The sequence below is a fragment of the Streptomyces sp. NPDC107538 genome (assembly GCF_055657445.1).
Map to the genome: position 1 here is coordinate 1 of NZ_JBVKAY010000002.1, position 57,499 is coordinate 57,499.

At 70.5% G+C, this 57,499-nt stretch carries 49 protein-coding genes and 1 pseudogene (1 of these 50 cut by a window edge); 22 read left to right on the forward strand and 28 right to left on the reverse strand.

Features of this window, described 5'->3' with window-relative positions:
- The 3 genes from ACZ7MG_RS05865 to glgB form a co-directional block, all read left to right on the forward strand.
- A partial coding sequence (locus ACZ7MG_RS05865) for an alpha-glucosidase C-terminal domain-containing protein (protein ID WP_471946116.1) occupies window positions 1-525 on the forward strand: 525 nt, incomplete at its 5' end.
- A gap of 93 nt (window positions 526-618) precedes the next feature.
- Window positions 619-2,088 carry a maltokinase N-terminal cap-like domain-containing protein gene (locus ACZ7MG_RS05870; protein ID WP_471395333.1) on the forward strand — a complete coding sequence of 490 codons (1,470 nt, stop codon included), beginning with the start codon at window positions 619-621 and terminating at the stop codon, window positions 2,086-2,088.
- 28 nt (window positions 2,089-2,116) lie between these two features.
- Window positions 2,117-5,311, forward strand: a complete 3,195-nt coding sequence (gene glgB, locus ACZ7MG_RS05875) for a 1,4-alpha-glucan branching enzyme (protein ID WP_471395332.1) — start codon at window positions 2,117-2,119, stop codon at window positions 5,309-5,311.
- Window positions 5,312-5,520: 209 nt separating this feature from the next.
- On the opposite strand, the gene ACZ7MG_RS05880 is transcribed toward glgB, so the two are convergent.
- From ACZ7MG_RS05880 to ACZ7MG_RS05900, 5 genes are all read right to left on the reverse strand, one after another.
- Window positions 5,521-6,951 carry a cytochrome P450 gene (locus ACZ7MG_RS05880; RefSeq protein ID WP_471395331.1) on the reverse strand — a complete coding sequence of 477 codons (1,431 nt, stop codon included), beginning with the start codon at window positions 6,949-6,951 and terminating at the stop codon, window positions 5,521-5,523.
- 207 nt (window positions 6,952-7,158) lie between these two features.
- Window positions 7,159-9,402, reverse strand: a complete 2,244-nt coding sequence (locus tag ACZ7MG_RS05885; protein WP_471395330.1) for a HelD family protein — start codon at window positions 9,400-9,402, stop codon at window positions 7,159-7,161.
- Window positions 9,403-9,595: 193 nt separating this feature from the next.
- Window positions 9,596-9,910, reverse strand: coding sequence for a thioredoxin family protein (locus tag ACZ7MG_RS05890; protein ID WP_471395342.1), 315 nt, complete (start codon window positions 9,908-9,910; stop codon window positions 9,596-9,598).
- A gap of 14 nt (window positions 9,911-9,924) precedes the next feature.
- Window positions 9,925-10,359 (reverse strand): MerR family transcriptional regulator, encoded by a 435-nt coding sequence (locus tag ACZ7MG_RS05895; protein WP_471395329.1) that lies wholly within the window; start codon window positions 10,357-10,359, stop codon window positions 9,925-9,927.
- A gap of 246 nt (window positions 10,360-10,605) precedes the next feature.
- Window positions 10,606-11,991, reverse strand: coding sequence for a cation:dicarboxylate symporter family transporter (locus ACZ7MG_RS05900; protein ID WP_471395328.1), 1,386 nt, complete (start codon window positions 11,989-11,991; stop codon window positions 10,606-10,608).
- Between the two features lie 572 nt (window positions 11,992-12,563).
- Here ACZ7MG_RS05900 and ACZ7MG_RS05905 point away from each other — a divergent pair.
- The 4 genes from ACZ7MG_RS05905 to ACZ7MG_RS05920 are packed head-to-tail and all read left to right on the forward strand — an operon-like array spanning window position 12,564 to window position 15,793.
- On the forward strand, window positions 12,564-14,324 hold the full coding sequence (locus ACZ7MG_RS05905) for an ATP-binding protein (protein WP_471395327.1): 1,761 nt from the start codon (window positions 12,564-12,566) through the stop codon (window positions 14,322-14,324).
- Window positions 14,321-15,046 (forward strand): response regulator, encoded by a 726-nt coding sequence (locus tag ACZ7MG_RS05910; protein WP_471395326.1) that lies wholly within the window; start codon window positions 14,321-14,323, stop codon window positions 15,044-15,046. The genes ACZ7MG_RS05905 and ACZ7MG_RS05910 overlap by 4 nt, the downstream gene beginning before the upstream one ends.
- Window positions 15,047-15,080: 34 nt before the next feature.
- A complete protein-coding gene (locus tag ACZ7MG_RS05915; protein WP_471395325.1) occupies window positions 15,081-15,380 on the forward strand; it encodes a hypothetical protein in 300 nt (99 codons plus the stop codon).
- A complete protein-coding gene (locus ACZ7MG_RS05920; protein ID WP_471395324.1) occupies window positions 15,377-15,793 on the forward strand; it encodes an ankyrin repeat domain-containing protein in 417 nt (138 codons plus the stop codon). Before ACZ7MG_RS05915 ends, ACZ7MG_RS05920 begins: the two co-directional genes overlap by 4 nt.
- Here the strand turns inward: ACZ7MG_RS05920 and ACZ7MG_RS05925 are convergent.
- On the reverse strand, window positions 15,771-16,322 hold the full coding sequence (locus ACZ7MG_RS05925) for a hypothetical protein (protein WP_471395323.1): 552 nt from the start codon (window positions 16,320-16,322) through the stop codon (window positions 15,771-15,773). The genes ACZ7MG_RS05920 and ACZ7MG_RS05925 overlap by 23 nt on opposite strands.
- Window positions 16,323-16,496: 174 nt before the next feature.
- Between ACZ7MG_RS05925 and ACZ7MG_RS05930 the strand changes: the two genes are divergently transcribed.
- Genes ACZ7MG_RS05930 through ACZ7MG_RS05940 form a run of 3 tightly spaced genes read left to right on the forward strand, consistent with a single transcriptional unit; the run spans window position 16,497 to window position 19,643 of the window.
- On the forward strand, window positions 16,497-17,912 hold the full coding sequence (locus ACZ7MG_RS05930; protein ID WP_471395322.1) for an extracellular solute-binding protein: 1,416 nt from the start codon (window positions 16,497-16,499) through the stop codon (window positions 17,910-17,912).
- Window positions 17,913-17,922: 10 nt separating this feature from the next.
- A complete protein-coding gene (locus ACZ7MG_RS05935) occupies window positions 17,923-18,813 on the forward strand; it encodes a carbohydrate ABC transporter permease (protein WP_471395321.1) in 891 nt (296 codons plus the stop codon).
- 5 nt (window positions 18,814-18,818) lie between these two features.
- Window positions 18,819-19,643, forward strand: a complete 825-nt coding sequence (locus ACZ7MG_RS05940; RefSeq protein WP_471395320.1) for a carbohydrate ABC transporter permease — start codon at window positions 18,819-18,821, stop codon at window positions 19,641-19,643.
- On the opposite strand, the gene ACZ7MG_RS05945 is transcribed toward ACZ7MG_RS05940, so the two are convergent.
- Window positions 19,633-22,005 carry an ATP-binding protein gene (locus tag ACZ7MG_RS05945; protein ID WP_471395319.1) on the reverse strand — a complete coding sequence of 791 codons (2,373 nt, stop codon included), beginning with the start codon at window positions 22,003-22,005 and terminating at the stop codon, window positions 19,633-19,635. The two genes, ACZ7MG_RS05940 and ACZ7MG_RS05945, sit on opposite strands and share 11 nt — an antisense overlap.
- A 126-nt stretch (window positions 22,006-22,131) precedes the next feature.
- On the opposite strand from ACZ7MG_RS05945, the gene ACZ7MG_RS05950 reads away from it, so the two are divergent.
- Entirely contained in the window at window positions 22,132-23,019 is an 888-nt protein-coding gene (locus tag ACZ7MG_RS05950) for a 5'-methylthioadenosine/S-adenosylhomocysteine nucleosidase (RefSeq protein ID WP_471395318.1), read from the forward strand.
- 172 nt (window positions 23,020-23,191) lie between these two features.
- Entirely contained in the window at window positions 23,192-25,108 is a 1,917-nt protein-coding gene (locus ACZ7MG_RS05955) for a tetratricopeptide repeat protein (RefSeq protein WP_471395317.1), read from the forward strand.
- A 238-nt stretch (window positions 25,109-25,346) separates the two neighbouring features.
- Here ACZ7MG_RS05955 and ACZ7MG_RS05960 read toward each other — a convergent pair whose 3' ends face one another.
- Window positions 25,347-25,799, reverse strand: coding sequence for a PPOX class F420-dependent oxidoreductase (locus ACZ7MG_RS05960; RefSeq protein WP_471395316.1), 453 nt, complete (start codon window positions 25,797-25,799; stop codon window positions 25,347-25,349).
- 83 nt (window positions 25,800-25,882) lie between these two features.
- Here ACZ7MG_RS05960 and ACZ7MG_RS05965 point away from each other — a divergent pair, with 83 nt between their 5' ends.
- Entirely contained in the window at window positions 25,883-26,695 is an 813-nt protein-coding gene (locus tag ACZ7MG_RS05965; RefSeq protein WP_471395315.1) for a helix-turn-helix domain-containing protein, read from the forward strand.
- 36 nt (window positions 26,696-26,731) lie between these two features.
- Here the strand turns inward: ACZ7MG_RS05965 and ACZ7MG_RS05970 are convergent, their stop codons facing one another.
- Window positions 26,732-27,757 carry an ATP-dependent 6-phosphofructokinase gene (locus ACZ7MG_RS05970; protein WP_471395314.1) on the reverse strand — a complete coding sequence of 342 codons (1,026 nt, stop codon included), beginning with the start codon at window positions 27,755-27,757 and terminating at the stop codon, window positions 26,732-26,734.
- Window positions 27,758-28,053: 296 nt separating this feature from the next.
- Between ACZ7MG_RS05970 and pta the strand changes: the two genes are divergently transcribed.
- From pta to pyk, 3 genes are all read left to right on the forward strand, one after another.
- Entirely contained in the window at window positions 28,054-30,186 is a 2,133-nt protein-coding gene (pta, locus tag ACZ7MG_RS05975) for a phosphate acetyltransferase (RefSeq protein WP_471395313.1), read from the forward strand.
- A gap of 29 nt (window positions 30,187-30,215) precedes the next feature.
- Complete coding sequence (locus tag ACZ7MG_RS05980; protein ID WP_471395312.1) at window positions 30,216-31,421, forward strand: acetate kinase; 1,206 nt, start codon at window positions 30,216-30,218, stop codon at window positions 31,419-31,421.
- A 128-nt stretch (window positions 31,422-31,549) separates the two neighbouring features.
- Window positions 31,550-32,980, forward strand: a complete 1,431-nt coding sequence (gene pyk, locus ACZ7MG_RS05985; RefSeq protein ID WP_471395311.1) for a pyruvate kinase — start codon at window positions 31,550-31,552, stop codon at window positions 32,978-32,980.
- A gap of 103 nt (window positions 32,981-33,083) precedes the next feature.
- Here pyk and ACZ7MG_RS05990 read toward each other — a convergent pair whose 3' ends face one another.
- From ACZ7MG_RS05990 to ACZ7MG_RS06005, 4 genes are all read right to left on the reverse strand, one after another.
- Window positions 33,084-34,511 (reverse strand): hypothetical protein, encoded by a 1,428-nt coding sequence (locus ACZ7MG_RS05990; protein WP_471395310.1) that lies wholly within the window; start codon window positions 34,509-34,511, stop codon window positions 33,084-33,086.
- Window positions 34,501-35,157, reverse strand: a complete 657-nt coding sequence (locus ACZ7MG_RS05995; protein WP_471395309.1) for a DUF6114 domain-containing protein — start codon at window positions 35,155-35,157, stop codon at window positions 34,501-34,503. The genes ACZ7MG_RS05990 and ACZ7MG_RS05995 overlap by 11 nt, the downstream gene beginning before the upstream one ends.
- Before the next feature lie 192 nt (window positions 35,158-35,349).
- Window positions 35,350-35,985, reverse strand: coding sequence for a DUF6230 family protein (locus ACZ7MG_RS06000; protein ID WP_471395308.1), 636 nt, complete (start codon window positions 35,983-35,985; stop codon window positions 35,350-35,352).
- Window positions 35,986-36,653: 668 nt separating this feature from the next.
- The gene (locus ACZ7MG_RS06005; protein WP_471395307.1) at window positions 36,654-37,631 is read right to left on the reverse strand and encodes a tetratricopeptide repeat protein; all 978 of its coding nucleotides are present in this window, start codon (window positions 37,629-37,631) and stop codon (window positions 36,654-36,656) included.
- A gap of 206 nt (window positions 37,632-37,837) precedes the next feature.
- Between ACZ7MG_RS06005 and ACZ7MG_RS06010 the strand changes: the two genes are divergently transcribed.
- Window positions 37,838-38,455 (forward strand): TetR/AcrR family transcriptional regulator, encoded by a 618-nt coding sequence (locus ACZ7MG_RS06010; protein ID WP_471395306.1) that lies wholly within the window; start codon window positions 37,838-37,840, stop codon window positions 38,453-38,455.
- 176 nt (window positions 38,456-38,631) lie between these two features.
- Here ACZ7MG_RS06010 and ACZ7MG_RS06015 read toward each other — a convergent pair whose 3' ends face one another.
- The 10 genes and pseudogenes from ACZ7MG_RS06015 to ACZ7MG_RS06060 form a co-directional block, all read right to left on the reverse strand.
- Window positions 38,632-40,332, reverse strand: a complete 1,701-nt coding sequence (locus ACZ7MG_RS06015; protein WP_471395305.1) for an acyl-CoA mutase large subunit family protein — start codon at window positions 40,330-40,332, stop codon at window positions 38,632-38,634.
- Between the two features lie 73 nt (window positions 40,333-40,405).
- Complete coding sequence (locus ACZ7MG_RS06020; RefSeq protein ID WP_471395304.1) at window positions 40,406-40,744, reverse strand: DUF3817 domain-containing protein; 339 nt, start codon at window positions 40,742-40,744, stop codon at window positions 40,406-40,408.
- A 57-nt stretch (window positions 40,745-40,801) separates the two neighbouring features.
- The gene (locus ACZ7MG_RS06025) at window positions 40,802-41,311 is read right to left on the reverse strand and encodes a MarR family winged helix-turn-helix transcriptional regulator (protein WP_086754546.1); all 510 of its coding nucleotides are present in this window, start codon (window positions 41,309-41,311) and stop codon (window positions 40,802-40,804) included.
- Window positions 41,312-41,407: 96 nt separating this feature from the next.
- Window positions 41,408-43,390 carry a radical copper oxidase GlxA gene (gene glxA / locus ACZ7MG_RS06030; protein ID WP_471395303.1) on the reverse strand — a complete coding sequence of 661 codons (1,983 nt, stop codon included), beginning with the start codon at window positions 43,388-43,390 and terminating at the stop codon, window positions 41,408-41,410.
- Window positions 43,391-43,393: 3 nt separating this feature from the next.
- Complete coding sequence (locus ACZ7MG_RS06035; protein ID WP_471395302.1) at window positions 43,394-45,127, reverse strand: glycosyltransferase family 2 protein; 1,734 nt, start codon at window positions 45,125-45,127, stop codon at window positions 43,394-43,396.
- A 255-nt stretch (window positions 45,128-45,382) separates the two neighbouring features.
- A complete protein-coding gene (locus ACZ7MG_RS06040) occupies window positions 45,383-46,015 on the reverse strand; it encodes a TetR/AcrR family transcriptional regulator (protein ID WP_471395301.1) in 633 nt (210 codons plus the stop codon).
- Window positions 46,012-46,734, reverse strand: coding sequence for a DUF4166 domain-containing protein (locus tag ACZ7MG_RS06045; RefSeq protein WP_471395300.1), 723 nt, complete (start codon window positions 46,732-46,734; stop codon window positions 46,012-46,014). Before ACZ7MG_RS06045 ends, ACZ7MG_RS06040 begins: the two co-directional genes overlap by 4 nt.
- Before the next feature lie 10 nt (window positions 46,735-46,744).
- Window positions 46,745-47,490: pseudogene (locus ACZ7MG_RS06050) on the reverse strand (hypothetical protein).
- 158 nt (window positions 47,491-47,648) lie between these two features.
- On the reverse strand, window positions 47,649-47,942 hold the full coding sequence (locus ACZ7MG_RS06055; protein ID WP_471395299.1) for an MTH1187 family thiamine-binding protein: 294 nt from the start codon (window positions 47,940-47,942) through the stop codon (window positions 47,649-47,651).
- Window positions 47,939-48,298, reverse strand: a complete 360-nt coding sequence (locus ACZ7MG_RS06060) for a DUF3817 domain-containing protein (protein WP_471395298.1) — start codon at window positions 48,296-48,298, stop codon at window positions 47,939-47,941. The genes ACZ7MG_RS06055 and ACZ7MG_RS06060 overlap by 4 nt, the downstream gene beginning before the upstream one ends.
- Window positions 48,299-48,530: 232 nt before the next feature.
- Here ACZ7MG_RS06060 and ACZ7MG_RS06065 point away from each other — a divergent pair, with 232 nt between their 5' ends.
- From ACZ7MG_RS06065 to ACZ7MG_RS06080, 4 genes are all read left to right on the forward strand, one after another.
- Entirely contained in the window at window positions 48,531-49,163 is a 633-nt protein-coding gene (locus ACZ7MG_RS06065) for an AIM24 family protein (RefSeq protein WP_086754533.1), read from the forward strand.
- Window position 49,164: 1 nt separating this feature from the next.
- Window positions 49,165-49,815: an AIM24 family protein gene (locus ACZ7MG_RS06070; RefSeq protein WP_471395297.1), complete on the forward strand. Its 651-nt coding sequence runs from the start codon at window positions 49,165-49,167 to the stop codon at window positions 49,813-49,815.
- A gap of 2 nt (window positions 49,816-49,817) precedes the next feature.
- Window positions 49,818-50,615 (forward strand): AIM24 family protein, encoded by a 798-nt coding sequence (locus ACZ7MG_RS06075; RefSeq protein WP_471395341.1) that lies wholly within the window; start codon window positions 49,818-49,820, stop codon window positions 50,613-50,615.
- A gap of 104 nt (window positions 50,616-50,719) precedes the next feature.
- On the forward strand, window positions 50,720-51,196 hold the full coding sequence (locus ACZ7MG_RS06080; protein WP_471395296.1) for a MarR family winged helix-turn-helix transcriptional regulator: 477 nt from the start codon (window positions 50,720-50,722) through the stop codon (window positions 51,194-51,196).
- A 100-nt stretch (window positions 51,197-51,296) separates the two neighbouring features.
- Here the strand turns inward: ACZ7MG_RS06080 and ACZ7MG_RS06085 are convergent, their stop codons facing one another.
- Both ACZ7MG_RS06085 and ACZ7MG_RS06090 read right to left on the reverse strand, forming a co-directional pair.
- Window positions 51,297-52,721 (reverse strand): sensor histidine kinase, encoded by a 1,425-nt coding sequence (locus tag ACZ7MG_RS06085; RefSeq protein WP_471395295.1) that lies wholly within the window; start codon window positions 52,719-52,721, stop codon window positions 51,297-51,299.
- Window positions 52,718-53,386, reverse strand: a complete 669-nt coding sequence (locus tag ACZ7MG_RS06090; RefSeq protein WP_471395294.1) for a response regulator transcription factor — start codon at window positions 53,384-53,386, stop codon at window positions 52,718-52,720. The genes ACZ7MG_RS06085 and ACZ7MG_RS06090 overlap by 4 nt, the downstream gene beginning before the upstream one ends.
- A gap of 121 nt (window positions 53,387-53,507) precedes the next feature.
- Here ACZ7MG_RS06090 and ACZ7MG_RS06095 point away from each other — a divergent pair, with 121 nt between their 5' ends.
- Window positions 53,508-54,227 (forward strand): PepSY domain-containing protein, encoded by a 720-nt coding sequence (locus ACZ7MG_RS06095; protein ID WP_471395293.1) that lies wholly within the window; start codon window positions 53,508-53,510, stop codon window positions 54,225-54,227.
- 80 nt (window positions 54,228-54,307) lie between these two features.
- Here ACZ7MG_RS06095 and ACZ7MG_RS06100 read toward each other — a convergent pair whose 3' ends face one another.
- The 3 genes from ACZ7MG_RS06100 to ACZ7MG_RS06110 all read right to left on the reverse strand — a co-directional run.
- Window positions 54,308-55,543 (reverse strand): MFS transporter, encoded by a 1,236-nt coding sequence (locus ACZ7MG_RS06100; protein ID WP_471395292.1) that lies wholly within the window; start codon window positions 55,541-55,543, stop codon window positions 54,308-54,310.
- Window positions 55,544-55,841: 298 nt separating this feature from the next.
- Window positions 55,842-56,798 carry a methylmalonyl Co-A mutase-associated GTPase MeaB gene (meaB, locus tag ACZ7MG_RS06105; protein WP_471395291.1) on the reverse strand — a complete coding sequence of 319 codons (957 nt, stop codon included), beginning with the start codon at window positions 56,796-56,798 and terminating at the stop codon, window positions 55,842-55,844.
- Between the two features lie 31 nt (window positions 56,799-56,829).
- Window positions 56,830-57,499 carry the 3' portion of an acetyl-CoA C-acetyltransferase gene (locus ACZ7MG_RS06110; RefSeq protein WP_471395290.1) on the reverse strand. It continues 533 nt past the right edge of the window, so only the last 670 of its 1,203 coding nucleotides appear in the window; its start codon lies beyond the right edge, outside the window — the gene reads right to left on this strand; the stop codon is at window positions 56,830-56,832.

Here is a 57,499-nt window from a genome sequence, read left to right on the forward strand (position 1 = left end):
TACTACGGCGACGAGATCGGCATGGGCGACAACATCTGGCTCGGCGACCGCGACGCCGTACGCACCCCCATGCAGTGGACGCCCGACCGCAACGCGGGCTTCTCCTCCTGCGACCCGGGACGGCTGTCGCTGCCGACGATCATGGACCCGGTCTACGGCTACCAGGTGACGAACGTCGAGGCGTCCATGTCCTCCCCGTCGTCGCTGCTGCACTGGACCCGCCGGATGATCGAGATCCGCAAGCAGAACCCGGCGTTCGGCCTCGGCACCTACACCGAACTCCCCTCGTCCAACCCCTCCGTGCTCGCCTACCTCCGTGAACACGGGGACGACCTGGTGCTGTGCGTGAACAACTTCTCCCGTTTCGCCCAGCCGACCGAACTCGATCTGCGCGCCTACGAAGGACGTCACCCCGTCGAACTCATCGGCGGAGTGCGCTTCCCGGCCATCGGTGAACTGCCCTATCTCCTCACCCTCGCGGGCCACGGCTTCTACTGGTTCCGCCTACGCAAGGACGCCGTGTAAGCCCGCCCGGAACCCCGGGCGGGCCGGTTTCCCCCGGCCCGCCCGGGGCACGCAGACAGGAACACCCCGCCCCCGGGGAAAGGACGCGAGGCCATGTCGGAAGCCGCCACGCAGTCGGAAGCCGCCGCGCACTCCACCGCGACAAGTCCCGCTCCACCGCCCGCCGCGGAGCCGGGTCCCGGGCTGCTCGTCTCCCTGGAACCGCTGCTGCGGGAGTGGCTGCCCCGGCAGCGCTGGTTCGCCGGGAAAGGGCGGCCGGTCACCGGGTTCAGTCTGGTGGCGGCCACCGAGCTGCTGCCGGTGGGAGCCGCCAAGGCCGGGCTGCTGCACCTCCTCGTCCGCGCCCACCAGCCGCTGGTGCCGTCCCAGGGGGCCCCGGCCCACCCCGGCGACTGCTACCAGCTGCTGCTCGGCGTACGCGAGACCCTGCCGCCCCGGCTGGCACCCGCGCTCATCGGGCATGTGGCCGAAGGGCCGCTGGCGGGGCGGACGGTGTACGAGGCGCTGCACGATCCACGGCTCGCCGATGTGCTGCTGGAGGCGCTGCGCTCGCAGGCACACGTCGGAGAGCTGCGCTGCGAACGGGACACGCGGAGCGAGATTCCCGAGGGCCTGGTGCCGCGTGTACTGACCTCGGAGCAGTCCAACTCGTCGATCGTCTACGGCGATACGTTCATCCTCAAGCTGTTCCGCAGGGTCGTCCCCGGGGCCAACCCCGATCTCGAACTGCCCCTGACGCTGTCCCGCGAGAACTGCCCCCGGGTCCCGGCGCCGGTGGCCTGGATGCTGGCGGACCTGGGCCGCACCCCCGCCGAACGCGACGCCCACACCCTGGGCGTCCTCCAGCCGTTCCTGCACGGCGCGGCCGACGGCTGGGAGCTGGCGCTCAGCGTGCTGGCCAAGGGCGAGGACTTCACCGCCGAGGCACGGGCGCTGGGCCGCGCGACCGCCGAGGTGCACACCGCGCTGACCCGGGCGCTGCCCACGGTCACGCTCGGCCGGCCGCAACTGGAGGCGCTGGTCGACGGGATGACCGGACGCCTGGAGGCCGCCGCGCAGGCCGTCCCCGCGCTGCGGCCGTACGCCCCCGGTCTGCACACGGCGTTCGAGGCGCTGGCCGACCTGGCCGCCGAGGGGCGTACCTGGACCGCGCAGCGTATCCACGGCGACCTCCACCTGGGGCAGTGTCTGCGCGCCCCCTCTGGGGAGTGGTCGCTCATAGATTTCGAGGGCGAGCCGTCGAAGCCGCTGGCCGAGCGGCGGATGCCGCAGCCCGTCGCCCGCGACATCGCCGGCATGCTCCGCTCCTTCGACTACGCCGCGCACTCGCTGCGGCCCCCGGCCGACAGCTGGGCGACCGCGTGCCGGGCCGCGTACTGCTCCGGTTACGCGGACGTCGCCGGGGCCGATCCCCGGACCGATCCCGTGCTGCTGCGCGCGTACGAGACCGACAAGGCGGTGTACGAGGTCCTCTACGAGGCCCGGCACCGCCCCGACTGGCTGCCGGTGCCCCTGGCCGCCGTCCACCGCCTGGCCACGGACCCCTGCACCGACACCCCCTGACCCCGCCCCACCCGAGGAGACCGTCCCTGTGACTCCCCGCCCGCCGTCCGACGACAGCACGCCCCACCCCGACACCCCGGCCGAGGCCCCGGCCGCGGTGACCGAGACACCCGCTTCGGTGAAGAAGGCCGCCGCGAAGAAGACGGCCACGACGAAGAAGACGGCCACGACGAAGAAGACGGCCGCGAAGAAGAAGACGGCCGCGAAGAAGGCGACGGCGGCGAAGACGGCCGTGAAGAAGGCCGTGGCGAAGAAGACGACGGCGAAGACGACTGTGGCGAAGAAGACCGCGGTCAAGAAGACAACGGCGAAGCGCACGGCCGAACCCGTCGCCGCGAAGGCGGCCGAGAAGCCGGCCGAGGGGGCGCCGGCGGTCAAGAAGACCGCCGCGAAGAAGACCGCCGGCGGCGGCAAGGCCGCGCCGCGAAAGGTGACCGTGGCGGAGGGGGCGGCGGCGGAGACACCGGCCGAGAAGACCCTGGCGAAGAAGACGACGAAGACGGCCGCGAAGCAAACAGCCACCAAGAAGGTCGCGGCGAAGAAGACGGCCGCGAAGAAGGCCGTAGCAAAGAAGGCCGTAGCCAAGAAAGCCGTGGCCAAGAAGACCGTGGCCGACAAGGCGGTGGCCGAGAAGGCCGTATCGAAGAAGGCCGTAGCCAAGAAAGCCGTGGTCGAGAAGGCGGTCGCCGCCAAGGCCACCCCCACCAAGGCCGCCACCGCCGGCGCCGTGGGCAAGAAGGCCGTGGCCAAGAAGGCCTCCGCGAGGAAGCCCGTGAAGGCGGTGAAGGCGGCGCAGGCGCCGCAGGGCGTGGCCGGGGTCGCCCCTGACCCGGCCGCTTCCGGGTCGGTCCTGACCGAGTCGGTGACGGCCTCCGAACCGGCGGTCCCGCACCAGACCACCACCGAACCGGCGACCGTCCCCGAACCGACGGTCCCCCACCAGGCCACCACTCCCCCGACCGGCCCCGACCCGGTGCTCCCCCACCAGGCGACCACCGAGCCCGTACCGCCCCCCACCCCCACCCAGCCCGCCTTCACCCCCGCCATGGACGGCGCCGACCGCGAACGGCTGCTGGCCGGGACGCATCACGCGCCGCATGCCGTGCTGGGGGCCCATCCCGCGCCCGGCGGGGTCGTGTTCCGGGCGTTCCGGCCGTACGCGCTCGGGGTGAGCGTCGTGGCAGGCTCACTGCGGGCGGAGCTGCACGACGACGGGGGCGGGTTCTTCTCGGCGCTGCTGCCGCTGCGGGAGGTGCCGGGGGCGTACCGGCTGCTGGTCTCGTACGAGGGGACGGAGCAGGAGACGGAGGACGCGTACCGTTTCCTGCCCGCGATCGGTGAGCTGGACCTGTATCTGATCGGCGAGGGCCGGCACGAGGAGCTGTGGCGGGCGCTGGGCGCCGAGCCGATGACCCACCAGGGCGTCACCGGCACCCGGTTCACCGTGTGGGCGCCGAACGCGCGCGGCGTACGCCTCGCCGGGACCTTCAACTTCTGGGACGGCTCCGGCTTCCCGATGCGTTCGCTGGGTTCCTCGGGCGTGTGGGAGCTGTTCGTGCCCGGGATCGGCGAGGGCGAGCTGTACAAGTTCGAGATCACCCGGCCGGACGGCTCGAAGACACTCCGCGCGGACCCGCTGGCCCGCCGCACGGAGGTCCCGCCCCTCACGTCGTCGGTCGTCCACGCCTCGCACTACGAGTGGACGGACGAGGAGTGGCTGGCCAAGCGCGCGGAGGTCCCCGCACACGAGGCGCCGTTCTCCGTCTACGAGGTCCATCTGCCCTCCTGGCGCCCGGGATTGACGTACCGTCAACTCGCCGAGCAGCTCCCGGCGTACGTCGCCGACCTCGGCTTCACCCATGTCGAACTGCTGCCGATCGCCGAGCACCCCTTCGGCGGCTCCTGGGGCTACCAGGTCACCGGCTTCTACGCCCCGACCGCCCGCCTCGGCACCCCCGACGACTTCAAGTACCTGGTCGACGCCCTGCACCGGGCCGGGATCGGGGTGCTGATGGACTGGGTGCCGGCCCATTTCCCGCGGGACGACTGGGCGTTGGCCGAGTTCGACGGGCGTCCGCTGTACGAGCACGAGGACCCGCTGCGGGCGGCGCACCCCGACTGGGGGACGCTGGAGTTCGACTACGGACGCCGTGAGGTGCGCAACTTCCTGGTGGCGAACGCCCTGTACTGGTGCGAGGAGTACCACATCGACGGGCTGCGGGTGGATGCCGTGGCGTCGATGCTGTACCTCGACTACTCGCGCGAGGCGGGCCAGTGGACGCCGAACGAGCACGGCGGCCGGGAGAACCTGGACGCGGTCGCCTTCCTCCAGGAGATGAACGCGACCGTGTACCGGCGGGTCCCGGGGGTCGTGACGATCGCGGAGGAGTCCACGGCCTGGGACGGGGTCACCCGTGCCACCCACCACACCGGACCGGGCGGCTTCGGCGGGCTCGGCTTCGGGCTGAAGTGGAACATGGGCTGGATGCACGACTCGCTGGGCTACATGGCCAAGGACCCGATCCATCGCAAGCACCACCACAACGAGATGACCTTCTCGATGGTGTACGCGTACAGCGAGAACTACGTGCTGCCGATCTCCCATGACGAGGTCGTGCACGGCAAGGGCTCGCTGGTGTCGAAGATGCCGGGCGACTGGTGGCAGCAGCGAGCGAACCACCGCGCCTACCTGGGCTTCATGTGGGCCCACCCCGGCAAGCAACTCCTGTTCATGGGGCAGGAGTTCGCGCAGGGCGCGGAGTGGTCGGAGGCGCACGGGCCCGACTGGTGGCTCCTCGACCCGGCGTACGGCGCCGAGGCCGACCACCGGGGGGTGCGGGACCTCGTCCGTGACCTCAACACGGCCTATCGCGCCACACCGGCCCTCTGGGAGCAGGACACCCGGCCCGCCGGTTTCTCCTGGATCACGGGCGACTCGGCGGAGGACAACGTCCTGGCGTTCCTGCGCCTGGCCGAAGACGGCACGCCCCTGTTGTCGGTCTCCAACTTCAGCCCGGTCGTCCGCGAGGACTACCGGCTGGGGGTCCCGGAGGAGATCCCGGCCTGGCGGGAACTCCTGAACACGGACGCGGCGACATACGGCGGCACCGACACCACGACCCCCGACCCGATCAAGCCCGACCCCCACCCCTGGCACGCCCGCCCCGCCAGCATCCGCCTCACCCTCCCCCCACTCACCACGGTCTGGCTCCGCCCCGCCTGATCTCATCCGCGGGCCCGGTGGGGGCTGGTCGCGCAGTTCCCCGCGCCCCTCAAAAAGCAGGGGCTACGCCCCATGCTTTTTGCTTTTAGGGGCGCGGGGAACTGCGCGAGAAGCCCCACCGGACGGACGCCTGGGGGTCGAAGGGGCGCAGCCCCTGGGGGATGGGACGGGTAGGGGCGGCGGGGGCGAGAAAAGGCGACCGGCGGCGGTCAGACGCCCTTCCGCCCCCGGGACATCATCCGCCGCAACACCCCCAACACCCCACCCCCCACCCGCTCCCCACCGGACGACACCACCGAACCGGAGTCGGCCACAGGGCCAGGCACCGCACCCGGCACCACCGGCCCCCCCACCCCACCCCGCGCCGCCAACTCATACCGCACAGGCAACAACCGCAACCCCCGCACCACAGGCCCCGACCGCCAAGGCAACTGATCCGGCGGCAACGTCAGCTCCGCCCGAGCGAAGTGCTCGAACACCCGCCCCACCGCCGTCGTCACGATCGTCCCCGCCAACTCCCGCGCCGCACTGGGACACTGATGCTGCCCCGCCCCCCACGCGAGATGCGCCCGCGTACTGACGGCGGAGTCCACAAGATGCGAGGTCCCGATCGACAGCAGATCCCGATGCGCGGCCGCCACCGACGGCGACACGATGTCCCCGGCCCGGATCCAATAGTTCCCGAGCCGTACGTCCCGCGCCGCGAACCGGAAACACAGATTGGCCGTCGGCGGATTCACCAGCGCCGCCCGGTTCACGGCCTCCCCGAGCTGCCCGTTGGACAGACTCCGCCGCACGGTCGCGTTCCCCCGCAGCACTTCGAGGAGCGTGTTGCAGACCATGTTCCCGGTGATGTCGTTGAGATAGACCGCGTTCATGAACAGCTCACGGCCCAACTGCTCGTCGCTCAGCGTCGGATCGGACAACAGCATGTAGGAGGTCAGATCCTCCCCGGGACGCGACCGCCGGTGCGCCGCCAGCCGGGTCATCGTCTCCGAGGCCCGCCCGGTCGCCGCCCCCGCGTCCGGCCCGCCGTCCAGCATCCGCCACAGGTCCATGACCAGTTCGTCGCCCAGCTCCACAGGACAGCCGAACAGCTTGGTCGTGACCATCAGCAGCAGCGGCCGGGTGTACTGCGCCGCGAGGTCCGCGAACCCGGTGGTGCCGGACTCGGCCGCGAGGACGCCGATCAGCTCGTCGGCGTACCGGGTGACGGCCGCTCGCAGCTCCCAGCCCTCGGGCGAGTGCCCGTCCTGGAAGGGCCGCATCGCCGAGTGGTAGCTCAGCCGGGCGTGCCGGTGCTCCTCGTCGTCGAGGAACATGGTCTGCCGGACCTCGTACCCGGCGAGCAGCGGCCAGTCCTGCGGCAGCCGCCCCTCCGCCCGCGCCCGCCAGTGCCGTACGTCGCGCCGCCACACGCTCTCGTTGCGCAGGACCTCCAGCACCTCGCGGTAGTCGAGAACCAGCCAGGCCGGCACCCCCATCAGCCCCACGGGTGCCACGGGTCCGTGCGTTCTGCGCAGTCGCTCGTAGACGCCGCCCGGATCCACGTCGAACTCCGAGGTCAGCAACGGCTCCACGGGCAGCGATTCCAGACCGGGGCCGCCGGACGGGGCGGCCGCGAACGGATGTGTTTCCATGACCGACACGCATACCGTAGGAACCATGCACGAGCAGTGACGATGACGGGAACTGTTACGGGTTGGTGATCCCCGATGCACCTGTGGTGACGGTGGCGGGAGGGGCGTCTGCCGGGTAACCGGCAGACGCCCCTCCGACTGGCACTCCGCCCATCGCCTTCAGGCCAACACCGACGGCTCCTCCTCCACCTCCCTCTACGCCTCCCCCTACACCTCCCCCAACGACTCCCCCAGCGCCGCCGGCAGCTCCTCCGCGTGCACGACACCCAGCGTCTGCGTCGCCCGCGTCAGCGCGACATACAGATCGCTCGTGCCGAACCGCGCCGGCTCGACGACGAGGACGGAGTCGAACTCCAGCCCCTTGGCCTGCCGGGGGTCGAGGAGGACGACGGTCCGGGTCAGATCGGGCTCGGCGCCCGCCGTCACCCCGTCGAGCCGGGCGGCCAGCGCCCGGTGCAGGGCGCGCGGCGCGATCACCGCGAGCCGCCCCTCGGCGGGGGTCAGCTCGGCGACCGCCTTGGCCACCTCCACCGGCAGGTCCCTGGCCGCCGCGCGGCGCGCCCAGGGCCGTACGCCCGTGGACCGTACGGAACTCGGCGGCTCGAAGTCCGGCCGCTCGGCGCGGACGACACCGGCCGCTACCGCCATGATCTCGGCGGGAGTGCGGTAGTTGACGCCGAGCCGGGTGTGCTCCCAGCGGTCCTCGACGTACGGGGCGAGGATGTCGGCCCAGGAGCCGACGCCCGCGGCCTCCGCCGTCTGGGCGGGGTCGCCGACCAGGGTCATCGAGCGGGTCGGCGAGCGGCGCATCAGCAGCCGCCAGGCCATCGGCGACAGCTCCTGCGCCTCGTCGACGATGATGTGCCCGAACGCCCAGGTCCGGTCGGCCGCCGCCCGCTCGGCGGCGCTGCGGTGGTCCTCCTCCTCGTGCCGCTCCGCGAACCGTTCGGCGTCGATGATGTCGTGCGCGGACAGCACCTCCGACCCGTCGGGGTCGTCCTCCTCCTTGTCCTCGAACTCGTACGTCCGGGACGCGTACGACACCTCCAGCACGCCCTGCGCGTAGGCGATCTGGGTCTCCCGCTCCCGCTCGGCGCGGGCCCGTGCCACCCGGTCGTCCTCGCCCAGCAGTTCGGCCGCCTCGTCGAGCAGCGGCACGTCGGCGACGGTCCACGCGCGCGTGACGGGACGGCGTACGGCGTCGGCGTCCTCCGGCGGCAGATACGCGTCGGGCTCGGCGAGGAAGTCGGCGATCAGCCGGCGCGGGGTGATCCGCGGCCACAGCGCGCCGATGGCGGCCCAGACCTCGGGGTTCTCGGCGAGTTCGTCGCGGATCTGGGTGATGTCACTGGCGTCGAGGATGTTGGAGCCGTCGTAGGGGTCGGTGCCGATGCGTTCGGCGACCATCTCCGTGAGCGTGTTGAGGATGTAGCCCTCGAAGTGTTCGCGGGCCGCGTTGTGCGGGAGTTTCGCCTCGCGGGTGCGCTCGCGGGCGACCCGTACGAGGTCGTCGTCGAGCATCAGGATCTCCCGGTCGTGCTCGATGGCGATCACCGGGTCGGGCAGCGTCTGCCGGTCGCGTACGACGGCCGCGAGGACGTCGGCCATGGCGGCGCTCCCCTTCACCCGGGCCGCCTCGGGGGTGTCGGTGGCGGTGGCCCGTACGCCGGGGAACAGCTCGCCGACCGTGGAGAGCAGCACGCCCGTCTCGCCCAGCGACGGCAGCACCTCGCCGATGTAGCCGAGGAAGGCGGGGTTGGGGCCGACGACGAGAACGGCGCGCTTGGCCAGCAACTCCCGCTGCTCGTACAGCAGGTAGGCGGCCCGGTGCAGGGCGACGGCGGTCTTGCCGGTGCCGGGGCCGCCCTCGACGACCCTCACGCCCTGGTGCGGGGCGCGGATGATCCGGTCCTGCTCGGCCTGGATGGTCTGCACGATGTCGCCCATGCGGCCGGTGCGGGCGGAGTTGAGGGCGGCCAGCAGCACGGCGTCACCGGTCGGGTCCTCGTAGCCGGTGCGGGTCTCGTCGCCGAGGTCGAGGATCTCGTCGTGCAGGGCGGTGACCGTGCGGCCCTCGGTGGTGAGGTGCCGGCGGCGGCGCAGGCCCATCGGGGTGTGGCCGGTGGCGAGGTAGAAGGGCCGGGCGACGTCGGCGCGCCAGTCGATCAGGATCGGGGTGCGCTCGGTGTCGTCCTCGCGCAGCCCGATGCGGCCGATGTGGTGGACGGCCCCGTCGGCGAGATCGAGCCGGCCGAAGCAGAGCGAACCGTCGACGGAGTTCAGCGCGGCCAGCAGCCCCGAGCGCTCGGCGACCAGGATGTCCCGTTCCAGCCGGGCCTGCATGGGCGTGTTCCCCTGGGCGAGCGCGTCCGTGACGGACCCCTCGGTCTCACCGCGCAGGGCGTCCACACGGGCATACACCCCGTCGATGAATTCCTGCTCGCGCCGCAATTCATCATCGTGTGCATCATGCGAAAAGCCGGTGTTTGACAATTCCACTCCCGCCCGGATATACTGTGTTCACTGATGCTTCTTTGCGACTCCATTCTTCGGAAGTCGCGAACCATTAAATATACGCAGGAAAAACCCCCGAGCGCAATTACGCTCGGGGGTTTTTCCTGCTCTTGTCCTGCTCTCGCCGATGTCAGAGCACGTCGTCCAGTTCCGCCAGCAGCCGCCGCTTGGGCCGGGCGCCCACCATGGCCTTCACCGGCTCACCGCCCCGGAACACCATGAACGTCGGCATCGAGAGCACCTTGTAGGCGTTGGTGGTCTCGGGGTTCGTGTCCACGTCCAGCTGCACCACCTTCAGCCGCTCCCCCTCCTCCGCGGCGAGCGCGCTGAGCACCGGTCCCATCTGCCGGCACGGCGGACACCAGTCGGCGGTGAACTCCACGAGCACCGGCAGCTCCGCCCCGATCACCTCCGCCGCGAAGTCCGCGTCCGTCACCTCGGCCACACCAGCCGCCCTGATCACAGCTCTCCGCCTCCCACACCCAGTTCGCACACCGGCTCCGGACCACCCGGAACCTCCGCCTCGGCCGCCAGCCGCTCCCGCGCCCGCTCGGCCCGCGCCAACTGCGCACCGACCGACGCCCGCACCGCCGCCAACTCACCGATCAGCGCGTCGAGTTCGTCCAGCTTCCGCCGGTACACCGCCAGCGACGCCGGGCACGAGTCACCCTCCGGGTGCCCCGCCCGCAGACACTCCACGAACGGCCGCGTCTCCTCCAGGTCGAACCCGAAGTCCTGCAAGGTCCGGATCTGCCGCAACAGCTTCAGATCCGCCTCGTCGTACGTCCGGTACCCGTTCCCGGCCCGCCGCGCGGGCAACAGCCCCCGCGCCTCGTAATACCGCAACGCCCGCGCCGTAGTCCCGGCCCGCTCCGCCAGCTCCCCGATCCGCATACAAGGACGGTATGCCTTGACGCCGACGTCAAGGCAACCGCGCCCCGTCAGGGGCGCGGGGAACTGCGCGAGAAGCCCCACGGACCCGGGCCGACCGACGAACCGAAAAAGCCGAGTGGCCAGGTCAATAGGGGGAGGACCTGGCCACTCGGGGTTCTGGGGATATTCGGTTGTGGGGCCCCCGGCCCCTAAGGGGCGCGGGGAACTGCGCGACCAGCCACACTCAGCCCGCAGCCACAAGACGGCCTAGGCCTTGGCCAGCTCCTTCTCACCCTCCGGCTCAGCCGCGACCGAAGCCGGCGCAGCCGCCCCGTGGCCGTCGTCCAGCAGCGTCGCCTCGTCGAACGGCGCCTGCCCGGCGAGAACCTGGCTCACCCGCTCCTTGTCGATCTCCTTGGTCCACGTACCGATGAGAACCGTGGCGACCGCGTTGCCCGCGAAGTTCGTCAGGGCGCGGGCCTCGCTCATGAAGCGGTCGATGCCGACGATGAGGCCGATACCGTCCACCAGGGCCGGCTTGTGGGACTGGAGGCCGCCCGCGAGGGTGGCAAGACCCGCACCGGTGACACCCGCCGCGCCCTTGGAGGCGACCAGCAGGAAGAGCAGCAGCGGAATCTGCTCGCCCACCGACATCGGCGTACCCATGGCGTCGGCGATGAACAGGGACGCCATGGTCATGTAGATCATGGTGCCGTCGAGGTTGAAGGAGTAGCCGGTCGGGACGGTGATGCCGACGACGGGCTTGCTGACACCCAGGTGCTCCATCTTCGCGATGAGGCGCGGCAGCGCCGACTCGGAGGAGGAGGTGGACAGGATCAGCAGGAACTCACGGCCCAGGTACTTGAAGAGCGTGAAGATGTTCATGCCCGCGACGGCCTTCAGCAGCGCGCCGAGCACGATGAAGACGAAGAGGAAGCAGGTGACGTAGAAGCCGAGCATCAGCACGGCGAGGCTCTTGAGGGCGTCGAGGCCCGCGGAACCGGTCACGGCCGCGATCGCGCCGAACGCGCCGATCGGGGCGGCCCACATCACCATCGCGAGGATGCGGAAGACGAGGCGCTGGATGTGCTCGACACCGCGCAGGATCGGCTGACCGGAGTCACCCATGGCCTGGAGCGCGAAGCCGGCGAACAGGGCGACGAGCAGCGTCTGGAGGACCTCGCCGCCGGTGAAGGCGGAGACGATCGTCGTGGGGATGATGCCGAGCAGGAACTCGGTGGTGTCCTTGGCCTCGGCCGACACCTGCGCCTGACCGGTCTCCTTGATCGCGTCGGTGACCGCGAGACCCGTGCCGGGCTCGACGATGTTGCCGACGACCAGGCCGATACCGAGGGCGACCAGCGACATCACCGTGAAGTAGGCGAGGGCGATACCGCCGACGGCGCCGACCTTCGCGGCCTTCCGTACGGAGCCGATGCCCAGCACGATCGTGCAGAAGATGATCGGGGAGATCATCATCTTGATCAGGTTCACGAAGCCGGTGCCGATGGGCTTCAGCTCGACGGCGAAGTCGGGGGCGATGAGACCCACGGCGATGCCGAGGGCCACAGCCACGATCACGGCGATGTACAGGTAGTGGGTGCGGTCCCGCTTGGCGGGTGCGGTAGGTGCCGTATGGGTGGTGCTGGCCACGGCTGCCCTCCTCGTCGACGACGTCGTCGGCTCGCTGTTCCGGCGTGCGGCTCACGTCCGGGGGAATTCGGGAGACGGTCTCCCAGGTGGGAACCGGCGGGTTCCCGGGTGGAAGCGCTGAGGCTTCCCGGTGGAAGCGCTGGGGCTTCCGGGTGGAGGCGCTGGGGCTTCCGGTGGGAGACCGGCTCCCGGGTCGGGAACCGGCGGGTTCCCGGAGCCGGGAGTTGGGGGACTTCCGGCGGTGGGAGCGGGGCTCCCGGGGGTGTGGGAGCCGGGGCTCCCGGCGGTGGAAGCCGGCGGGCTTCCGGCCGGAGGCTTGGGGGCCTCCGGTGGTGGGAGCTGGGGTGCTCCCGGTGCGGAGAGACTGGCTCCCAGTGGTGGGAGAGGTGCCTCCCGGGGGTGGGAGACGGGCTCCCGGCGGCTCGGGTCGTGGGGTCCCGGTGCGGGAGTCGTACTCCCTGTCGCTGTCCATGTGCTGGACGGGTCGATGGTGTGACTATGTCTCGCCCTGTGAGGGCGGTCACCCTTCCGTTCATTTAGTTCACGCCTACACGTCGATGCAGACTGGGGCCATGCGCGTCCCGTCCCTCCTCCGTCCCCGCAGCCTGGCCGGTCAGCTCTTCGCCGTGCAGGCGGTGCTGATCGCGGCCGTCGTGGCCGGATACGCGCTGTTCACGTACGTCAGCGACCGCAGCCAGGCGGAGGAGGCGGGGACCCGCCAGGCCATGGCCGTGGCGGTCACGGTCGCCGACTCCCCCTCCGTCCGGGCGGCGATCCACACGTCCGAACCGACCAAGCAGCTCCAGCCGTACGCCACGGAGGTGCAGCGGCACGCCGGCGTCGACTTCGTCACGATCATGACCCGGGACGGTATCCGCTGGACGCACCCCAACCCCGACCTGATCGGCGAGCACTTCCTCGGCCACATAGAGAAGCCCCAGAACGGCGAGTCCTTCACCGAGACCTACACCGGCACCCTCGGCCCGTCGGTCCGCGCGGTCGTCCCGATCATGGAGGACGGCAAGGTCATCGGCCTGGTCAGCGCCGGTATCAGGGTCCAGGCGATCAGCGACCGCGTCCAGGAGCAGCTGACCGCCCTGGTCGGGGTGGCCGCCGGCGCCCTGGCCCTCGGCGGCATGGGCACGTACATCGTCAACGCCCGGCTGCGCCGCCACACGCACAACATGAACGCCGCCGAGCTGAGCAACATGCACGACTACCACCAGGCCGCGCTGCACGCCGTGCGCGAGGGTCTGCTGATGCTCGACGGCCAGTACCGGGTGGCGCTCATCAACGACGGGGCGCGGGAGCTGCTGGGCGTGACCGACGACGTGGTCGGCCGCTCGGTGGCCGACCTGGGCCTGCCCGCGCCGCTGACGGGCGCCCTGCTCTCCTCCGAGCCCCGGGTGGACGAGGTGCTCCTGACCGCCGAACGGGTGCTGGTGGTGAACACCTCCCCGGTCTCGGGCGGGCAGCGCCGGGGCGCGGTGGTCACCCTCCGGGACGTGACCGAGCTGCAGTCCCTCACGGGCGAGCTGGACTCCGAACGCGGCTTCACCGAGGCGCTGCGTTCCCAGGCGCACGAGGCCGCCAACCGTCTGCACACCGTCGTCTCCCTCATCGAGCTGGGCCGCGCGGACGAGGCGATCGACTTCGCGACGGCCGAACTGGAACTGGCGCAGGCCCTCACGGACAAGGTCGTCGCGGCGGTGAGCGAACCGGTCCTCGCCGCCCTGCTGCTGGGCAAGGCCGCCCAGGCCAACGAGCGGGGCGTGGAGCTGGTGGTCTCCGAGGACAGCCGTATCGACGACGGCCTCCTCCCCGAGTCCCTCCCCGCCCGCGACCTGGTCACGGTCCTGGGCAACCTGATCGACAACGCGGTGGACGCGGCCCAGGGGTCGGGGGGGGCGCGGGTGACGGTGACGGCGTACACGGACGAGCGTGTGACAGAGGGTTCCGTGCTGGTGCTGAGGGTGGCGGACACGGGGGCCGGGGTGGACCCGGCCCACACGGAGGCGGTCTTCGAGCGCGGGTTCTCGACGAAGCCGGCGGGGCCGGGCGGGCGGGGCCTGGGCCTGGCCCTCGTACGGCAGACCGCGCGCCGGCACGACGGCACGCTGACCGTGGCGGAGGCGGCCGGGGGCGGGGCCCAGTTCGAGGTACGGCTGCCGCTGGGCACCAGCGGCGGCGACGGGGCGGGTCCGTCGGGGCGGGACACGGGGGAGGGGGACTCCGGGGCGCGGGGCTCCGTGGGGCATGATGCCGCGGTGCGGGACAACGACGACGATGTCCGGGCCCCTCGGGCCACAGTGGCTGGAGGCGACGACGTATGACGAAGGCCGGGTCCGGTGACCCCATCAGAGTCCTGGTCGTCGAGGACGATCCCGTGGCCGCCGACGCGCACATGATGTACGTCGGCCGAGTCCCCGGTTTCACGGCGGTCGGCAAGGCGCACACGGGCGCGGAGGCGCGGCGCGCGCTGGACCGTATGCCGGTGGACCTGCTGCTGCTGGACCTCCACCTGCCGGATGTGCACGGCCTGCAGCTGGCCCGCTCGCTGCGCGCGGCCGGCCACCACGCGGACGTGATAGCGGTGACGTCGGCGCGGGACCTGACGGTGGTGCGGGAGGGCGTCTCGCTGGGCGTGGTCCAGTACGTCCTGAAGCCCTTCACGTTCGCGACCCTCCGCGACCGCCTCGTCCGCTACGCCGAGTTCCACGCGGCGGCCGGCGAGGCGAGCGGCCAGGACGAGGTCGACCGCGCCCTGGCGACCTTGCGCGCCCCGGGCCCGGCCGCCCTCCCCAAAGGCCTGAGCGCCCCCACCCTGGAACGGGTCACGGTCACCCTCCGGGACGCGGGCGAGGGCCTGACGGCGGCCGGGGTCGCCGAGGCGGTCGGCATCTCCCGCATCACGGCCCGCCGCTACCTGGAACACCTCGTGGACGCGGGCCGCGCGGCCCGCAGCCCGCAGTACGGACAGGTGGGGCGGCCGGAGCTGCAGTACCGCTGGGTGAAGGGCCAGCCCGGTCCCCAGCCGGGGCCTGGCCCCGGCTGATCACCGTGCATGTCACCGTGCATAGGGTTCCGCCATGAACGACGAGATCCTGGCCACGGTCGGGCATGAGTTGTACTCGTTCGACGGCCGGATACTGGAGATCTTCGGCAGCCATCCCCAACGCTTCCACATCCGGCACCTGGACCTACGGATCACCGGCCCCGACCGCAAGGGGAGGCGGACCGTGGAGATCGAGGGCCCGGGGACGCACACCACCTGGCACTACACGGCGGCGGAGTGGGAGCAGGCGCCCGGCCTGGTGGCGCTGCTGGAAGCGGTGCGGGGGGCCATCGCGCGACTCCCCGAGCAGGAACGCCGGCCTCACCGGCCATGAAGCAGCGTCGGCAGAAGAAGCTCTCCCGCCACCTCTTCGAGGCGATCCTGTCCGGTGACGCCGACCGCACGAAAACCCTGCTGCGCGGTGGAGCGAACCCGGAGCGCGGAGACCCGGACGGCACCACTCCGCTGTACCTGGCCTCGGTGCAGGGCGAGGCCGAAGTGGCCCGCCTGCTCCTGCAGGCCGGCGCCTCCCCCGACACGGAAAGCAGGGGCCCCGGCGCGGAGGGCACCCCCCTGTGCGCGGCCGCCTGCTGGGGCCACACCGCGACGGTCCGTGAACTGCTGGCCCACGGCGCCGACCCCCACCTCCGCGAGGACCACGGCACAGGCTGGTCCCCACTGGCCTGGGCGAACCACGGCCCGCACCCCGAGACCGCGGCGCTCCTCAGGGAGTGGCGGGCCGGCTGAAGGGCATGGCGTAGAGAACGATCTGCACCCCGAGCCCGACGACCGTGAGCGCTTCGACGCCGGAGAGGACCACGAGCCCCACACCGGCCCCACCACTCACCCAGTACACCGCCAGCCCGGCGAACGGCACGACACAGAAGGCCAGCAGATCGATCCCGCACTGTATGGCCTTACGGGACCGCCGCCGGGTGTCCGCACGGTGGGCCACTTCCCAGTCGAAAACCTTCTCCGCCCCGGCCAGTTGCGCGAGGCGCGGCCCGAGATCCCCCCGCACATACGCCCCGATCGCCGAGATCTTCTGGTCGTTGACGAGGTAGGTCCACCCGAGCACGACACACACGGGCGGCAGCGCCAGCAGCATCGCGGGCTGCCCGGCCTGCGCGGAGGCGGCGATGACCGCCGCGAGAACAGTGAGCGTGACGTACAGCAGATTGTCCCGGAACCCGATCCGCGTCTTCTGCTCGTCCTTGACGGTCTGATACTCGACGAGCAGCAACTGCCCGATCGTGACGTCGCCCCGGTCCGACACCCGTGCCCCCTACCCCTACCCCTACCCCGCGCCAACAGAGCCGCTGCTCAGGCGAGTTACCCAGCACCTTACGGGGAACCGGTGCAGACGCATTGACCTGACTAGACCACTCCTCGTACCGTCACCGGGCACCCACCCAGGCCACAACGACGTAGCCAGCAGGAGGTCGTGCCCGTGCGCCCCACCGCACCCCACCCCCGCCGATTCCCTCGTCGATCGCCCCTACGCCTCCTCCTCACCGCCGCGCTGGCGATCACCGCGCCGGGCGCGCTCGCCGCGTGCGGCAGCGGCTCCGGCAGTGACCCGGACACGGTGGAGGTCTCCTACAAACAGTCCACGGACAACCAGGTCCGTGTGATGGACACCTTCCTCGCCGACGTCAAGAAGCAGTTCGAGAAGGCGAATCCGGGCAAGAAGGTGAAACTCGTCCCGATCAAGGCCCCGGACTCGGAGTACTACACCAAGGTCCAGCAAATGCTGCGCTCCCCGAAAACGGCTCCGGACCTGGTCTACGAGGACACGTTCCTCATCAACTCGGACATCACGAGCGGCTATCTGAAGCCGCTGGACGACTACTTGGCCGACTGGACGGACTGGGACCAGTTCATCGACACGGCCAAGACCGCGGCGAAGGCCGAGGACGGAAAGACGTACGGCATTCCGGACGGCACGGACACACGTGGTCTCTGGTTCGACAAGGCGATCTTCGAGAAGGCGGGCCTGCCTGCGGATTGGCAGCCCAAGACGTGGGACGACGTGCTCGACGCCGCCCGCGCCATCAAACGGAAGGTCCCGGACGTCATCCCGCTGAACGTCTACACGGGCAAACCCGCCGGCGAGGCCGCAACCATGCAGGGCTTCGAAATGCTCCTGTACGGCACGGAGGGGGCCACAAGCAATGGCGCCGACCCGCTGTACGACGAGAAGTCCAAGAAATGGAAAGCGGGCACCCAGGGTTTCAAAGACGCCCTCACTTTCGTGGAGACGGTCTACAAGGAGAAACTGGGCCCGGAGGTCTCCGACGCCCTCGACCCCAACATCTCCACCCGGGTCCGCGGCGAACTCCTCCCCGAGGGCAAACTCGGCATCAACCTCGACGGCTCCTGGCTCCCCCAGGACTGGCTGCCCGGCAGCGGCCACGCATGGCCGGAATGGTCGGAGAAACTCGGCCTCGCCCATATGCCCACCCAGAACGGCCAGTCCCCCGGCAAGGTGAGCATGTCCGGCGGCTGGACCTGGGCCATCCCCGACAAGGCCGGAAACCCCGACCTGGCCTTCAAGTTCATCGAAACCATGCAGACGAAGGCGAACGCCCAGAAGTGGTACATCGCCAACTCCGGAATCGCCGTCCGCAAGGACGTGGCCTCCGACCCCGCCTACGCCGAGGCCCAACCCGGCATCAAGTTCTTCACCGACCTGGTGTCGAGCACGCACTACCGCCCGGCGTACCCGGCGTATCCCAAGGTCTCCACGGCCATCCAGGAGGCGATGGAATCGGTGACGACGGGCGACGCGTCAGTGGCGGAGGCGGCGAAGAACTACGACGAGGAACTGAAAACGGCGACGGACGACCAGGTGATCGAGGAATGAGCGCCCGCATATGAAGGGGCCTGCTGCGGGACCGCCTCACCCCGCACTCCGCACAGCCACCCGTCTCCTCCCCCTCACCCCCGCCACCCTCCTCCTTCTCCTCTTCCTCGCCGGCCCCATCGCCTACTGCGCCTACATCGCGTTCACCGACCTCCAACTCACCGGCCAGGCCGAGGACTCCTTCATCGGCTTCGAGAACTTCCGCACGGCCTTCGGCGACGAGGCCTTCCTCAACGCGGTCTGGCTGACCCTGGTCTTCACGGTCGTCTCGGCGCTGCTGGGCCAGAACACGCTGGGCCTGGCACTGGCGGCGCTGATGCAACGCGCCTCAAAACCCGTCCGCACGCTGGTGGGAGGAATAGTCGTCACGGCGTGGGTCCTCCCGGAGGTGGTGGCGGGCTTCCTCCTCTACGCCTTCTTCCGCCGCGAGGGCACCCTGAACGCCGTCCTCGACTGGCTCCATCTCCCCACCCAGAACTGGCTGTACACACTCCCCATCCTGGCGGTGTCCTTCGCGAACGTCTGGCGAGGAACAGCCTTCTCGATGCTCGTCTATTCAGCGGCCCTGAACGAAATCCCGAAGGAAATCACGGAAGCGGCGGAAATGGACGGCGCGGGTGGTTGGCGCCGCATGTGGCACATCACCCTCCCGATGATCCGCCGCTCGATCGGCACGAACCTGATGCTGATCACCCTCCAGACCCTGTCGGTCTTCGGCCTGATCTGGGTGATGACGAGAGGCGGCCCCGGCGGCAAAAGCCAAACCCTCCCCCTCTTCATGTACGAGGAGGCGTTCCAGAAAAGCATGATCGGCTACGGCACGGCGGTGGCGCTGTTGCTGCTGGTGGTGGGTTCGCTGTTCTCGGTGGTCTATCTGCGGCTTCTGCGGACGGAGGTGTGAGTGCCGTGCCCGCTGTGAACACCCGACGGCTGGCGGCCGACGCGGGCCTGCTCGTCATAGCCACGGCATTCATCCTCCCCCTGGCGTGGGTCATCCTCTCGTCGGTGGACCCAAAGGCGAACCTGACGGTAAAAGTCCCGGACGGCGTGACCCTGGACAACTTCGACGCGGTCCTGACCCCGGACATCACGTTCACGCCGCTCCTGAACAGCCTGCTGCTGTGCGGCGGAGGCACTGCACTGACGGTGATATTCGCGGCGCTCGCGGCCTACCCCCTCTCCCGCTTCCGCTCCCGCCTGAACCGCCCTTTCCTCCTCACGATCCTCTTCGCGACGAGCCTCCCGATCACGGCGATCATGGTCCCGGTCTACGCACTCTTCGTCCAGGTAAATCTGATCGACACCATGCAAGGCACAATCTTCTTCTTCGCCGCCTCCCAACTCCCCTTCGCCATCTGGCTAATGAAGAACTTCATGGACGGCGTCCCGAAGGAACTGGAAGAAGCGGCCTGGACGGACGGCGCATCGTCCTTCCAATCCCTGATCCGGGTCGTACTACCACTGATGGGCCCGGGCGTGGCGGTGGTGACGGTCTTCTCATTCGTCATGATGTGGGGCAACTTCTTCGTCCCGTTCATGCTGCTCCTCACCCCGGAACAGATGCCGGCGGCGGTGAGCATCAACGAGTTCTTCGGGAATAGGGGGACGGTTATTTATGGGCAGTTGGCAGCGTTCTCGGTCATTTACTCGACGCCGGTGATTCTGTTGTATGTGGGAGTGGCCAGGCGGCTGGGAGGGGGGTTCGCCTTGGGTGGGGCGGTCAAGGGGTGAGGGCTTGGGCTGCCGCGGTCGCCTGGGCGGCTTCTGTGGGGGCATTGGCTCGCGCGTAGGCGTCGGCTGCCTGGAGGCAGAGGGTGCGAGCCTCGGCGGGGCGGCCGGCAACGTCGTGGACCCGCGCCAAGTTCTGCAAGACCTGGCCTGCGCGGTAGTGGTCCTCGAACTCCCGGTAGATCTCGAGGGCCATGCCGAACGCCCCGACCACATCCTCCTCTGCTTGGCCCGTTTCCTCCCGAGCGACGCCAAGGCCGTGCCACGCGGCAGCCTCGCCATGGCGGTCCCCTGCAGTCCGATAGATGTCGCGGGCCCGGGTGAGGCCCTCGACCGCCTCCTCCACCCGGCCCGCCTCCCCCAGGGCCAGGCCCAAGTTGCTCCACGCCATGGCCTCAAGAAGGCGGTCCTGGACAGTCCGGTAGATGTCGCGGGCGCGGGTGAAGGCATGAACCGCTTCCTCCACCCGGTCCGCCTTCCGGAGGGCGAGACCGAGGTTGTTCCAGACGCTGGCCTCGCCGTAGTGGTCCCCGGCAGCCTCGAACAGGTCGCGGGCGCGGGTGAGGGCCTCGACCGCCACCTGCGCCCGGCCCGCCCCCAGCAGCGCGGCTCCGAGATGGTTCCACGCACTCGCCTCTCCAAGGGCGTCCCCGGCATGATGGGCGGCTTCCTGCGCAGCGCTGCAGACCGTGATCCAGTCGTCGAAGTACCGCCGCCAGTCGAAATACACCCCCAAGCGTGCGGCCAGCCCTTCGGACGTGCTCGCGAACCGTTCCTCTCGCCCCCACATCACCGCAGCCACCAGTCCCGCTCGCTCTCTGTCAAACCACCTCAGCGCCTCCCCACGATCGGCGAACAACTCCGGTACCGGGGCACCCGGCAACCACCGCAATCGGGCATCCGCCTCCCTCGCCCACCGCCAGTAGAACCCCAATACTCGTTCTCGAGCCGCCTGTCCCTCTTCACGCCACCCCACGTCACCTGCCACCACACCCGCACCGAAGACCCGCACCAAGTCATGCAGCCGCCACCACCCGCGCCCACTCCCTCGCTCGACAAGGTGCGCACGGGCCAGCGCCCGCAGATCTCCCAGCGGCGGCGCCTCGCCCCCCACCAGCGCGGCGGCGACCTCGTCGCTCACCTCGGGCCCGGGCGCGAGGGCGAGCAGCCGCAGCAGCCGGGCCTGTTCGTCCGGCAGCCGCCGGTACGACAGGTCGAAGGCCGCGCGGACACTGCGCTCCCCGTCGTCGAGCCGGTCGAGCCGGTCACGCGATGCCGCAAGCTCATCGACAAGTTCCGCGACCGGCATGCCCGGGTCCTCCACCAGCAGCGCGACCGCGACCTGAAGGGCGAGCGGCAGGTGCCCGCAGAGATCAGCGAGCCGTCCGGCCGCGTCGGGATCGTCCGTGATTCGGCTGTCCTCGGGTTCGGCGGTCCGCAGGGCGAGGTCGAGCAGCCCCCGTGCGTGCTCCGGCGTGAGCTGGTCCAACGGTACGAGCCGGGCACCGAGTTGGGTGAGCCGGTCGCGGGAGGTGACGAGCACCCGATGCCGGTGGTCGCCCGGCAGGAGTGGCCGTACCTGCTCCGGCGACGAGGCGTTGTCAGCCAGTATCAGCACCGCCCCTCGCACTCTGCCCCGCTCGACGAGCACCGAACGATAGAGGCCCGCCCTGTCGTCGGCCCTGGCCGGGATCTGCTCCGGCGGAACCCCGAGCGCCCGCAGCAGCGACTGCAGCGCCTGATCGGCGCTGACGGGCTCCTCGTCGTACCCGTGCAGATCGACGAAGAGCGCCCCGCCCGGGAACCAGCCCTGCTCGCACGCCAGATGCGCGACCTCGACGGCAAGCGCGGTCTTCCCGATGCCGCCGAGCCCGGACACGGCGCTGACGAGAACCGCCGCCGAGCCGTCCAACGCTCGCAGCAATGCGGACGTTTCGTCATCCCGCCCGGTGAACCCGCCGGGCCTCGGCGGAAGCGAGGCCATCGCCTCCGGCGCGGCGGCACCACCGAACTGGATCACGATCTGGATTCCGATCGCCTCCCGCAGGAAGACACCACCCCGGAAGTCGGAGTGATCACCGCCGTACCAGCCTGACCCACTCCCCGGCGTGTGCCGTTCCATAGCCGCCGCGACGGCACCCGCGACCGCCGGATCCCCGGCGAGCAGGCTGGCCAACCCCTCACCCCACTCCCGTACGGCATCCCGCCGTACCGGATCCCGCACCGCATCCCGAGCCGCCTCTGTGACGTCCGCGACCGACGCTCCGGCCTCCAGCCCGACGGCCCGCGCCAGCGACTGGACCGCCCGGCGCCCATCATCCCCACACGCACCCTCGGTCAGGGCGGTCAGCAACGCCGTTTTCATACGCCCGTCCGCTTCCCGTTCCGTACCGTGGAAGTCAACGGTACGGCTTCGGAGCGAGGCGCGGCTGATCCTTCGACGCGGGCCAACAGCCCGGCTCCATCATCGACTTGGCAGTACCGTGGACAGGTGCCCAAACCTGACACCCGCCCCGTATCCGCCCTCGTCCTCACCGCGCTCCCGGTCGAGTACGACGCCGTACGCGCGCTCCTGACGGACCTGGAGCCCGACGAACGCGTCCACGACGACGGCGCCCGCGTCGAGGTGGGCCGGATCGAGGGCACGTCCTGGACCGTGGCGATCTCCGAACTGGGCGAGGGCGCGGTGCACGCCGCCGCGCGGGCCACGCAGCTCGTCGGCTGGCTCCGTCCCGAGGCGCTGCTCTTCGTCGGGGTCGCGGGCGGGCTGAAGGACGACATCGAGATCGGTGACGTGGTGGTCGGTACGAAGGTGTACGGCATCCACGGCGGCAAGGTGACCTCCCAGGGCTTCCAGGCCCGGCCCGAGGTCTGGCACGGATCGGGCCGGCTGGTACCGGCGGCGCGCTCGGCGCTCCGCGATCTGCCGGACGTGCGGGGCCATCTGAAGCCGATCGCGTGCGGCGACGTCGTCCTGGCCGACGACAGGTCCGCGCTCGCCAAGCAGATCCGCCACCACTACAACGACGCCTGCGCGATCGAGATGGAGGGCTCGGGCGCGGCCCACGCGGCCCATCTCAACGGCCAGTTGGACGCCCTGGTCGTCCGAGGCATCAGCGACCGCGCCAACCGCGACAAGCACAGGGCGGACGCCTCGGGTTCCCAGGAGCTGGCGTCCAGGAAGGCCGCGGCCGTGGCGATGGCCGTCCTCCGTAAACACCGACCACGCGGCGGCGGTTCCTCCGACTCCCAGGAGGGTCCCTTGCGCGGAGACAAAGGCGGCGGGGGCGGAGACAGGGGCACGTACGGCGGCGACCACATCGACTTCCGGGGCGGAACCTTCCACGGGCCCGTCACCGGGAAGTCGGACGGACGGTAGCTCCAAGCCCGAGCACCGGCCGCAAGGCCGGGAACTGGTCCACGGCCCGGTCCCGGTCGCGACCACCACCCTCCCGCCCCGCCCTCCGGGCTTCACCGGCCGCTCGGCGGAGCTGGACCGCCTCCTCCCCCGCCTCGCCCCCACCTCGAACGAGGGCACCCCGCTGCTCCTCATGTCGGCGGTCACAGGCATGGGCGGCATCGGCAAGACGGCGCTGGCGGTGGAGGCGGCGCACCGGGCACGGTCGGAGGGCTGGTTCCCCGGCGGCTTCCTCTTCGTGGACCTGCGCGGTTACGACGACAACCCGGCGACAGCGGACCAGGCGGTCCTCGCCCTGCTGGACGCGATGGGCGTACAGGGCGCGGACCTGCCGTCCACGACAGCCCGCCAGTACGACGCCTACCGCACGCTCCTCACCGAGCGGCGCGATCGCACGCTGCTGATCCTGGACAACGCCTCCGACCCGTCCCAGTACCGGCCCCTCATCCCGGGCACGGACCACCACCGGGTGCTGATCACGTCCCGCGACCGCCCGGACTCCCTCCCGGTCCGCGTCATCGACCTCGAAACGCTCGTCCCCGACGATTCCACCGCGCTCATCACCCACGCGCTGCACGAAGCCGACGAACGGGACGACCGCCCCGCCCGGGAAGCGGACGCCTTACGCGAACTCACGGCGCTCTGCGGCCACTTGCCCCTCGCTCTCCAGATCGCCGCCGCGATGCTACGACGCCGCCGTCACCGGGAGATCGCGTCGCTGGTGGAGGAGATCAAGGCAGCCGGGGACCCGACAGCCACGCTGGACAACGGCAGCCCCGGCACCGACCTGTACGGCCGCTCGCTGGTCCTGCGGCCGGTACTGGAGACCTCATACGGCCGCCTGCCGGACGAGCAGGCCCGGTTGCTGCGGTTGCTGTGCCTGGCTCCGGGGGCGGACACCAGCACGGAAGCAGTGGCGGCGCTGGCAGCCCTGGACGAGGAGACCGCCTTGTCCCTGCTGGAGAGCTTGGCTGCCGCGTACCTGGTGACGCCGGTCCGGGGCGATGCAGGCCTGCGGTGGCGGTTGCACGACTTGGTGCGGGTGTACGGGGTGGGTGTGGTGGCGGGGGATGAGGGGTTGCGGGAGGAGGGGGAGGAGGCTCGGGGGCGGGTGCTGGGGTTCTACTACTGGTGGGCGAATGCGGCGGATAACCGGTTGCGGTGGCTGCCAGGTGCTCCGGTACCGGAGCGGTTCGCCAACCGGGGGGAGGCGTTGGGGTGGTTCGACGAGCAGCGTGCCGGGCTGGTGGCGGCGGTGTCGTGGGGACGGGAGGAACAGTTCGCGGGTACGGCGGTGTGGCTGGCCGAATGCTTGCCGGTGTATCTCGAATGGCGGCGGTACTTCGGCGACTTGATCACGGTATGCGGGGCTGCGCAAGAAGCCGCACACTGGACCGGGGAGACCATCCGCGAGGCCATCGCGTGGAACAACCTCGGCGGCGCCCTGCAAGTGGTGGGCCAGCCGGAAAGGGCCATCGAGGCCCACATCCGCGCCCGCGACCTGTACCGATCATCCGGGCATCTCCAACGAGAGGCCATCGCGTGGAACAACCTCGGTAACGCCTTGGGGGACGCCGGCCGAACGGAGGAGGCGATCGAGGCCCACATCCGTGCCCGCGACCTTTTCCGGGCCGCCGGGAACCACCACGACGAGGCCATCGCGTGGAACAACCTCGGCGGCGCGCTCCAGCGGGCAGGCCGGATGGAGCAGGCGATCGAGGCCCTCACCCAGGCCCGCGTCCTGTATCAGGCCGTGGGAGACCGCCACGGTGAAGCCACGGCGTGGAACAACCTCGGTCTGGTCCTGATGAGAGCGGATCGGGTGGAGGGGGCTGTCGAGGCGTACGGCAGGGCGCTGGATGCTTATCAGGAGTCCGAGGACTGGTATGGAACAGGGCAGGCATCACAGCGCCTTGCCGCCGCCCACACCGCCACCAACCGCTATGCCGAAGCACGCGCCTATTTTCTCCAGGCATCCGACGCCTACACCCGCGCCGAGGCCCCCGCCGAAGCGCTTCAGGCGCGATCCTGGGCCGAAGAACTGTCCTGACTCACCCCTCACCCACTCTACCCAAACCCCAAAGCCCCCCACCCCGGCAACACCACCCACATCCGCGTCCCACCCCCCGGCTCCCGCGCCTCCCCGAACCCCCACTCCCCCTCGCACGCCCGCACCACGCACCCAACACCCGCAACACCGCCCGCCGCCGCGCATCGCAGGCCGCCACCAGCCGGGGATGCCCGTGCCGCCGATGCCCGTCGTAGAGGACGATCTCCAGGCCCCTGCTCTAGTCACCCTCCGGCAACACCCCGGGCCGGAACGGTTCCACCCCCACCACCCGCCGCACCCGCACCGGCTCGATCAGGATCATCAGGCGTCGCTCCCCGGGGAGGAGCCACGGATAGCGTTCCTCCCCGATGTACTTCCGGGTGAGGCGGTCCATCGCGCGCTCCGCCTCCTCGCCCTCGACGAAGTGGACGACTCGGCCCCGGATCTCGGCCCGGTCGTAAGGGTTCTCCGCATCTATGTGCGATAGAGAAACACCCGGGTTGCGCCGCAGGTTCTCCTCCTTCACCCGCCCCACCGACGTGTTCACCATGACGTACTCACTCCCGTCACGGCTCTCGATGTCCACCCACATGGGTGACACCTGAGGCGCCCCGTCCACCCCCACCGTCGCCAAGTGCCAGAAATTCGGGGCCAGTAGGCGCTCGCGTATGTGCTCGTTCAGCTTCGTCATGCGGTCACCCCTACCCAGCGGGCCACTCCGATCACTCGGAACACACCACCCCCACCCACCGTAGATTCCTACAATCCGTGATTGTGGCTGAACAGCTCGTAGTCACCACCGCCCCGCAGCCCTACGTTGTGCGCGTGCACCGAAGCTCAGCCCACGAACCCGAACGGCAGCTCCCGCGGCCGTACTTGGACGCTCGGACAACCGACACCCCGACCCCGCCCTTCAACGCCCCCGCCGCCCGGAAACTCCGTACCGCCCTCGGGATGGGACCGGAACACGTCGCCTACGGGATGCGATCCTCGTACGGGCTCCCGTACGTCACCCCGGACCTGGTCGCCGCCTGGGAACGCGGCACCGTCTCACCCACCGGCCCCGAACTCACCGCACTCGCGGGCGTGTTGTGGTGCTCGGTGGGTGAACTGATCAGTTCCCCCAGGACGTTGCGCGAGCACCGCATGGCGCAGGGGATCGCCGCCGAGGACGTCGCCCGCGCGGTCGGGCTGGAACTCTCCGCGTATCTCCGGACGGAGGAGAGCGGGGAGTGGCGCGGCACCGACCGGCAGTGCGCCGCCCTCGCCACCACGCTCGGCCTCTCCCTGCCCGACCTGATCACCGTCACCGGACGCGAACCGAAGCTCAGGGAACTCCTCCACGGCGCGGTGACCACCCGCTGGCAGGCCCATGTGCGCCCTGCCGCCAAGTTACTGTCCCTCGACCGCCGTCTCCTGGAGGACGTCCTCCGCGAGATGCACACCGACTACCAGGGCCTGATGGCCGCCACCCTCACCTGGGCCAACGGCACCGCCGCCACCGACTCGGGCGACGCCGGCCGCGACTACCTGAACCGGATCACCGACCACTTCTGGTCACTGGTCCAGCGCACGGCCACCTACTGACCCCGGCCCACCACACCCCAGACAGACAGAGACGGCCTAGAACACGGACTCCGCCTCGTCCATCCGATCCTTCGGCACCGTCTTCAGCTCGGTGACCGCCTCCGCCAGCGGCACCATCACCACGTCCGTCCCGCGGAGCGCGGTCATCCGGCCGTAGTCGGCGCGGTGCGCGGCCTCGACCGCGTGCCAGCCGAAGCGCGTGGCGAGCACCCGGTCGTACGCGGTCGGGGTGCCGCCGCGCTGGACGTGACCGAGAATGACCGGCTTGGCCTCCTTGCCGAGGCGGCGCTCCAGCTCGTACGCCAGTGCCGTGCCGATGCCCTGGAAGCGCTCGTGGCCGAACTGGTCGATCTCGCCGTGGCCGTAGTCCATGGAGCCCTCGGCCGGGTGCGCGCCCTCGGCGACACAGATGACCGCGAACTTCTTGCCGCGCGAGAAGCGCTCCTCGACCATCTTCACCAGGTGGGCGGGGTCGAAGGCCCGCTCCGGCAGACAGATGCCGTGCGCGCCCGCCGCCATGCCCGACTCCAGCGCGATCCAGCCCGCGTGCCGGCCCATGACCTCGACGACCATCACCCGCTGATGGGACTCGGCGGTCGTCTTGAGGCGGTCCATCGCCTCCGTGGCGACCCCGACGGCCGTGTCGAAGCCGAAGGTGCGGTCGGTCGACGAGATGTCGTTGTCGATGGTCTTGGGGACGCCGACCACCGGCAGGCCCGCGTCGCTGAGCATCCGCGCCGCCGTCAGCGTACCCTCGCCGCCGATCGGGATCAGTACGTCGATACCGAACTGGTGCGCCATGTCCTGCGCGTTCTCGCAGGCCTCGCGGAGGCGGTCGCGCTGGAGGCGGGAGGAGCCGAGGATGGTGCCGCCGCGGGCCAGGATGCCGCTGACGGACTCCAGGTCGAGGGTGCGGTAGCGGCCGTCGAGGAGGCCCGCGTAGCCGTCCTCGAAGCCGATGACCTCGTCGCCGTACTGGGCGACCGCTCGGTGCACGACCGACCGGATCACTGCGTTCAGGCCCGGACAGTCGCCGCCTGCGGTGAGAACTCCGATACGCATCGTGCTGTGTCTCCTGCTCGTCCTGATCGTCCTGCTCGTGCGGTGATTATTGGTGATTGCCGGTACTTATGCGTCAGTCCGATTGTTTCACGGCCGACTGGGGGGCGCCGCGCCCGTCCACACCGCCCGGCACCACACCGAGCTGATGGGCGCCTTATCCATGGTCAGGGGTATTGTCAAGAGGGTTTCCGTCCGCCGCGGCAGTGATTTTCACCCCGGCTGACCGGTCCCCCACCAACCGAATCACCCAACCGAATCACACGTCCTACACGTCCCACACGAAACGGAGAGCACACGTGACGCGCAGCGTGTACGTGACCGGGATCGACCGCGGCGACGGCCGCCAGGTCGTCGAGCTGGGGGTGATGGAGCTCCTGACCCGCCAGGTCGACCGGGTGGGGGTGTTCCGGCCCCTGCTGCACCACGGACCGGACCGGCTCTTCGATCTGCTGCGCGCCCGCTATCGCCTCACCCAGGACCCGGCGACCGTGTACGGCATGGACTACCACGAGGCGTCCACCCTCCAGGCCGAGCACGGCACGGACGAACTGGTGTCCACGCTCGTGGACCGGTTCCACGCCGTCGCCCGCGACTACGACGTCGTCCTCGTCCTGGGGACCGACTTCGCGGACACCCAGTTCCCGGACGAGCTGTCCCTCAACGCCCGGCTCGCCAACGAGTTCGGGGCGTCCGTCATCTCCGTCGTCGGCGGGCGCAAGCAGACCGCCGAGTCGGTCGCCGCCGAGACGCACAACGCGTTCCGCGCGTACGAGGGCCTCGGCTGCGATGTGCTCGCCATGGTCGTCAACCGGGTCGCGCCCGCCGACCGCGCCGAGATAGCCGAGCGGCTCGGGGACTCCCGGCTGCCGCTGCCCGTGCCCTGCTACGTCGTCCCCGACGAGCCCGCGCTCTCCGCGCCCACCGTCGCCCAGATCACCCACGCGCTCGGCGGCAAGGTCCTCCTCGGCGACGACTCGGGCCTCGCCCGCGACGCGCTGAACTTCGTCTTCGGCGGGGCCATGCTGCCCACCTTCCTCAACGCGCTGACCCCGGGCTGTCTGGTGGTCACCCCCGGCGACCGCGCGGACCTCGTCATCGGTTCCCTCGCCGCCCACAGCGCGGGCACCCCACCGATCGCAGGGCTGCTGCTGACCCTCAACGAGCGGCCCAGCGAGGAGATCCTCACCCTCGCCGCCCGGCTCGCGCCCGGTACGCCCGTCGTCACCGTCGAGTCCGGCTCGTTCCTCACCGCCTCCGAACTCTTCTCCATGGAGGGGAAGTTGAGCGCGGTGACGCCCCGCAAGGCGGAGACCGCGCTCGGCCTCTTCGAGCGGCACGTCGACACCGCCGAGTTGCGGAGCCGGGTCTCGGCGCCGAGCAGCGACCGGATCACGCCGATGATGTTCGAGCACACCCTCCTCGAACAGGCCCGCGCCGAGCGGCGCCGCGTGGTGCTCCCCGAGGGCACGGAGGAGCGGGTGCTGCACGCGGCCGAGGTGATCCTGCGCCGGAACGTCTGCGACCTCACCCTCCTCGGGCCCGTCGAGCAGATCCGCAAGAAGGCCGCCGACCTGGGCATCGACCTCGGCGACACCCTGCTGGTGGACCCGGCGACCTCCGAGTGGCGGGACTCCTTCGCGGAGAAGTACGCCGAGTTCCGCGCCCACAAGAACATCAGTGTCGAGCTGGCGTACGACGTCGTCTCCGATGTGAACTACTTCGGCACGATGATGGTGCAGGAGGGACTCGCGGACGGCATGGTCTCGGGGTCCGTGCACTCCACCGCCGCCACCATCCGGCCCGCCTTCGAGATCATCAAGACCAAGCCGGACGCCGACATCGTCTCGTCCGTCTTCTTCATGTGCCTCGCCGACAAGGTGCTGGTGTACGGGGACTGCGCGGTCAACCCGGACCCGAACGCCGAGCAGCTCGCCGACATCGCCGTCCAGTCCGCCGCCACGGCACAGCGGTTCGGGGTCGAGCCGCGGATCGCGATGCTGTCGTACTCGACGGGGACGTCCGGCTCGGGCGCCGACGTCGACAAGGTGCGGGAGGCGACGGAGATCGTGCGCGCGCGGCGGCCCGACCTGCTGATCGAGGGGCCGATCCAGTACGACGCCGCCGTGGAGCCGAGCGTCGCGGCGACCAAGCTGCCGGACTCCGACGTCGCGGGCCAGGCCACGGTGCTGATCTTCCCGGACCTCAACACCGGCAACAACACCTACAAGGCCGTGCAGCGTTCGGCCGGCGCCCTCGCGGTCGGGCCGGTGCTCCAGGGCCTGCGCAAGCCGGTCAACGACCTGTCCCGGGGCGCCCTCGTCCAGGACATCGTCACCACGGTCGCCATCACGGCGATCCAGGCCCAGAGCCCCGACCGGGCACCGGCCGACACAGCCGACCGGGCCCCGGCCCCGACCCCCGTCCCGTGAAGCCCGCGACCCCCGTCAGGAAGCCCACCGTGACCGCCACCCGTGTCCTCGTCCTCAACTCCGGCTCCTCCTCGGTGAAGTACCAGCTGCTCGACATGCGCGACAGCAGCCGCCTCGCCATGGGGCTGGTGGAGCGCATCGGTGAGGAGACCTCCCGGCTGAAGCACACCCCGCTCGCCACCGGGGGTGTCTCCCGCGAGCGCACCGGGCCGATCGCCGACCACGAGGCCGCCCTGAAGGCCGTCGCCGAGGAGCTGGCCCAGGACGGTCTCGGCCTCGACTCCCCCGAACTGGCCGCCATCGGGCACCGCGTGGTGCACGGCGGGCAGAGCTTCACCCGGCCGACCGTGATCGACGGCGCCGTGCTCGCCGAGATCGAGCGGCTGATCCCGGTGGCGCCGCTGCACAACCCGGCCAACCTCACGGGCATCCGTACGGCACAGGCGCTGCGCCCGGACCTCCCGCAGGTCGCCGTGTTCGACACGGCGTTCCACACCACCATGCCGGAGTCCGCCGCCCGTTACGCGATCGACGTGGAGACCGCCGACGCGCACCGCATCCGGCGCTACGGCTTCCACGGCACCTCGCACGCCTACGTCTCCCGGGCGACCGCCGAACTGCTGGGCAGGGACCCGTCGGAGGTGAACGTCATCGTGCTGCACCTCGGCAACGGGGCGTCGGCCTCGGCGGTCGAGGGCGGCCGGTGCGTGGACACCTCCATGGGGCTGACGCCTTTGGAGGGGCTCGTGATGGGTACGCGGTCCGGAGACATGGACCCGGCCGTCATCTTTCATTTGATGCGCGTTGGCGGAATGTCCACGGACGAGATCGACACTCTCCTCAACAAGAAGAGCGGTCTGATCGGGCTGTGCGGCGACAACGACATGCGGGAAATACGCCGGCGTATCGACGAGGGCGACGAGCGGGCGAAGCTGGCCTTCGACATCTACATTCACCGGTTGAGGAAGTACATCGGCGCCTACTACGCGGTGCTCGGCCGGGTGGACGCGATCGCGTTCACGGCGGGTGTCGGCGAGAACGCGGCGCCGGTGCGCCAGGCCGCCGTCGCGGGCCTGGAGACGCTGGGCCTGGCCGTGGACGGCGACCTCAACGCCGTACGGAGCGACGCGCCGCGGCTGATCTCGCCGGCCGGTGCGCGGGTCGCCGTCGCGGTCGTCCCGACGGACGAGGAACTGGAGATCGCGGCACAGACGTACGCCTCGGTCGACAAATGAGCAGACAGAGCAGAGCACGGCCGGGAATACACGCCGGTAACACGACTGAGCGCAGAGCCGCCCATATGAATTGCAGCATTCCGCCAGACGGAATATTCCGGAGCGAAACAAACCGATAGGATCGTCCCATGCGCCGTTCGAAAATCGTCTGTACTCTCGGCCCCGCGGTCGACTCCCACGAGCAACTGGTCGCCCTCATCGAGGCCGGCATGAATGTGGCCCGTTTCAATTTCAGCCACGGCAGCCACGCCGAGCACCAGGGCCGTTACGACCGGGTCCGGGCCGCCTCCGCCGAGACCGGTGTGGCCATCGGTGTCCTCGCCGACCTGCAGGGCCCGAAGATCCGTCTGGAGACCTTCGCCGAGGGTCCGGTGGAGCTGGTGCGCGGTGACGAGTTCACCATCACCGCCGAGGACGTGCCGGGCGACAAGCAGATCTGCGGTACGACGTACAAGGGACTGCCCGGTGACGTCACGGCCGGTGACCAGATCCTCATCAACGACGGCAACGTCGAGCTGAAGGTCATCGAGGTCGACGGTCCCCGGGTGCGGACCGAGGTCATCGAGGGCGGTGTCATCTCCGACCACAAGGGCATCAACCTGCCCGGCGCGGCCGTCAACGTCCCCGCGCTGTCCGAGAAGGACGTCGAGGACCTGCGGTTCGCCCTGCGGATGGGCTGCGACCTGGTGGCGCTCTCCTTCGTGCGGGACGCCGAGGACGTGCGGGACGTCCACAAGGTGATGGACGAGGTGGGCCGCCGGGTCCCCGTCATCGCCAAGGTGGAGAAGCCGCAGGCCGTGGAGAACATGGAGGACGTCGTGATGGCGTTCGACGGTGTGATGGTCGCCCGTGGCGACCTGGCCGTCGAGTACCCGCTCGAGAAGGTCCCCATGGTGCAGAAGCGGCTCATCGAGCTGTGCCGCCGCAACGCCAAGCCGGTGATCGTGGCGACCCAGATGATGGAGTCGATGATCACCAACTCCCGCCCCACGCGCGCCGAGGCCTCCGACGTGGCCAACGCGATCCTGGACGGCGCGGACGCGGTCATGCTGTCGGCGGAGTCCAGCGTGGGCGCGTACCCGATCGAGACCGTGAAGACGATGTCGAAGATCGTCTCTGCGGCCGAGCAGGAGCTGCTCTCCAAGGGTCTGCAGCCGCTGGTGCCGGGCAAGAAGCCGCGCACGCAGGGCGGTTCGATCGCCCGTGCCGCCTGCGAGATCGCCGACTTCCTCGGCGGCCGGGCCCTGGTGGCCTTCACGCAGTCCGGTGACACCGCCCGCCGGCTGTCCCGCTACCGCGCCTCGCAGCCGATCGTCGCGTTCACCACGGACGAGTCCACCCGCAACCAGCTGGCGCTCAGCTGGGGTGTCGAGTCGCATGTCGTCCCGTTCGTGAACAGCACCGACGAGATGGTCGACCTGGTGGACCAGGAGATGGTCAAGCTCAAGCGCTTCCAGGAGGGCGACATCGCGGTCATCACCGCCGGCTCGCCCCCCGGTGTCCCGGGCACCACCAACATGGTCCGGGTGCACCACCTGGGCGGCGGCGCCCGCGACTGACGCCCGGAGTTCGTCCCTACGACAGTGAGGGCACCCCCTGTGGACAGGGGGTGCCCTCACTGTGTGGTGCGGCTCCCGGACGGGTTCTGGGGTGACCGGCCGATCAGTCGGTCGTGTACTGGTGCAGCCCGGGCACGGTGAGCGTCCCGCCGAACTGGCCCGCCTGGACGACCTTCACCTTGGTGAAGTAGATCAGCGGGATGTTCAGCGGCGGCGGGTGCTTCGGGTCGAAGGTCACCGGGATCAGACCGAGCAGGTTGCCGGAGATGCTCTCGGTGTACATGACCGTCTGACCGTCACGGATGGTGGACGTCGTGCCCGCGCCGGCCTGCACGTGGTAGGTGACGCCGGCCTGCTTGTCGTCGACCGTCTGGTGGAGGTCGCCGATGTCGGTGCCGTCGGAGATGACGTACTTCAGCACCTCCTTGACCGTGCCGTCGGCGGTCTTCACCTTGACGACGCCCTTGTAGTCGGCGCCCTTCAGCAGCAGCGAACTGGCGTTCAGGTACCAGGGGTCGTCGGGCAGCGCGGGGATGCCCTTCTCGACGCCGCTCTCGTCGTCCGTGGCGACCGGGCAGCCCTCGGTGTCCGCGCTCTCGCTCGGCGACGGGCTGGGCGTCGCGGTCGCGTCGTCCGCGGTGTCGTCGGCGGCGTCCTCGGCGGCTTCCTCGGTGTCCTTGGCGTCGTCGGCGGTGCCGGTGACGTCCTTGGCGGCGTCCTCGACCTTGTCGGTGGTGTCCGGCGTGTCCTTGCCGGAGTCCGTGCCCGAGTCGGTGCCCTCGTCCGAGCCGGAGGTGTCCTCCGTGGCCGAGTCCGAGGGCGACGGGGACGGGCTGGTGGTCGACTCGGACGGCGTGGTGCTCTCCGTCTCCTCGTCGTCCGGCGTGAAGATGTCCTCCAGCGCGCTGCCGATGTCCTCCAGGACGTTGCCGCTCGACTCCTCCGTGGCGGTGTCCGTGGCCGTCTTGTCGGCGGTGTCGGTGGACGTGGAGTCGTCCGCCTCGTCCGTCGCCTCCTTGTCGTCGGAACCTGAATCCGACGAGGAGGAGCCGCTCGAATCCGAGTCCGAGCCCGAGGACGTGCCGTCGGAGGCGGAGTCACCCGAGGAGTTGCCCGAGTCGCCGGAGTCGTTCGAGTCGCCCGTGGAGTCGTCCCCGGTGGACGTGTCCTCGTCCTTGGCGCCGTCGTCCGTGGAGTCGGCGCTCTCGGAGGCGGTGGCGGACGGCGTCGGGGTCGGCGAGGCGGAGCTGTCCGTGCCCTCCTCGGCGGCCTCCAGGGCCTCCACGCAGTCCTTGTACTCGTCGGCCGTCAGGCTCAGCTTCGCCGGGTCCTCGGCGCGGGCGAGCGTCACCGTGGGCGTGAAGCCCATGCCCATGAGGACCGCCGTCGGCATCGCCGCCAGGGCTATCGCCTTGCCCGCCGGCATGTTCAGCCGGGTGAGAAGGGGCTTCTTGGGCGCCGCGTGCCGCGGTCCGGATCTCGCACGGGACTCTCCCACCGAAGTCCCGTGGGTCACCTCGTCAGCCGGCACTGTGCCTCCCGTTCGTCCCGTTCGTGGGGGTGGTACCTGTCAGGTCGTCGACCTCGCCGTGCGCCGCCCCGTTGACCGAACCCGCTGTCGCGGGCTCCGGGGCGTCGCCCTTGTGCAGGAGGACCGTGCCTTGCTGTGCCGTGTTCTCAGAAGTCGTGGCCTGGGGGGCCGTGTCCTGCGTCGCCTGCGCCTGCTGCGTCTGCTGCGCCTGCGAAGGGGTCCGGTAGGTGGACGGCACCGCCGCCTCGTCGTGAGCGGGCGCCCAGGCGATGGCCAGCGCACCGCCGATCAGCGCGAGCAGGAAACCGAAGCCGAAGCCGCCGAGGTTGGAGACGGGGATGGACACGAGCGCCAGGAGGATCGCCGCCGTACCGGCGAAGGTCCGTACATGCCGCTGGAACCACAGGCTCACACCGAGCACCACCAGCAGCACGCCGATGATGAGGGAGCCCGAGCCGCCCGTCGTCGCCATGGCGAGGGTGAGGTGGCCGATCTGCAGGTTCGCGTACGGGAAGTACATGATCGGGAAGCCGCTGAGCAGTACCAACAGGCCCGCCCAGAAGGGGCGGCTGCCCCTCCAGTCGCGGAAGCGCCGCCGGAGGACGCGGAGATAGTCTTCGTTCTGCCCCGTTGACTCGGCGCTCATGGACAACAGCTCCCTGGAACGGTGTTGCTGTGACAAGTTCACGTACACCACGTCCACGACCCGTCTTCGCTGACGAACACGTACGGGGCGCGTGTACGGAATTCACGTACGGAGTGCCGTTGCGCGGTCAGGCGCACGGCGGTGGGGACGGGCGGGTGAGGAGGCAGGCCCCCTCACCCGCCCAGGGAGTGCCTAGTAGCACTCCACGGTGCCCTTGTGGAGCGACATCTTCAGATTGCTCAGCTTGAAGGTTCCGGCAGTGGTGGCCCACGCCGTCTGCTTCACGTTGGTCAGCGTGGCCGAATCGGCCTGCTGGGCGAACCCGTAGGGGTTGGCCTGCTCCGAGCCGCCCTTCATGCCCGGACCCTTGGTGGCGTCCTTGGCCGCCACACCGATGTCGATGCCGCGGAAGACGGCATCCGCCGAGAGGTCCTCGACGTCGATGTAGAGGTTCTCGGCCTCAACCTTCTTGCCACCGGTACCGGCGGTCAGCTTGAGGCTGACGCTACCGAGGAACGGGACGCCCGGGGTGACGACCGACTGGCACATGTTGGTGATCGACGCGGACTTGAACGCCGAGACGGCGACGGGGTGAACCGTCTTCTCGCCCTTGAGGGTGTACCCCTCGTCGAGCGCGCCGTACTGCGAGAAGCCCGTGCCGTCGAGCTGGTCAGCCGTCACCTTGAACGACTGGCCCGACACACTGAACGACGCTGCGAGAGCACCCTGCGCGAGGGCGACACCTATCGCTGCCGTGGCGGCGACGCTGGGCACCATGACCACAGCGAACCGCTTCCATCTGGTCCCGCCACGCACCTGGGACTCCATATTTCCTCCTTCTCGGACGTACATCTCCTGTCACCGGCTCGCCCCTCAACGGCGGCTCGGCCGGGCAGGGATGGGAGAAGTGCTACGTCCTCGGGAAGGAGAGCGCCCGTACCCTTCGGGCGCGAACAGCGCCCGATTCACCGGCGATCACCCCCGAGCGACAACCACTGGTCGCGCCTGACACGCATCACGCACAACCTGCTGGACAGGCTCCGCCGTCGAGCGGAGACCCCCCTGCCCAAGAGCGGGCGCCACTGTCGCCCGCTCTACTCGGTGGGGACCCAGAAAACCCGTTGACCCGACTGGTTGGCGGGGTACGGGACAGGACCGAGCGTCGCCGATCGTGGTGCATTCTCGCCGCCCCCGCAAGGGGGGTCGTTACTGGCTAGTAACGGACGGATAACCGAACAACGACCCATCGGCATCGGCCAGCGACCCTGGGTGTTTTCGAGTGAGGCGACACAACGGACGACAGCCGGACAGAGTCCGACAGATCGACGGGTTTCTCTTACTGCGAGTAACTTCCAGTAACAGCGGCCGCGTTTACCAAGATTTGGTAAAACGCGGCCGCGGTGTCGCTGTGTCGCCAAATCTCTCACTCGCGCACCACACGCCCCAGCACCCGGCGCAGGCGCTCAGAACGACGTCAGAACGGCGTCAGAACAACGTCAGAACAACGCCCGCGCCAACTGGCGGCGAGCCGCGGCCACCCGCGGATCGTCACCGCCGACCACGTCGAACAGCTCCAGCAGCCGCAGCCGTACGGCGTCCCGGTCGTCGCCCGCGGTGCGCCGCACCGTGTCGATGAGCCGGCCGAACGCGTCCTCCACATGCCCGCCGACGAGGTCGAGGTCGGCCGCCGCGATCTGCGCCCCCGCGTCCCCGGGGTTCTCGGCCGCCGCCTTGCGCACGTCCTGCGGGTCGGCGCCCTGCACCCGCTGCAGCAACTCGGCCTGCGCGAGCCCGAGTTTGGCCTCGCTGTTGCCCGGGTCGTCGCTCAGCACGTTCTTGTACGCCTGCACCGCGCCGCCGAAGTCGCCCGCGTCCAAGGCGTGTACGGCTGCTTCGAGCAGGTGGTCGTAGGGGCCGGCCGGGATCTGCGGGGCCGCCTCGACGGGGGCGGCGGACTCGGCGTCCGGGTCCACGACGAGGCCGGTGAGCCCGAAGCGCTCCTCGGCGACCTGCACGAGCTGGTCGAGGGTCGCGCGGATCTGCTGCTCGGGGGCGGCCCCCTGGAAGAGGGGCAGCGCCTGCCCGGCGACAACGGCGAAGACGGCCGGAATCCCCTGGATCCCGAACTGCTGCATCAACATCTGGTTGGCGTCGACATCGATCTTGGCGAGGACGAACTTGCCGCTGTACTCGACGGCGAGCCGCTCCAGCACCGGGCTGAGCTGCTTGCAGGGCTGGCACCACTCGGCCCAGAAGTCGATGACGACGGGCACTTCGGTGGAGCGCTGCAGAACCTCGCTCTCGAACCCGGCCTCATCGACGTCGATGACCAGGTCGGCCGGGGAGACCGCCCCTCCGCCGCCCTGCCGGGCCGATTCGGCGCGCGCCTGCTCCGCCTTCGCCTTGGCCTCCTGGGCCGCCTTCACCGCGGCGAGGTCGACGACTCCGCTCATGGACATGTTCCGTGGCTGCATGAGTACATCCTCCCCCTTCCGAGCACGCACGTGAAAAGCGTCCCGAGAGCCAGACCCCGGCCGGCACCGACCCGACCCCCGACTTTCGCTACGACTCGTAGCGTAACGGCCCCAGGCGGCTCTCTGCACCCCTCCTTACCCACTCCCCGGTGATCTGCCTCACGATGTCCCCCGGGACTTCGGGAACGGCCGGATATGGTCGGCGGATGCAGAGCCGCATCCCCGCCTCCCGCGCCACGGGCGGACGCCCGCGCAACGCCGCCGCGGACGCCGCGATCCTGGCGGCGACCCGGGAGGCGCTGGTCGACCTCGGCTGGTCGAAGCTGACCCTGGGCGACGTGGCCACCCGGGCCGGCGTCGCGAAAACGACCCTCTACCGCCGCTGGGCGGGCAAGAACGAACTCGTCGTGGACGCGGTCGCGGAACTCTTCGACGAACTCCGGCTGCCCGACCGGGGCAGCCTGGCCGCCGACATCGAGGGCGTGGTGCTCCAGTTCGCGGCGATCCTGGCCCGTCCGGAGGCCAAGAGCGGCCTCATGGCGGTCATCGCCGAGTCGACCCGCGACGACGCCCTGCGCGAACGCATCCGCGCCTCCATCGTCGACCGCCAGAAACGCCTCGTCCTGGAAGGCCGGGCCCGCGCCCTCACCCGAGGCGAACTCCCCCCGGAACCCGACCCCACCACCGCCACCCACACCGTCGACCTCATCTTCGACGTGGTCGCAGGCGCGGTAGTCCACCGCACCCTGGTCAGCGCGGAACAAGCAGACGAAAACTGGGTCCGAGCCTTCACCACCCTCCTCCTGCACGGCCTGCTCCCTTAAGGGGCGCGGGGAACTGCGCGAACGGCGTCTGGGTCAGGGGCGCGGGGAACTGCGCGAACGGGGTCCGGGGCGGAGCCCCGATCTTTGACGGGGGTGGAAAGGGGCGCGCAGCCCCTGGGGATGGGACGGGTAGGGGCGGCGGGGGCGAGAAAGAATCAACGAGACAACCACCTCCCTCAGAACCCGGCCGGCTCCGTATACACCCCCCACTCCTCCCGCAACACCCCACAGATCTCCCCCAACGTAGCCTCGGCCCGCACCGCCTCAAGCATCACCTCGATCACATTCCCCCCACCCCGAGCGACCCTCACCAACCCCCCGAGCGCCCCCCGCACCCCACCCTCGTCCCGCAACACCCTCCGCTCCCCCAACACCCGAACCTGCTCCCGCTCCACCTCATGCCCCACCCGCAGAATCTCCAGATCCCCGGTCACCGACCCCTCGTGGACATTCACCCCCACCACCCGCTTCTCCCCCTTCTCCAACGCCTGCTGATACCGAAACGCCGACTCCGCGATCTCCCCGGTGAACCACCCGTCCTCGATCCCCCGCAGAATCCCGGACGTCATCGGCCCGATCGGATGCACCCCGTCCGGCCGCGCCCGCACCCCCCGCTCCTTGATCCGGTCGAAGATCCGCTCCGCGTCCGCCTCGATCCGGTCCGTCAGCTGCTCGACGTACCACGAACCCCCCAGCGGATCGGCGACGTTGGCGACCCCGGTCTCCTCCATCAGCACCTGCTGCGTTCGGAGCGCGATCTCCGCCGCCCGCTCGCTCGGCAGCGCCAGGGTCTCGTCGAGGGCGTTGGTGTGCAGGGAGTTGGTCCCGCCGAGCACGGCCGACAGCGCCTCCACCGCCGTACGCACCACGTTGTTGTACGGCTGCTGCGCGGTCAGCGAGACCCCGGCGGTCTGGGTGTGGAAGCGCAGCCACTGCGCTTTGTCGGTCCGGGCCCCGTACACGTCCCGCATCCACCGGGCCCAGATCCGCCTGGCCGCGCGGAACTTGGCGATCTCCTCGAAGAAGTCCAGGTGCGCGTCGAAGAAGAAGGACAGCCCCGGCGCGAACACATCGACGTCCAGCCCACGGCTGAGCCCCAGCTCCACATACCCGAACCCGTCCGCGAGCGTGTACGCCAGCTCCTGCGCGGCCGTGGCCCCGGCTTCACGGATGTGGTACCCGGAGACGGACAACGGCTTGTAGGCGGGAATCCGGGCCGCGCAGTACTCCATGAGATCCCCGATGAGCCGGAGATGCGGTTCGGGCGGGAAGAGCCACTCCTTCTGCGCGATGTACTCCTTGAAGATGTCGGTCTGGAGCGTGCCGTTGAGCACCCCCGGATCGACCCCCTGCCGCTCGGCGGCGACGAGATACATACAGAACACGGGCACGGCCGGCCCACTGATCGTCATCGACGTGGTGACATCGCCCAGCGGAATCCCGTGGAACAACGCCTCCATGTCGGCGGCGGAGTCGACGGCCACCCCGCAGTGCCCGACCTCACCGACCGACCGCGGATCGTCGGAGTCCCGCCCCATGAGCGTCGGCATGTCGAACGCCACGGACAGCCCGCCGCCCCCGTCGGCGAGGATCTTCTTGTACCGCTCGTTCGTCTGCCGCGCGTTCCCGAACCCCGCGAACTGCCGAATGGTCCACGTCCGCCCCCGGTACCCCGTGGAGTACAGCCCCCGCGTGAACGGATACTCCCCCGGCCACCCGATCCGCTCGAACCCCTCATACACGTCCCCGGCCCGGGGCCCGTACACAGCCTCCACCCGGTCCCCGGACAGCGTCGAGAAGTCCCCCTCCCGCTTCCCAGCAGCATCGAACCGCGCCTGCCAGCGTCGGCGTCCGTCTTCGACCGCGTCAGCGTCCATGACCCCAATTTACTAGGACGTCCTAGTAAACGGCGAAGGCAAACCGCCGTACGCGTCCGTACGGCGGGAGGTTCTATGCCTTGGCGGTCGCGAACGAGCTGTCCGCGATCTTCGCCTCCAGCTCGCGGCTGACCTTGCGCTCCACGAAGAAGGCCGCCGTCGGGATCGTGCCCGCCAGCAGCACCCACAGCTGCTTCTTGACCGGCCACTTCGCCTTGGAACCGAGATCGAAGGCGAAGACCAGGTACAGGACGTACAGCCAGCCGTGCGCGAGGCTGACGACGTACGTGAAGTCCGCGGCCCCGTCCAGTTCCAGCGCGTACTTGCCGATCATGCCCAGGGTCAGCAGGATCAGCAGGACACCGGTGACATAGGCCAGCACGCGGTAGCGGGTCAGGACGCTCTTTTTCATGGAGACGAGCGTAACCACCGGTTTCGAACGATCTTCGAGCGCCCCTCGGCGGCCGGCTCACCCCTCCTCGAAGTCCCCCGCCGCCACCCGCAGGGGCCGGAGCATGGCGAAGATTTCCGCGCATTCCTCGGCGTCGTAGGTGCCGAGGCCGAAGTCCATGGACATGAGGTCGCGGGTGGCGGCGTCGCAGACCTCGCGGCCCTTGTCGGTGATGGAGGCGAGGGTGCCGCGGCCGTCGTTGGGGTTGGGGCGTTTGTCGACGAGGCCGGACCTGACCAGGCGGTCGACCGTGTTCGTCACGGACGTGGGATGCACCATGAGCCGTTCACCGATCTTGGACATCGGCAGCTCGCCCTTCTGGGAGAAGGTGAGCAGCACGAGGGCCTCGTAGCGCGCGAACGTCAGCCCGTACGGCTTGACCACCGCGTCGACCTCCGCCAGCAGGATCTGCTGCGCACGCATGATCGACGTGATCGCGGCCATGGACGGGACGTTTCCCCAGCGCTGCTTCCAGTGCTCGTCGGCGCGCGAGATGGGGTCGAAGGAGAGGCTGAGCGGCTTCGGCACGGCAACGACCTTACCGGCCGGTCACATGCCGGTCAGCCCTGTCTCGCTTTTCGATATCGGGGCCCGGGACGACGAGGGAGACCCCCGGGCCGCGACTCACCTCACCTGGACCCACTTCGCCTTCGACGGCGTCCCCTCCGCGTCCGTCACGAAGAGCATGTACCAGCCGGGCGGCACGAGGGTCCGGTCGTCCGGTACGTCGACGGTGACCGAGTCCCGGGTCCGCGTCACCTCCAGCGCGACGGACCGCTGCTCGACGTCCGTGCTGTGGGTGACCGCGCTGGGCCGCATCAGCCGCGCGGCGGCCACCCGCTCGGGGTGGGCCGTGGCGAAGGTGGCGCGCCCCTTGGCGTCGGTCTCCGCGGGCCCGTCGCCGAGCACGGGCCGCTTCCCGCCGTTCCGGTGGAGCAGCGGCGGAGTGAAGATCTCCATGCGCTGCTCGAAGTGGCCCAGCTTGGTGTTCCGCCGGTCGTCGTAGAGCGGGTCGGAGCCGAAGGTGGCGATCCGCCCGTCGGGCAGCAGCAGGGCCTCGGAGTGGTAGTTGCGGCCGACCTTGGGGGCGGCGGCGCCCTTGAAGGAGTTGGACCCCGGGTCGTAGAACTGCGCCTTGAGGATGTTGCTGCCGCTGCGGCCCCGGTAGTCGCCGGAGCCGTTGGAGGTGAAGACGGTGTCGTCGGGCAGGAGCACGCTGTTCAGATAGCGGGTGCCCTGCGGGAGGTCGGGGCCGTCGACGAAGGCCGGGTTCTCCTTCTTCAGGTCGATGACGGCCGTGCGCGAGGTCGACTTCCGGGACTCGCCGACCCCGCCCCCGCCGAGGATCATCACCTTCTGGTCCTGCGCGGGCGGCAGCAGCACGGACGCCGAGGTCTCCGTACGGTCGGGGTCGGTCAGCCCCGGGACCTTCTCGAAGGTGTTCGTCCGCAGGTCCCAGATGCCGGGCGCACGGCCGAGGTCGTCGGGGCCGTACCCCGCGTTCGAGGCCGGGTAGAACAGCTTGCCGCCCCGGGTGAGGAAGAGGGCCGGGTAGGTGGGGAAGTACCGCTTCGGGCCGGGCTTCCACTTCTTCGTCCCCGGGTCGTAGATCTCGTTGTCCCCGGGGTCGACGATCCCCACGTCGTCCAGCCCGGAGACCGCCAGCACCCGCCCGTCCGCCAGCCCGACGAGTGTCGGGTACCAGCGGGCCTTCGCCATCGGCGCCACCGGCACATACCGCTCGGCCACCGGGTCGAACTCGTACGCCTCCCTGATCCCCTGGAAGTCCTGCTTGTCCAGGGTGATCTTCTCGGCGAGACCGTACGTGTTGGCCGCGTCCTCGCCCGCCAGCCCGAGGATCTCGTACTGGGCCCGCCCGGGCGTGACGGACCCCGCGCCCTTCTTCACGGCCTCGACGAAGACCCGGGCCTCGCTGGCGACGACCTTCGTCTTCCACGGCCGCATGACCCCGGCCGCGTCGTAGCTGATGTCGAAGTCCCGCTTCGCCTTCGGCACCGTGACGTCGAACCGGCTGACGTACTCGACACCGGACGGCGAGCGGAACCGGGTCCCCTTCCTCAGGACCACCGCCTTGTCGGGGTTCTCGTTCTTGACCCGCATCCCGCCGCCGGCCCGCTCGACCTCGCCCTCCAGCAGCTCGTAGCGGGCGGTCCCGCCGGCCACCAGCAGCCTGCCGTCCGGGAGTTGGGCGTGTCCGGCGCAGAAGAAGTCGACGGGGGTGGGGATCCTCTTGTACGTGTTGCGCACCGGGTCCCACAGGACGGTGTCGAAGGAGCCCCGGTCGAACTTCTTCTGCTCGTTGCCCGACCCGGCGACGATCAGCACCTTGCCGGTGTGCAGCAGCGCCGCGTGGATGGCGTTCGTCCGGAACGCCTCCGGGATGGCCACCTCGCTCCACGAGCCGTACTCGGCCCGGTACCAGGGCTGCGCGATCTTCCACGCGTGATACCGCTCCCGCGCGAACCCGATGGCGGCCGGCGCGTTGAGCCCGGCGAGCAGCACGAGGGCACCGATCCCGAGCAGGTACTTCTTGTACTTCTTGGTCCGGTCGGTCCCGTCGGCCCGGCCCGAAAGCTTGTCGACCATGGGCTAGTTGCCTCCGGTGGGCTCGGGAGCGGGAGCGGGAGCGGCGGCGACCGCACCCGGTTCCCGCCCGGCCGCGAACCGGGTGACCGCCCACACCCCGACCGGCGCGAGCGAGATCAGCAGGGCGAGGACGGCCCAGGTGCGCATGGCCGCATGGGTGTGGCCGAGGAAGAACGACGCGGTCAGCGACGAGGCGAGCACGGCCGCCCAGAACAGATGGATCCGGAAGGTCGCCAGCCGGTCCGCGCTCGCGCCCCCGCCCTTCGGCGTGACGACGAAACGGCAGGGCAGCCGGAGCACCGCCGCCCCCAGGGACTTCAGATAGACGGGCGCGGAGAGCGCCGACATCGCCATCCCGGCGAGCCCGCCCGACCCCTGCGGCTCGTGCGGCGAGACGTTGTGCCGGCGGTTCCACAGATACAGCCCCACCTGGAGCGCCGCCGCGTCGCTGTACAGCATCAGCCAGACCGAGGCGGCGACCTGCGTCCCGGACGCCCCGAACCACAGGAACAGCACACAACTGACGATGCCCAGCAGCCAGTTGAGGGCGGTCATCGGGTAGTACACGAGCATCAGCGTGTACGAGAAGAGCCGCCCCGGGGGCATCGTGAAGGGCGCCTTCCAGTACTGCTTGAACAGCGTCTCGTACGTCCCGCGCGACCAGCGCGTCTGCTGGGCGAAGAAGTCGGTCCAGGACGCCGGCCCCTCCCCCACCGCGAGCACGTCCGGCGTGTACACGGACCGCCAGTGCCGCCCCGTCGCCGGATTGCGGTGCCGGTGCAGTTCGAATCCGGTGGCCATGTCCTCGGTGATGGAGTCGTACAGCCCGCCGATCTGTCGTACGGCCGCGACGCGTACGACGTTGTTGGTGCCGACGAACATGGGGGCGCGGTAGCGGTTCCCGGCGCGCTGGATGAGGGCGTGGAAGAGGAACTGCTGCGATTCGGCGGCCTTGGTGACGGCGGTGACGTAGTTCCCGTACACCTGCGGGCCGACGACGAAGGCGACGTCCGGGTCGCGGAAGTAGCCCAGCATCCGCTCCAGGAACGCGGGGAGCGGGACGTGGTCGGTGTCCACGGAGGCGAAGAACTCGTACGCGTCGCCGTGCCGGGCGATCCAGGCGTTGTAGTTGCCGTGCTTGGTGCGGGCCTTGTGGACACCGCGCGGCCGGTTCCACTCGGGCACCCCGCGGCGGGTGAAGTGCCGGACGCCGAGTTCCGCGCAGAGGGCCCTCGCCCGGTCGTCGTCGCCCTCGTCCAGGAGCCAGACGTCGAGCGGGCCGTCGTGCCGGAGCCGGATGGCGCCCTCCAGGGTGGCCCGGACCATGGCGAGGGGTTCCTTGCCCGGGACGTAGGTGGTGAGGAAGGCGACGCGGATGCCGGATTCGGGGACGACGGGGACGGGATCACGGGCGACCATCGTGGCGTGGGCGATGGACACGACGTTGACCAGCATGAACAGCTCGATCAGCCCGATGGCGACCAGCATCACGAGGTCGAGCGCCACCAGCCAGGCCGCCCCGCCCGCGCGCTCCACCCAGTGGCTGGGCCAGACCAGATAGACGAGCAGGGCGCCGGTGAGCAGCGGCGCCAGCGTCATCAGCAGCACGGCCCGTATTCGATGCGGCTCCTTCGCAAGGAGCCTGCGGTACCGCACCCGGTACGCCGGCCCGGTGACCTCCGTGAGCGGCCCGGCGAGTCTGCTGTACGTCTCGTAGTCGTATCCCTCCAGCCCCACGGCGCCCTCCAGCGGTCGAACGACCCGATACGTCCACGAAAGGACCAATGGAGTGGCAAGTCCACCCGCATTAGCCCGAACGAGAGAGCGACACCCCCGCCCCGAAGGGGCGCGGGGAACTGCGCGAGAACCCCCACGAACCCGCACGAGACGACGAACCCCCCGCGCGGAGCGCGAAAGGGGGGTCGAAGGGGCGCAGCCCCTTGAGGATGGGACGGGTAGGGGCGGCGGGGGCGAGAAAACCGCCCCACCCCCTCAGCGCCCCACGGCCTTCCGCAGCTGATGCCGGACCGCCCGCTGCGCCACGCTCCCCAGGCCGTCGAGCGCGGCGACCAGTACCCCGAGTTGCTCAAGAGCAGCGAGCGCCGCCCCCGCCCCCTCGGCGTCGACCCCCTCGTACAGCTCCAGCCCCACGAACGAGGCCGCCACTGCCCGCGCCAGCCCCCGCGCATCCGCGAACTCCCCCACCGGCGAGCCCGCGAGCACCCGCCGCAGCACCCCCTCCACCTCGTCGATCCACAGCTCCAGCCCCGCCGCCGTGGCCGCCGCCAGCCGCGGCTGGGTCTGCGCCCCCGCGAGCAGCTGCCCCAGCACGGCCACATGCCCCGCCGCCCGCTCCTCCTCGTGCATCTCCCGCCCGAAGGCCAGCAGTTCGGAGAGCGAGGAGATCGTCGCCAGCCGCTCCCGATGCCGGGCGACCCGCTGCTCGGCCCCGTACCGGCAGGCCGCCGCCAGCAGTTCGTCCACTGATCCGAAGTGGTAGAAGACGAGCGCCTGGTTCACCCCGGCGGTCGCGGCGATGGACCGCGCGGAGGTCTTGGCGATGCCCTGCTCGACGAGCGTTCGCAGCGCGCCCTCCAGCAGCTTCGCCCGGGTCGCCTCGCTCACGCCCGCGCCTCCTCACGGACCGGCCGCAGCCCGGGCCGCACCCCGCACACCCGGACGTCCTGGTACGACGCCGTGAAGGAGCCCTCGTAGCCGAAGAGCGGCCCGACGTACCGGTTCACCACCCGCACCCGGATCCGGAAACGCCCGGTCCGCTCGTCGAACCGCTCCCGCACCTCCGCCTGACCGCCGATGAGTTCGGGGACCCGGACGTCCACCGGCCCCTCCCGGAACCGGTGTGCGCCGGAGCGGATCAGCAGCGACCCGTCGGCCTCCGCGCCGAAGTACAGATCGCTGGCGAGGTGCTGATGGGTGCCGAGGTAGTCGAGGACGCGGTCGCCCCGGGGGCTCAGCACCATCTGGGCGTCGAACCGGCGGGCCCGGCCGGGAAGATCGAAGGTACGCACGAACGTCACCGTCTCACGGCCGAAGCCGTCGGCGTACGGCACGTTCTCGATGGTGAAGGGGACGTCCCGCCCCTCGCGCGGGACGAGGATGTTCCGGGTGCCGCCCAGCGCGAGGAACGGCTTGACCAGTCCCCGCCCGTGCCACACGCGGTCCATCGTGCCCCGCCCGGTACAGGCCTCGCCGCTCGCCAGTCCGACGGAGAAGCGGCGACGCAGCTCGGGGTGCAGCCGCTCGAAGTCGGCGCCCATGACGGTCCGGAAGATCGAGGCCGGAAAGGCCCCCGGAATCAGCCGGTCCATAATCAGCTGGTCCATGTCGCTCGGGTCATCCCTTCAGCGTCGCGAGCAGTCGGGGCGCACGCGCGCGTGCCGGTGGGGTCCGCAGACAACGGCGGGCGGACGGCGTGCCGGGCAGCGGCGGCACGATCAGGGCGGCCAGAACCGCCGCGACGGCCAGGACCGGTGTCGCGAACAGGGCCAGCGGCGCCAGCGGGCCCGCCGGGTCCACGAGCGCCCCGTAGGCGAGCCCCGCGCAGGCGGCCACGATCGTCAGCGCGCGTACGGCCGCCTCGGCGAGCCAGCGGCGCAGGGCCCGTTCGGGGGTGATGTCCCGCTCCAGCCACAGGCGCAGGCGGTCGAAGGACCAGGCGGTGGCCCAGCCCATGAGCGGGCGGAACAGCAGCCGGTCGGCGATCGCGCCGGGGCGGCCCCAGCGGGGGCGGTAGTCGTAGCCGGTGAGGAAGCGGACCTCCGTGCCGTCCGGGACGTACCGCCAGTAGCCGCTGCCCTCCGCGATCAGGGAGAGCGGGTGCGGCGAGGTGAACCGCAGGGCCGAGGTGCGGGTGCCGTCCGGGCGCTCCTTCTCCCCGGCCGCGATCCCGGTCCCGGCGACCGTCAAACCGGGGAGCACGCGGGTGGCGTACCGGAAGCGCCGCGGTTCGCCCTCCACGCGCGCGAGGTGGACATCTCGGTGAAGCGGAGGTCCCAGCGCTGATGGAGGGCCGGGTCCTGGGTGCGGACCCACACCTCCTCCAGGTCCGCCCGTACCCGTGCCTCGATGTAGAGCCCCATGCGCGTTCCCCCAGGTCGGCGACCTTTTTTGAGCGAGTGCTCAACTCTCACGTTCCCGACCGTACCCGATTTGAGCGACCGCTCAAACACGGGGTACGAGAAAACCCCGGTCCAGAGGGACCGGGGTTCTCGAGGAAGGCGACGAGGGGCGCGCTCGGCTACGCCGACAGGTGGCGCTCCACCGTCTCCACCTTCGCGGTGAGGCCGTCCGTGACGCCGGGGCGGATGTCGGCCTTGAGGACGAGGGAGACACGGGGCGCGCGCTCCTCGACGACGGCGACGGCCCGTCGTACGACGTCCATCACCTCGTCCCAGTCGCCCTCGATCGAGGTGAACATCGCGTCGGTCCGGTTCGGCAGGCCCGATTCCCGGACGACACGTACGGCGTCGGCGACGTACTCCCCCACGTCCTCACCGACGCCGAGCGGGGTCACGGAGAAGGCGACGATCACGCTTTCACGGCCCCTTCGTTCGCGTCGCCGGCGCGGGACGCGAACGTCGCGCCGACCGCGTCCTCGGCCTCGCGGCGCAGCTTGCGGTCGGCGAAGAAGCCACCGGTGGGCAGGACGGAGAGGACGAAGTAGAGGGCGGCGGTCTTCAGGGACCACTTGGCGCGGTTCCAGGCGTCGGCCCAGAAGATCACGTACAGGATGAACAGGACGCCGTGGATCATGCCCATCACCGGCACCGCGTTGAACTCCGTGGTCCTCTTCAGCACCGAGCAGACCAGCAGCAGCAGGAAGGAGACGGCCTCGGGGGCGGAGACGAGGCGCAGGCGGCGGAGGGCGGAGGCGGTCTTTATGTCCACGGGTCACCTTCGGTGGGGTCGGCGGGGCGAGTCCTCGCACCGCTGGTCGAGCTGTGCCGGTCGAGCTGTGTGGTGGACCTGTGCCGGTCGATCTTTGTGAACGGAAGCACAAGCGCCGCCCATTCTGGCATCCGTCAACCCGCCGAACGCTCTAGGGGTCCCTTCAGGGTCGAGATCCCCCTCTGGGACCTGTCCTGTCCGGGCATCTGCCGGTTACCTTCCTCCCGTGGCAATGTTCCGACTTCAAGGCAGCAAAGTGCTGGCCGTCGACATGACCGGGGACGCCGTGAAGGCGAAGAACGGCTCGATGGTCGCGTACGACGGTCAGATGTCGTTCAAGAAGCTGAGCGGCGGTGGAGAGGGCCTGCGTGGGATGGTGACGCGGCGCCTCACGGGTGAGCAGATGACGTTGATGGAGGTGACGGGGCAAGGGACCTGCTGGTTCGCGGACCGGGCCTCCGAGATCAACCTCGTGAGTCTTCAGGGGGACAAGCTGTACGTGGAGTCGAGCAATCTGCTCGCGACGGACTCCGGGCTGCGCACGGGCACCAGCTTCACGGGGCTGCGCGGCGCGACACAGGGCAACGGCCTGTTCACCACGACCATCGAGGGCCACGGCCAGGCGGCGATCATGTCCGACGGCCCGGCGGTGGTGCTGCGGGTGAGCCACCAGTACCCGCTGACGGTGGACCCGGGGGCGTACATCGCGCACCAGGGCAACCTCCAGCAGTCCTTCCAGTCCGGTGTGACGTTCCGCACGTTCATGGGCGAGGGCGGCGGCGAGGCCTTCCAGATCCGCTTCGAGGGCGACGGACTCGTCTACGTCCAGCCCAGCGAGCGCAACACGGTGGCGGGAGACGTCTGACATGCCCTTCCTTGAGATCAACTCGAAGATGATCGAGGCGACCGTGATGCCGGGCCAGCGGCTGTTCAGCCAGCGCGGCGCGATGCTCGCCTACAAGGGCGAGGTCGCCTTCACCCCGAACATGCAGGGCGGCCAGGGCGGTATCGCCTCGATGATCGGCCGCCGGGTGGCGGGCGAGGCGACCCCGCTGATGACCGTCGAGGGCAGCGGCACGGTGCTGTTCGGGCACGGCGGCCACCACATCCAGGTGATCAACCTGACCGGCGAGACGCTCTACGTCGAGGCCGACCGCCTGCTGGCCTTCGACGGCACCCTCCAGCAGGGCACGATGTTCATGGGCTCGCAGGGCGGCGTCATGGGCATGGTCCGGGGCCAGGTGACGGGCCAGGGCCTGTTCACCACCACCCTGAAGGGTCACGGGGCGGTCGCCGTCATGGCGCACGGCGGAGTCATCGAGGTCCCGATCACCCCTCAGCGCCCGGTCCATGTCGACCCGCAGGCGTACGTGGCGCACCACGGCGACGTACGCAACAAGCTCTCCACCGCGCTCGGCTGGCGCGACATGGTGGGCCGGGGCTCCGGCGAGGCGTTCCAACTGGAGCTGAGCGGCAGTGGTGCGGTGTACGTCCAGGCCTCGGAGGAGAAGCTGTGAGCATGTACGGGGCTCCGGTCGCCGGACCGACCGTCCACGACCCGATGACGCTGCCGTCCGACGACAACGTCAACAACTACACCTTCTGCGTGGAGCTCAAGGGGAGCCAGTGGTTCCTGCAGAAGGGCAAGATGATCGCCTACTACGGCCAGATGGAGTTCAACGGCATCGGGCACGGCCGGCTGGACCGTCTGGTGCGTTCGTCGTTCCATTCGCCACTGCACGCGAGCGACTGGGTGGTGGCCGAGGGCTCCGGCAAGATGCTCCTCGCCGACCGGGCCTTCGACGTCAATTCGTATGACTTGGAGGAGGGCAACCTGACCATTCGCTCGGGCAACCTCCTCGCTTTTCAGCCAAGTCTCGCGCTGAAGCAGTCGATCGTCCCGGGCTTCCTCACCCTCATCGGCACGGGCAAGTTCGTGGCCGCCTCCAACGGCCCGGTGGTGTTCATGGAACCCCCCATCCGGGTCGACCCGCAGGCCCTGGTCGGCTGGGCCGACTGCCCCTCGCCGTGCCACCACTACGACCACGGGTACATGCAGGGTCTGATGGGCGGCCTACGTGCGATGACGGGCCTGGGCGGCGCCTCCGGGGAGGAGCACCAGTTCGAGTTCGTCGGGGCGGGCACGGTGCTGCTCCAGTCCTCCGAGACCCTCATGGCCGAGCAGGCCACGGGCGCGGTCCCGCACGAGCCGGGCGTACCCGGTGGCGGTGGGGTACCCGGTCACCACGGACAGCCGGCGGGCGCACCGCGCCTTCCCGGACAGCTGGGGGACCTCCAGCGTCGCTTCGGGCTGTGAGCGGTAGTCTGCGGAGTGTGACATCGAACGTGTGCGCGTTGTCATGCTCCACCCGTAAGAACCCTCACTAGTTCGACTTTCAACATTTTAGGTAGACTTCATTCATGGAGACCGAAACGGCCACGCGCTGGCTGACCGATGCGGAGCAGTGCGCCTGGCGCACCCATCTGGACGTCAACAGGCTGCTGACTCACCAGCTCGAAAGGGACCTGCAGCCGTTCGGCCTGACAATGAACGACTACGAGATCCTGGTGAACCTCTCCGAGTCGGAGGGGCGGCGGATGCGGATGAGCGACCTCGCCGCCGCCACGCTGCAGTCCAAGAGCCGGCTCTCGCATCAGATCACCCGGATGGAGAACGGGGATCTGGTGCGCCGGGAGAACTGCGAGTCCGACCGGCGCGGGCTGTTCGCCGTGCTGACGGACCACGGCATGGAGACGATGCAGCGGGTGGCGCCGCATCATGTCGCCTCCGTGCGGCGGCACTTCATCGATCTGCTGCCGGAGGAGGGGCTGGAGGAGCTGCACAAGTCCTTGGGGCCGATCGCGGATCACCTCCGAAGCCACCGGGGTAAGCCGTAGGGGTTGGGGGACTGCGGGGTCGGTTTTCGGCCGCGGGTTCGTTGTGGCTGGTCGCGCAGTTCCCCGCGCCCCTTGAGGAACCGGCGGTTTCCCGGCGCCCTCAAGATAGTGGCAGCCTCAGCTCGAAGAGTGCGCCTCCGCCCGGGGCGTCCGCGACCGTCAGGGTGCCTCCGTGGCGGGCGGCGATGTCTCGGGCGATCGCCAGGCCCAGGCCGGCGCCGCCGTCGTCCCTGGCCCGGGACTCGTCGAGGCGGACGAAGCGTTCGAAGATGCGGTCGCGGTCGGCGGGCGGGACGCCGGCGCCGTTGTCGGTGACCTGGAGGACCGCCCAGCCGGGCGTGGTGCGCAGGGTGACCTCGACGCGGTCGTGGGTGTGGCGGGCGGCGTTGTCCAGGAGGTTGCCGAGGACGCGGCAGATCTGGTTGCGCGAGCCGCGCAGTTCCACGGAGCCGACGCTCTCCAGGGCGACCCCCTCCCGGGACGCCACCTCCTCCCGTACGACCCTCGCCAGGTCGAAGCGCGCGTCCGGCGGTGGCCGCTCCCCCGCGTCCAGCCGGGCGAGCAGCAGCAGGTCGGCGGCGAGGCTCTGCAGCCGTACGGTGTCCTCGACCGCGCCCTCCAGATCCAGCAACTCGGGGTGGGCGGCGCCCACTTCGAGCTGGGTGCGCAGAGACGCGATCGGGCTGCGCAGCTCGTGCGAGGCATCGGCGACGAACGCGCGCTGCCGCTCCACCGAGGTCTCCAGCGCGGCCAGGGTCTCGTTCGTGGTCCGCGCGAGGCGGGCGATCTCGTCGTGCGTGTCCGGCTCGGGGACGCGCCGGGAGAGGTCCTCGGAGGCGGTGATCGCCGCCATCTCGGAACGGATGCCCTCGACCGGGCGCAGCGCCCGACCGGTGACGACGTACGTCACCCCGCTGACGGTCAGCAGCAGCAGCGGCAGCCCGATGAGCATCGTCGTCAGCGCGGTGCCGACGGCGTCCTCCTCGGTGGCGAGCGGGGCGCCCGCGTAGACGGTGAGCGGCACTCCGCTCGGGGTGACGACGTCGACCCCGGCGAACCGGTAGTCCGCCGTCTCCCCCTCGACGGTCGCGGAGCCCTCGCCGTACCAGGTCTCGTCGGCGACCTGCCCGGCGCGGAGCGTCCCCGCGTCCTCCGCGTCGCGGTCGCCCTCCGCCGAGTCGTCGGCGTCGTCGTTGGTCTCGGAGTTCAGCCGGTCCGAGTCGACGGAGGTCACGTCCATACCCTCGACGTCCTCACCGACCGCGACGGGCTTCTCGTCCCGGTCCAGAACCTCCACGGGGTTCTCGTCGCCGTCCGGCAGCACGAGCTTGTCGTACGCGAACCCGTTCGCCAGCGCCGAGGCGGCGTTGCGGGCCACGGAGTCGGCCTCCGCGTCCGCCTTGTCGATCAGGCTGAACCGCAGCGAGATCAGCACGGCGGCGCCCGCCGCGACCAGGGCGACGGCCACGACGACGGTCGCGGCGAGGGTCGCGCGGGCCCGCACCGAGCCCAGACGGCGCTTCACGGGCGGACCTCCAGCCGGTAACCGGCCCCGCGCACGGTCTTGATGAGCGTGGGGCCGAGCTTGCGGCGCAGGGTGCTGATGTAGACCTCGACGATGTTCGGGTCGCCGTCGTAGGCGAAGTCCCAGACGTGCTCCAGGATGTCGGCCTTGGAGACGACCTCACCGGCCCGCAGCGCGAGCTGTTCGAGTACGGAGAACTCCTTGGTGGTGAGGGTGATCTCGTCCTCGGCGAGGAACACCCGCCGGGCGGCGGTGTCGACCTTCAGCGCGCCGACCTCGTACACGGGCGAGGCCCCGCCCGCCGCGCCGCGCCGCCGCAGCAGGGCCTTCACCCGGGCGACGAGGACGACGTAGCTGAACGGCTTGGTCAGATAGTCGTCGGCGCCCGTGTCCAGGCCCTCGGCCTCGTCGTACTCGCCGTCCTTGGCGGTCAGCATCAGGATCGGCACGTCGTGGCCGGCGGCGCGCAGGGCGGCGCAGACGCGGTAGCCGTTCATGCCGGGCAGCATGATGTCGAGGATCACGAGGTCGTACGACCCCTCGCTCGCCCGGTGCAGGCCCTCGACTCCGTCGTGGACGACGTCCACGGCATAGCCCTCGGCCGTCAGCCCCTTGGCCAGCGACACCGCGAGCCGCTTCTCATCTTCCACGATCAACAGGCGCATGCGTTCAGCTTGGCAAACCGAACCTGAAGCGGTCTTCAGGGGGCTTCAGGTCGGCTTCAGCGTCCCTCGGCCAGATTGGTCCACGTCGAAAGCGAACAGCATCCGTCACTGGAGGAACCCCATGAAGCGCAACATCGTCATCGCCACCATCACGGCCGTCGCCCTGATCGGCGGCGGCACCGCGACCGCCATCGCGGTCTCCGGTGACGACGAGGCGCCCGCGAAGAAGAGCGTGTCGGTGTCGAACGACGACAGCGACCGCGACGACGTGAACGACACCGACGCCGACGACGCCGACGACACGGCCCAGGACAAGGCGGAGGACAAGGCCGAGGACCGGGCCGCCCGGGACACGGACCAGGACGCCGACGACAAGGCCGAGAACGCGGCCGAGGCGAAGGCCGGCCAGGTCACGGCCGCCGAGGCGATCACCACCGCGCTGAAGGCCAAGTCCGGTACGGCCGTCTCCGCCGACCTCGACGACGAGGGCACGAAGCTGGTGTGGGACGTCGACGTGCTGACCGCCGGTGACAAGTGGTTCAGCGTCCAGGTCGACCCCGCCACCGGCAAGGTCCTCGGCACGCACGCCGACCGGGACGACGACGGTGACGACGCCGCCGAGACCGCGCAGATCCGGGCCGCCCTCAAGGGCAGCTCCGTGACCGCCGCGGCGGCCGCCGAGGCCGCCGCCGCCAAGGGCACGGTGACCTCCGTCGACCTCGACGAGGAGAGCGCCGACCAGGCCTGGGAGGCCGACACCACCGCCGCGGACGGCACCGGCAGCGACTGGAGGGTGAACCTCGACTCCGGCAAGCTCACGGCCGACCGCTCGAACGACTGACGCACCTCCTGCGGCCTCGGACGGAAGAAGCCTTTCTCTCCCCCCACAGGTAGGGCACCCGGCGCATGGCACCGGGTGCCCTACCGCCGTTTCAGCAGCGCGTACGGCTCCTCCGGAGCCACCACGGTGACCACGGCGACCGCCGCGAGCAGGGCCGTGCCACCGGCCAGGGCGAAGCCGAGGGCCGGTGAGAAGTGGGCCACCAGCAGGCCCGAGGTCGCCGCGCCCGCCGAGATGCCCGCGTTGACGGCCGTGTTGACCCAGGCGCCGGCGCGCGTACGGGCGGCGAGCGGGGCGGCGGCGTCGGCGACCAGATAGGCCGTGGTCAGCGCCGGGGCGACGAAGAGGCCCGCGCAGACGACGGCGCCGGTGAGCACGGCCAGGTCCGGGGCGAACCCGGCACCGGCGAGCACGACACCCAGGCCCGCCGTCAGCAGCGCCAGCCGGACGCGGGCCCCGGAGCGCCACTCGACCGCGCCGTACGCCAGGCCGCCCACCGCGCTCCCGGCGGACAGCGCGGCGAAGACCCAGGCCACGGCGTCGTCCCCGTGCCCCCGCTGCTCGGCGAAGGCCAGCACCAGCAGGTCGAGCGCGCCGAGCGCCAGCCCGACGCCACCGGCCGCGATCACGGGCGCCACGATCCCGGCCGCCACGCGCGGCGCCCGCGGCCCCGCGCGCTCCTTCGGCGCCGCGCCACCGCCCGGCATACGCGCCACGGCCGGAGAGGTCACGAACCCGAAGGTCCCGGCCACCACCAGCACGGCACCCAGGCCCACGGCGGCGGCCGGAGCGGCGAACTGCACCACCCCGCCGACCACCAACGGCCCCGACACGAACAGCAGTTCCTCGGCGACACCGTCGAGGCTGTACGCGCGCCGCAGCAACCCCGGGTCCGAGGCGGCGAGTTCACTCCACACCGTCCGCATCGTCGGTCCGAGCGGCGGAGTACACGCACCCGCCGCCACCGCGACCGCCCCCAGCACGGGGCCCGACGCGCCCGGCCGCCAACTCGCCACCGCCAGCACGCCGAGCAGCACGGCGTACAGCGAGGCCATCGGCAACAGCGCCCGGCGCGGGCCGTACCGGTCGACGAGCGCCGCCCGCGCGGGCGACAGGAACACACTGGTGGCCCCGAACAGGGCCATCACCGTCCCGGCGACGGCGTACGACCCCGTCGCGCGGCTGACGGCGAGCAGTACGGCGATCGGCACCATGCCGTAGGAGAGGCGGCCGACGAGTACGGCGGCGAAGGTGCGGCGGGCGTACGGGATGCGGAGCACCGCGGCGTACGACGGCCGCGGGGAGGTCGCGGACATGCGGGAAGTTCCTCACTCGGAGGCGGAAAGGGGGCGCCGGTGTGGGGGCCCGCCTCTACGCAAAGTGAAGGAACATGAGGCCAAGCTAGCAGTCCGCGACGGGAGTTGGGGGTTCGGGTGCGCTGGCGGGTGCGGGCCCGGTGGGGCTTCTCGCGCAGTTCCCCGCGCCCCTGAAAAGCAGGGGCTGCGCCCCGTGCTTTTCGGCCCGAAAGGGCCGTAGGCCCTTCAGGGGCGCGGGGAACTGCGCGACCAGCCCCCACCCGCCCGCACCCGACAACGCACCCCAAAAAAGCCCCCGTCAGCCCTCCGTCAGCGCCGCCACCAACTCGTCCGCCGCCCCGTAAGGATCCAGCTCCCCCGTCACGATCCGCTCGGCCAGCAAGGACAGCCGCCGGTCACCGTGCAGGTCCCCGATCCGCGACCGCAGTGCCGTGACCGCGATGGCCTCCACCTCGTGCGCCGCGCGCGCCCGCCGGCGCGAGGCGAGCACCCCCCGCTCCTCCATCCACGCCCGGTGCTTCTCCAGCGCCGCCACGACCTCGTCGACCCCCTCCGCCCGCGCGGCGACGGTCTTCACGATCGGCGGCCGCCAGTCCCCGGGCTTGCGGGACTCCCCCAGCCCCAGCATGTGGTTCAGCTCGCGCGCGGTCGCGTCGGCCCCGTCCCGGTCCGCTTTGTTGACGACGTAGACGTCCCCGATCTCCAGGATCCCGGCCTTGGCGGCCTGGATGCCGTCCCCCATCCCGGGGGCGAGCAGCACCACGGACGTGTCCGCCTGGGAGGCGATCTCCACCTCGGACTGCCCGACCCCGACCGTCTCGACCAGGATCACGTCGCAGCCCGCCGCGTCGAGCACCCGGATCGCCTGCGGGGCGGCCCACGCCAGACCCCCCAGATGCCCCCGCGTCGCCATCGAACGGATGTACACCCCGGGGTCGGACGCGTGGTCCGACATCCGGACCCGGTCACCGAGCAGCGCGCCCCCGCTGAAGGGCGACGACGGATCCACCGCCAGCACCCCGACCCGCTTCCCGGCCTTCCGGTACGCGGTCACCAGCGCCGACGTGGACGTGGACTTGCCGACCCCGGGCGACCCCGTGAGGCCGACGACGTAGGCCCCGCCGGTGAGCGGGGCCAGCGCCGCCATGACCTCGCGGAGCTGCGGGGACGCCCCCTCCACCAGGGAGATCAGCCGGGCGACGGCCCGGGGCCGCCCTTCCCTGGCCTGGGCCACCAGCGTGGGGACGTCCTGCATCACGGCTCCGTTCCGAACTCGAAGGCGGCCCTCAGGCCTTGGGCACCCGCACGATCAGCGCGTCACCCTGCCCGCCGCCACCGCACAGCGCCGCCGCGCCGACCCCGCCGCCGCGCCGCTTCAGCTCCAGAGCGAGGTGGAGGACGAGACGGGCGCCGGACATGCCGATGGGGTGCCCGAGAGCGATCGCACCACCATTGACGTTCACCTTTTCCGGCGACACGCCGAGGTCCTTCATTGACTGCACGGCGACGGCGGCGAAGGCCTCGTTGATCTCGATGAGGTCGAGGTCCGCGACCTCCAGCCCGTCCTTCTTCAGGGCGTGCTGGATGGCGTTCGACGGCTGGGACTGGAGCGAGTTGTCCGGGCCCGCGACGTTCCCGTGGGCGCCGATCTCGGCGAGCCAGGTCAGGCCCAGCTCCTCCGCCTTGGCCTTGCTCATGACGACCACGGCGGCGGCGCCGTCGGAGATCTGCGAGGCGGAACCGGCCGTGATCGTGCCGTCCTTGGCGAAGGCCGGACGCAGCTTGCCCAGCGACTCGGCGGTCGTCTCACCCCGGATGCCCTCGTCCTGGCTGAAAACGACCGGCTCACCCTTGCGCTGCGGGATCTCCACCGGGGTGATCTCGGCGTCGAAGAGGCCGTTCTTCTGCGCGGCGGCGGCCCGCTGGTGGGACTGGGCGGCCACCGAGTCCTGCTCC

Excerpts from the sequence above, each read along its gene's own strand:
- ACZ7MG_RS05870 (WP_471395333.1), top strand. The coding sequence starts at position 619 with ATGTCGGAAGCCGCCACGCAGTCGGAAGCCGCCGCGCACTCCACCGCG.
- ACZ7MG_RS05880 (WP_471395331.1), bottom strand. The coding sequence starts at position 6,951 with ATGGAAACACATCCGTTCGCGGCCGCCCCGTCCGGCGGCCCCGGTCTG.
- ACZ7MG_RS05895 (WP_471395329.1), bottom strand. The coding sequence starts at position 10,359 with ATGCGGATCGGGGAGCTGGCGGAGCGGGCCGGGACTACGGCGCGGGCG.
- ACZ7MG_RS05905 (WP_471395327.1), top strand. The coding sequence starts at position 12,564 with ATGCGCGTCCCGTCCCTCCTCCGTCCCCGCAGCCTGGCCGGTCAGCTC.
- ACZ7MG_RS05910 (WP_471395326.1), top strand. The coding sequence starts at position 14,321 with ATGACGAAGGCCGGGTCCGGTGACCCCATCAGAGTCCTGGTCGTCGAG.
- ACZ7MG_RS05915 (WP_471395325.1), top strand. The coding sequence starts at position 15,081 with ATGAACGACGAGATCCTGGCCACGGTCGGGCATGAGTTGTACTCGTTC.
- ACZ7MG_RS05920 (WP_471395324.1), top strand. The coding sequence starts at position 15,377 with ATGAAGCAGCGTCGGCAGAAGAAGCTCTCCCGCCACCTCTTCGAGGCG.
- ACZ7MG_RS05935 (WP_471395321.1), top strand. The coding sequence starts at position 17,923 with ATGAAGGGGCCTGCTGCGGGACCGCCTCACCCCGCACTCCGCACAGCC.
- ACZ7MG_RS05945 (WP_471395319.1), bottom strand. The coding sequence starts at position 22,005 with ATGAAAACGGCGTTGCTGACCGCCCTGACCGAGGGTGCGTGTGGGGAT.
- ACZ7MG_RS05955 (WP_471395317.1), top strand. The coding sequence starts at position 23,192 with ATGTCGGCGGTCACAGGCATGGGCGGCATCGGCAAGACGGCGCTGGCG.
- ACZ7MG_RS05960 (WP_471395316.1), bottom strand. The coding sequence starts at position 25,799 with ATGACGAAGCTGAACGAGCACATACGCGAGCGCCTACTGGCCCCGAAT.
- ACZ7MG_RS05970 (WP_471395314.1), bottom strand. The coding sequence starts at position 27,757 with ATGCGTATCGGAGTTCTCACCGCAGGCGGCGACTGTCCGGGCCTGAAC.
- pyk (WP_471395311.1), top strand. The coding sequence starts at position 31,550 with ATGCGCCGTTCGAAAATCGTCTGTACTCTCGGCCCCGCGGTCGACTCC.
- ACZ7MG_RS05995 (WP_471395309.1), bottom strand. The coding sequence starts at position 35,157 with ATGAGCGCCGAGTCAACGGGGCAGAACGAAGACTATCTCCGCGTCCTC.
- ACZ7MG_RS06000 (WP_471395308.1), bottom strand. The coding sequence starts at position 35,985 with ATGGAGTCCCAGGTGCGTGGCGGGACCAGATGGAAGCGGTTCGCTGTG.
- ACZ7MG_RS06005 (WP_471395307.1), bottom strand. The coding sequence starts at position 37,631 with ATGCAGCCACGGAACATGTCCATGAGCGGAGTCGTCGACCTCGCCGCG.
- ACZ7MG_RS06010 (WP_471395306.1), top strand. The coding sequence starts at position 37,838 with ATGCAGAGCCGCATCCCCGCCTCCCGCGCCACGGGCGGACGCCCGCGC.
- ACZ7MG_RS06015 (WP_471395305.1), bottom strand. The coding sequence starts at position 40,332 with ATGGACGCTGACGCGGTCGAAGACGGACGCCGACGCTGGCAGGCGCGG.
- ACZ7MG_RS06020 (WP_471395304.1), bottom strand. The coding sequence starts at position 40,744 with ATGAAAAAGAGCGTCCTGACCCGCTACCGCGTGCTGGCCTATGTCACC.
- glxA (WP_471395303.1), bottom strand. The coding sequence starts at position 43,390 with ATGGTCGACAAGCTTTCGGGCCGGGCCGACGGGACCGACCGGACCAAG.
- ACZ7MG_RS06045 (WP_471395300.1), bottom strand. The coding sequence starts at position 46,734 with ATGGACCAGCTGATTATGGACCGGCTGATTCCGGGGGCCTTTCCGGCC.
- ACZ7MG_RS06065 (WP_086754533.1), top strand. The coding sequence starts at position 48,531 with ATGTTCCGACTTCAAGGCAGCAAAGTGCTGGCCGTCGACATGACCGGG.
- ACZ7MG_RS06070 (WP_471395297.1), top strand. The coding sequence starts at position 49,165 with ATGCCCTTCCTTGAGATCAACTCGAAGATGATCGAGGCGACCGTGATG.
- ACZ7MG_RS06075 (WP_471395341.1), top strand. The coding sequence starts at position 49,818 with ATGTACGGGGCTCCGGTCGCCGGACCGACCGTCCACGACCCGATGACG.
- ACZ7MG_RS06080 (WP_471395296.1), top strand. The coding sequence starts at position 50,720 with ATGGAGACCGAAACGGCCACGCGCTGGCTGACCGATGCGGAGCAGTGC.
- ACZ7MG_RS06090 (WP_471395294.1), bottom strand. The coding sequence starts at position 53,386 with ATGCGCCTGTTGATCGTGGAAGATGAGAAGCGGCTCGCGGTGTCGCTG.
- ACZ7MG_RS06095 (WP_471395293.1), top strand. The coding sequence starts at position 53,508 with ATGAAGCGCAACATCGTCATCGCCACCATCACGGCCGTCGCCCTGATC.
- ACZ7MG_RS06100 (WP_471395292.1), bottom strand. The coding sequence starts at position 55,543 with ATGTCCGCGACCTCCCCGCGGCCGTCGTACGCCGCGGTGCTCCGCATC.
- meaB (WP_471395291.1), bottom strand. The coding sequence starts at position 56,798 with ATGCAGGACGTCCCCACGCTGGTGGCCCAGGCCAGGGAAGGGCGGCCC.